Here is a 45,570-nt window from a genome sequence, read left to right on the forward strand (position 1 = left end):
GCGGACCGGGCCGCCCCACCGGTGCGGCGCGGGGACCTCGTCACTTCCTCGACGTGGTCCCGGCGCCGTGCCGCGCCTCGGTTCAGCGGCGGGCGGTGCGGGTGCGCCAGGGCAGTTCGACGGTGATGCTGCTCGGGCCGCCCTCCGGGCTCTGCACCAGGAGCACCCCGTCCACCGCGCGGATCCGCTCGGTCAGCCCGGCCAGGCCGCTGCCCGGGTAGGGGGCGGCGCCGCCCTTGCCGTCGTCCTGGACCAGCACCATCAGCTGGTTGTCGGAGCGCCAGACGTCGACCGAGGCGGTGCGGGCGCCGGCGTGCTTGGAGACGTTGGTCAGCAGCTCGCTGACGGTGAAGTACGCGATGCCCTCGACCGCCGAGTCCGGGCGCTCGGCCTGGCCGTCCGGCCCCTTCAGGTCGACGTTCACCTTGACCCCGCCGGGGACGGTGCAGCGGGCGGCGACCGAGGACAGGGCCGCGTCCAGGCCGCGGTCGGTGAGCACCGCCGGGTGGATGCCCCGGGCCAGGTCGCGCAGCTCCTGGAGGGCCAGCTTCACCTCGCCGTGCGCGTTGTCGACCATCTTCGTGGCGGCCACCACGTCGTCCTCGGTCTCGACCTCGCGCAGCCGCTCCTTGGCCATGCCCAGGTCCATGGCCAGCGCGACCAGGCGGGCCTGGGCGCCGTCGTGCAGGTCGCGCTCGATCCGGCGCAGGTCGGCGGCGGCGGTGTCGACCACCGTGCCGCGGTCGTCCTCCAGCTCGCGCACCCGCTCGGCCAGGGCGCCCGGGAAGAGCAGCGACTCGACCAGGATCCGGTCGACCGCCGCCAGCGCCCGGATCACCCAGGGCAGCACCGGCCACATCACGGTGACCGCGACCAGGGCCACCGTGAAGCTCAGGATGCCCCAGGGCAGCATCAGCACGTTGTAGAGCGCCGAGCGCCAGTTCAGCAGGTCGGTCAGGTGGGCGATGGTGAAGCCCACCACCCCCGGCCGGCGCTGCTGCACCGGCTCCGGCTCGTGGATCGCGGAGTCGTACGCCGCGCGGGCCCGCCAGCGGCCCAGCCCGCCCAGGGCGCGGGAGACGGCCAGCCCGCCGGCCAGCAGCGGCAGGCCGACCACGGTGATCGACATCCCCAGGCCGGCCGTGAGCGTGATGGCGGTGAGCGTGAAGCCGGCGACGCCGAGCGGCAGGTTGAGCAGCAGCTGGCCGACCTGCCGCCACATCTGCGCGCCGTACAGCGGCGAGCGGACCATCTGAGCGTCCTGCTCCTTGATGGCATCCACGGTGCGGCGGTGCAGCGGCTTCATCTGGATCTACCGTCCCTCTTGGTCGAGCTGGTGGAGCAAGCTTCCCGAACCCGGGGCGGGAGATGCCATGGGGGTGATACATCTTCCGGGACGGGGGTTATCCCTACCCCCGTCCTGGTCGTCGGGCCACTGCCCGGTGCTCGCGGGAGTGTCCACCGGACGTCTTGCGGAGCGGGCAGGGTTCGGGCGGAGCGGAGCCGTCCCCTTAGACTCACGCATTGGCCATGGTTATGACCGTGCGAGGAAACGTCGTAGAACTGCCTTGAGGGGCTGTTCACGGCCGAGGTGGAGGGCGAAGGCATGGAGGGGCAGCATGCGGCTGCCGTCGCGGCCGACCCGGCGGTCGGCGGCGGCTACTTCGACGCGTACGCCGCGATGGGCCTGCTGGCCGTCGTCGGGGTGCTCTTCGTCGCCGCGGCGTTCACGGCCAACCGCCTGCTGCGGCCGGTGGTGTACTCGCCCGAGAAACTCCTCGCCTACGAGTGCGGGGTGGACCCGGTGGGCGAGGACTGGGCGCACACCCAGATCCGCTACTACGTGTACGCCTTCCTGTACGTGATCTTCGCGGTCGACGCGATCTACCTGTTCCCGTGGGCGACGGTCTTCGCCACCGCCGGGTACGGCGCCGGAACGCTGATCGAGATGTTCCTCTTCATCGGCTTCCTCACGGTCGGCCTGCTCTACGCCTGGAAGAAGGGCGTTCTGGAATGGACGTGACGCACACCCACTCGCACGGCGCCCAGGGCGGGCCGGTCCCACTCGGCCTCCCGGACCCGTCGCGCCCCGGCGCCGTCGAGCGCCGTGGCATCGGCCCGCTGGCCCGGCTCGCGCCCGACCCGGTCAAGGTCGTGCTCAACTGGGGCCGCCGCTACAGCCTCTGGTGCTTCAACTTCGGCCTGGCCTGCTGCGCGATCGAGTTCATCGCCGCGTCCATGGCCAAACACGACTTCATCCGGATGGGTGTCATTCCGTTCGCGCCCGGACCCCGTCAGGCCGACCTGATGATCGTCTCGGGGACGGTGACCGACAAGATGGCGCCCGCCGTCAAACGCCTCTACGAGCAGATGCCCGAGCCGAAGTACGTCATCTCCTTCGGCGCCTGCTCCAACTCCGGCGGCCCGTACTGGGACTCCTACTCGGTGACCAAGGGCGTGGACCAGATCATCCCGGTCGACGTCTACGTGCCCGGCTGCCCGCCCCGGCCCGAGGCGCTGCTCCAGGGCATCCTCAAGCTCCAGGAGAAGATCGCCGCCGAGTCGCTGCCCGACCGCTACACCGCGCCCGCGGCGGCGCTGCGCCGCCCGCTGGTGACGGGGCCTTCGACCGAGGGAGGGGCCTCATGACTTCCGCCGAGCAGTACGCGGCGTCGGTCGGGGAGTGGGCGACCGGCGCCGAGGCATACGGGCTGGTCACCGTCGACGTCCCCGCCGAGCACTGGATCGAGGCGCTCACCAACGCCCGCGACGCGCTCGGCCTGGGCTACTTCGACTGGCTGAGCGCCGTCGACGAACTGGCCGAGGGCTTCTCCGTGGTCGCCCACCTCGCCTCCGCCGACGCCCCGGGCGTGCTGCGCCACCTGGCGCTGCGCACCCGGGTGCCGCGGGACAAGGCCGCGCTGCCCACCGCCGTACCGGTCTACGCGGGCGCCGCCTGGCACGAGCGTGAGACCCACGAGATGTTCGGCATCGACTTCCCCGGACACCCCTACCTCGCCACCCTGCTGCTGCCGGACGGCTTCGAGGGGTACCCGCTGCGCAAGGAGTTCGTGCTCGCGGCCCGGGTCGCCAAGGCCTGGCCGGGAGCCAAGGAGCCGGGCGAGTCGGACCACGGCGACGGGCCCGCCCGCCGCAAGATGCAGCCGGCCGGGGTGCCGGACCCGAACGAGTGGGGGCCGCTGAAGGGCACCCTGCCGCCGGTCGCCGAGCGGCCCGCGCGTGGTGCGCGGGCGGCGGGCGCGGCCGGGCGGACGCCCCGGGCTGCTGGTGCTGCTGGCGCTGCTGGGGCCGGTGCTGCTGCCGGTGCCGAGGGCGCGGCGGCGGTGCGGGCGGACCGGCCTCGGCGGACCAGGACGGTGGCGGAGGGGTCGGCGAGTCAGGCGGGAGCCGAGGCTGCTGGTGCCGTTACTCCGGACGCTGCTTCGGCTGCTGGTGAGGCTGCTGGTGAGGCTGCTGCTCCGACCGCTGGTTCGGCTGCTGCTTCGGCCGCTGGCGAGGCGGTGCCCGTGGTGCGGGCGGACCGGCCGCGTCGGGTCAGGTCGGTGTCCGACGGCTCGGTCAGTCAGGCTGCGGAGCCGGCGCCCGCCGAGGCTGCCGAGGCCGCTGCGCCTGCCGAGCCGAAGGCCGAGGGCTCGGCGTCGCCGCGGACCCGGTCCTCGGACGCGCCCTGGCACAACCCGGTGCCCGCGCACGACGAGCCCGCGAAGCCCGCCGAGGCGAAGGCACCGGCCGAGCCCGCGAAGCCTGTGGAGAAGCCTGCGGAGGAGCCTGCCGAGGAGCAGTCGCCCGTCGAGCCGGCGAAGCCCGCCGCGCCCGCGGGTGAGCAGGACGAGACGTCGGCCGGACCGGCCGGCCAGGACGGAGACGGCGCGTGAACCTGCTCGACACGGTGCTGCGCTGCGTCGCCACCCTGGTCGTCTTCCTCACCCTCCCGCTGGTCATCGGCCAGACCGAGCACAAGGTCATGGCGCACATGCAGGGCCGACTCGGCCCGATGTACGCGGGCGGCTTCCACGGCTGGGCGCAGCTCGTCGCGGACGGCGTGAAGTTCGCGCAGAAGGAGGACATCGTCCCGGCCGGGGCGGACCGCCGGATCTTCCAGCTGGCGCCCGCCGTCTCGCTGCTGCCGTACCTCTTCGTGCTGCTGGCGATCCCGGTCGGCCCGAACGGCTTCGTCGGCCAGGCGATCGACGCCGGCCTGTTCTTCGTGCTGGCCGTGATGGGCGTCGGCGTGATCGGCAAGCTGATGGCCGGCTGGGCCTCGGCGAACAAGTTCTCGCTGCTCGGCGGCCTGCGCACGGCCGCGCAGCTGATGTCGTACGAGCTGCCGATGGTGCTGGCGGCGGCCTCGGTGGCGATGGCCGCCGGCACGCTCTCGCTGCCCGGGATCGTGGACGCCTGGGAGTGGTACTGGCTGCCCTGGCAGCTCATCGGCGCGTTCGTGTTCTTCACGGCCGGCCTGGCCGAGCTCCAGCGCCCGCCGTTCGACATGCCGGTCGCCGACTCGGAGATCATCTTCGGCGCGTACACCGAGTACACGGGCCTGCGCTTCGCGCTGTTCCTGCTGTCCGAGTACGCGGGCATCCTGGTGGTGTCGGCGCTGACCGCGGTGCTCTTCCTGGGCGGCTGGCACGGCCCGCTGGCGGACCAGCTCGGCTGGCTCTGGATGATCCTGAAGACCTTCGCGTTGGCCTTCGTGGTCATCTGGCTGCGGGTCACCTACCCGCGTCTGCGCGAGGACCAGCTGATGCGCTTCGCGTGGACCGTGCTGATCCCGCTCGCCCTCGTCCAGCTGGCCCTGACCGGCGTCATCAAGGTGGCGATCTCATGAGTTTTCCCGGTGCCGGCCTGGCCAAGGGCCTGGCCGTGACCCTGCGGACGATGACGAAGAAGACCGTCACCGCGCAGTACCCCGACGTGCAGCCGGTGCTGCCGCCGCGTTCGCGCGGCGTCATCGCGCTGCTGGAGGAGAACTGCACGGTGTGCATGCTCTGCGCGCGCGAGTGCCCGGACTGGTGCATCTACATCGACTCCCACAAGGAGACGCTGCCGGCCGCCGAGCCGAACGCGCGGGCCCGCACCCGCAACGTGCTGGACCGGTTCGCCATCGACTTCTCGCTCTGCATGTACTGCGGGATCTGCATCGAGGTGTGCCCCTTCGACGCGCTGTTCTGGTCGCCCGAGTTCGAGTACGCCGAGACCGACATCCTGGAGCTGACCCACGAGCGGGACAAGCTCCGCGAGTGGATGTGGACCGTCCCGGCGCCGCCGGCGCTGGACCCGGCGGCCGAGGAGCCCAAGGAGATCACCACCGCGCGCAAGACGGCGGACAAGCTGGCCGCCGCCGCAGCGGCCGCAGCGGCTGCCTCGGCGGCCTCGGATGAGGGGGAGGCCCAGTGAGCGCCGCCACCCTGCTCGTGGCGACCGGCTCGCTGGAGCCGGCCGCCCGTTCGTTCCTGTCCCCGACCGGGGTGGAGATCGTCTTCCTGCTGGTCGGCATCGCCGTGCTCGGCTCGGCCGTGGTCGCCGTCAGCACCAAACAACTGGTGCACGCCGCGCTCTGGCTGGTGGTCGCGCTGGGCGGGCTGGCGGTGGAGTTCCTGCTGCTCACCGCCGAGTTCATCGCCTGGGTGCAGGTGCTGATCTACCTCGGCTCGGTGATCGTCCTGGTGCTGTTCGGGCTGATGCTCACCAAGGCGCCGATCGGGCGCTCGCCGGACGCCGACTCCAAGAACCGCTGGGTGGCCCTGGTCGTGGCGCTCGCCTCGGCCGGGACGCTGGTGACGCTGGTCGTCGACGCCTTCCGGACCTCCTGGATCGACCTCGGCGCGGGGGGCGGCTCGGCCGCCGTCACCGGGGCGAGCCTGTTCCGCCACTGGGTGCTGCCCTTCGAGGCCCTCTCCGTGCTGCTGCTGGCGGCGCTGGTCGGCGCGATCGTGCTGTCGCGCGGCTCGACGCGGCGGGTGCCGCCGCCCCGGGCGGGCCGGCTGCGCGCCGGCCGGCCGGTGGGCTCGAACGGGACCGTCGCCGCCACCGTGCCCCGGCCGGCGCCGGAGAACCCGGCGGCCCCGAAGGCCGCAGAGGCTGCGCCGTCCGCGCCGTCCGCGCCGTCCGCGCCGTCCGCGCCGTCCGCGCCGTCCGCGCCGTCCGCGCCGTCCGCGCCGTCCGCGCCGTCCGCGTCGGAGGAGAGCTGATGCACCTCGCCTACCCCGTCGTCCTCGCCGCGCTGCTGTTCAGCATCGGCGTGTACGGCGTGCTCGCCCGGCGCAACGCCGTCCTGGTCCTGATGTCCGTCGAGCTGATGCTCAACGCCGTCAACCTCAACCTGGTCGCCTTCGACACCTGGCTGCGCGACTCGCTGCACGCCGGCCAGGCACTCACCCTGTTCACCATCACCGTCGCCGCCGCCGAGATCGGGCTGGGGCTCGCCATCGTCCTGCTGCTGTTCCGGGCCCGGGGCACCGCGGACATCGACCGGGCCACCGCGCTCGGCGATCCGGCGGAGCCGCTCGCCGAGGAGACGCCGGCCGGAGCCGAGGCGCTGAAGGGCCAGGCCGCCGCATGAACCTCGCCCTGCCCGCCCTCGTCCCCGCGCTGCCCGCACTCGGGGCCGCCGCGACCTTGGCCGTCGGCAAGAAGGCGCCCGGCCTGGCCCGGCCGCTGGCCATCGTGCCGGTCGCCGTCTCGGCCGTGCTCGCCCTGGTCGTCGCCCTCCAGCTCGGCACCGGCCAGGTGCTGGACGCCGCCACCCGGCTCACCCCCACCGGTGGCCCGGACATCGCGCTCGCCCTCCACCTGGACGGCTTCAGCTCGCTGATCTCCGTGTTGGTCGGCCTGGTCGCCACCTGCGTGCAGGTCTACTCGACCGCGTACCTCAGGAAGGACCCGCGCTACCCGTCGTACGCCGCGCTGGTCTCGCTGTTCACCGCGGCGATGTTCCTGGTGGTCTACTCGGGCGACCTGATCGTGCTGCTGGTCGGCTGGGAGGTCATGGGCATCTGCTCGTACTTCCTGATCGGCCACCACTGGGAGACCGAGGACGCCCGCTCGGCCTCGCTGAAGGCCTTCCTGGTCACCAAGCTCGGCGACGTGCCGTTCCTGTTCGGGATCTTCCTGCTCGGCGCGGACGCCGGCAGCTTCCGGATCCCCGACGTGCTGGCCGCCGCGACCGACGGGCGGCTCGGCCACCCGACGCTGATCGCCCTGCTGCTGCTCGCCGGGGTGGCCGGCAAGAGCGCGCAGTTCCCGCTGCACACCTGGCTCCCGGACGCCATGGCCGGCCCGACGCCGGTCTCCGCGCTGATCCACGCCGCCACCATGGTCGCGGCCGGCATCTACCTGGTCGCCCGGCTGCTGCCGGTGTTCCTGCTGTCGGGCGCGGCGCTGGTCGTGCTGGCCGTGATGGCCGCCGTGACGATGATCGGCTCGGCGCTCTGCGCGCTCGCCCAGGACGACCTCAAACGGGTGCTCGCCTACTCCACCGTCGGCCAGCTCGGCTACATGGCCGGGGCGCTGGCCACCGGCGACCGCGAGGCCTCCGTCTTCCACCTGGTCAGCCACGGCGCCTTCAAGGCGCTGCTGTTCCTGGCCGCCGGTGTGGTGATCCACGCCGCGCACACCAACTCGATCTCCGCGATGTCCCGGATCCCCGGGCTGCGCAAGCGCGTCCCGGACGCCTACTGGACGATGGGCATCGCGCTCGTCGCCCTGGTCGGGCTGCCGCCGTTCTCCGGTTTCTTCAGCAAGGAGGCGGTGCTGACCGCCGCCGAGCATGCCGCCAACGGCGAGGCGCTCACCAACGGGCTCGGCCCGGCCTCGGCCGTGCCGGAGGCCGCCGGGTGGATCGTGCTGATCTCCGCCGGACTCACCGCGCTGCTCACCGCCGCGTACGCGACCCGGCTCTTCCTGGTCAGCTTCCACAGCCCGCAGGCTGCCGGGGCGCAGGCTGGCGGGGCGTCGCAGGCCGCAGTGCCGCAGGCCGTGGCGTCTGCGGCCGGGCACGAGGCGGACGCGCCGTACTCGCCCGAGCTCGACGAGGCCGACCCGGCCACCGCCGAGCCGCCCGCGATGCGCTGGCCGCTCTGGGTGCTGGCGATCCCGACCATGGGCTTCGGCGTCGCCGGCCTGCGCTCGGACTGGCTGCCCGCGCTGCTGGACGGCGGCTCGCTGCGCCCCTCGGCCGTCACCGCCGTCATCGGCACCGGGCTCGCCGTGGTCGGCGTGCTCGCGGCGTACGGCGCCTGGCGCTCGGCGACCGCGCGGCTGGCCACCGGCCGCCCGGCCCCGGCCGACGCCGGCCGGGTGCCCGAGCAGGCCGGAGCTCCGATCGCCGAGGTGATCGTCGCCGACCCCGGGCGCACCCTGCTCGGCCCGCTGTTCGGCCCGGCCCGGCACGGCTTCGGCGTCGACCGGCTGTACCACGCGCTGTTCGTCCGCCCGGTGACCGCCGCCGCCCGGCTGGTCCGCTTCCTCGACCGCGAGGTCGTCGAGACCTACGTGCGTGGCAGCGGGGCCGGCGCCAACCTGCTCGGCCGGGCCGTCCGGCTCGCGCAGACCGGCAACGCGCAGACCTACCTCAGCGCGCTGCTCGCCGGCGTCGTCCTGCTGGCCGTCCTGGTGGCGGTGTAGCGGATGCCGTACCCCCTCTCCCCGGTTCTCCCGATTCCGACCGCCGCCCGTAGGAGCCCCCGATGAACGCAGTCCTCATCGCCCTCCTGGTGCTGCCGCTGCTCGGCGCCGCGCTCACCCTGGCGCCGGTGTTCGGCCGGGAGCCGGCCGCCGCCGACCGGCGGGCGCTGCGGCTGAACAGCGTCGTCACCGGCGCGGTGCTGCTGCTCACCGTCGCCTTGGCGGCCGGTTTCGACCACGATGAGCCCGCCCGGATGCAGGCCACCACCGACGTGTCCTGGATCCCGGCCCTCAACGTGCGCCTCCACCTCGGCGTGGACGGCATCTCGCTGCCGCTGATCGTGCTGACCGCACTGCTCACCTTCCTCTGCGCGCTGTACTCGGAGAAGCGGCTGCCGGGTGGGGACAGCGTGCCGTCGGCGAAGGCCTTCGTCGGGTTGTTCCTCCTCCTCGAAGTCGGCATGCTCGCCACCTTCGCGGTGCTGGACCTCCTGCTCTTCTTCCTGGCCTTCGAGATCGTGCTGATCCCGATGTACTTCCTGATCGCCCGCTGGGGGAGCGGGGCGAAGGCCCCGGCCGCCAACCGGTTCATCCTGTACACGCTGCTCGGCTCGGCCGTGATGCTGCTCGGCTTCCTGCTGATCGGCAGCAAGGCCGGCACCTTCGACATGCAGGCCCTGGCCGCCGCGCACGGCAACGGCCTGAGCCACACCACCCAGGTGATCGCCGCCCTGGCGATCATGGTCGGGCTCGCGGTCAAGGCCCCCGCCTGGCCGCTGCACAGCTGGCTCCCGGACGCGCACACCGCCGCCCCGACGGTCGGCTCGGTGCTGCTCGCCGGCGTGCTGCTGAAGATGGGCACGTACGGTCTGGTCCGCGTCCTCCTCCCGGTCGTGCCCGACGGCACCGCGACGCTCGCCCCCTACCTGGGCGCGTTCGCCGCCGTCGGCATCGTCTACGGATCACTGGCCTGTCTGGCGCTGGCCCGCCCCGGCGCCAAGGGCGACCTCAAGCGCCTGATCGCGTACTCCTCCGTCGGCCACATGGGCTTCGTGCTGCTGGGCATCGCCTCCCTCACTCCGGTGGGCGTCAACGGCGCGCTGTTCGCCAACATCGCCCACGGTCTGATCACCGGTCTGCTGTTCTTCCTCGTCGGCGCCCTCAAGGACCGCTACGGCACGGCGGACCTCGACACCCTCTCCGGTGCCACCGGCGCCGCCCTGTACGGCCGCGCCCCGCGGATCGGCGCGCTGCTCGCCTTCGCCGCCGTGGCCAGCCTCGGCCTGCCCGGCCTGGCCGGCTTCTGGGGCGAGCTGCTCGCCATGTTCGGCGCGTTCGACCCGGCCGACGGCCTGTCGCGCCCCGCGTTCGTCACCTACATGGTCCTGGCCGGTCTCGGCACCCTCCTCACCGCCGCCTACCTGCTGATCGTGGTCAAGCGCGTCTGCATGGGCGACCCCCAGCAGCCCGCCCCGGTGGACCAGGTCGCCGACCTGCGCCCGTACGAGGCCGTCAGCTGGACGCCGCTGGCCGCCCTCACCCTGCTCGCCGGCCTCTGGCCCGCGCTCCTGCTCGGCCTCTCCGACCCCGCCGTCAAGCACCTCCTCGGGGGTGGCTGACCGTGCTCGGAGCCCAGATCGCCGCACTCGGACCTCACTCCACGGGGCAGCACACTGTGACCTCCCTCGCCGTAGCCAACCCGGGCAGCCTGATCCAGTCCGTGGACTGGGTGGCGATCGCGCCCCCGCTGATCGCCGCGGTGGCCGCCCTCGCCGTCCTGCTCACCGACCTGTTCCTGCCCGAGCGGCACCGGAAGTGGCTCGGCCGCCTCGCCGCGGCCGGACTCGCCCTCGCCCTCATCGCACTCCTCCCCCTCACCGGGGGATCACCCCAGGCGACCTTCTGTGTGCAGAACGTAGCAGGGGGGTCTGACAATGCGGGCTGCTCGTACGTCGCCGACCACTTCGCCCTGGTGTTCCAGCTGCTCGCCCTCGGCGGCGCGCTGATCGCCGCCCTGCTCTCCGCGCACACCGTCGAGGAGGAGAAGCTGCCCGGCGGCGAGTACTGGTTCCTGCTGCTCTCCAGCGCCACCGGCGCCGCGCTGCTGCCCGCCTCCCGCGACCTCGCCACCATGGTGATCGCGCTGGAGGTCGCCTCGCTGCCCGCCTTCGCGCTGGTCGCGCTGCGCCGGGACGGCCGGGGCGCCGAGGCCGCGCTCAAGTTCTTCGTCTCCTCCGTCACCGCCACGGCCGTGATGCTGCTCGGCGTCGGCTTCGTCTACGCGGCCAGCGGCAGCCTGCACCTCGGCGCCGTCGCCCAGGGCCTGGAACACGCCCCCGGGCAGCTCAAGCCGCTGGCCGAGGCGGGCGCCGTGCTGACCCTGGTCGGGTTCGCCTTCAAGGTCGCCGCCGTCCCGTTCCACTTCTGGGTGCCCGACACCTACATCGGCGCCCCGCTGCCGGTGGCCGGCTACCTCTCGGTGGTCGGCAAGGCGGCCGGCCTGTCCGGCCTCGCGCTCGCCACCACCATCGCCTTCCGCCCGTACGCGCACACCTGGGGCCTGGCGCTCGCCGTGCTGGCCGCCGTCACCATGACGGTGGGCAACGTCGGCGCGCTGCGCCAGCGCTTCGACACCCGCTACAGCGCGGTGCGGCTGCTCGCCTGGTCGTCCGTCGGCCAGGCCGGCTACCTGCTGGTGCCGCTCGCCGCCGCCGGTTACGCGCCCACCGGGGTCGACCCGCTCGGCGCCACCGCCGCGTACGCGCTGATCTACGGCGTGGTGAACCTCGGCGCGTTCGGCGTGGTCGCGGCGGTCGGCCGCCGGGCCGGGACCAGCGTGGACGACTTCCGCGGCCTGTTCGCCCGGCGCCGCTGGACGGCCCTCGCGCTCGCCTTCTTCCTGCTCTGCCTGGCCGGGCTGCCCCCGGGCGTGATCGGCCTGTTCGGCAAGGTCGTGGTGTTCCGCGCGGCCGTCGACGCGGGGCTGGGCTGGCTGGCCGTCGTGATGGCCGCCAACGTGGTCGTCGCGCTGTACTACTACCTGCTCTGGACGACCCGGCTGTTCGCCCCGGCGCCGGGTGCCGAGGAAGGTGCCGCGCCGGGCGCCGCACCGGTCGGCGAGGCCGGGGCCGAAGGCCGGCTGCCGGTCACCCTGACCGCCACGCTGGGGCTCACCGCCTCGGTGGCCGTGGTCCTCTCCTTCGCTCCGCAGCTGGTCCTCCAGGTCGCCGGCGGAAGCCTGTTCTGAGCGCGCACCCGCCCGTCCGGCCGTCGCGGTCCGGCCCGGCGGGGTGCCGCGGCGGTGTCACGCCGGTCACAAGGGAACAAGGCCCGGGCCCCCACCCGTTGACCGGGCAAGAGGGACGAGGCAGAAAGGGCTTCCCCACCGCACCATTGGAGGGCCTGACGTGCACCGCCGGCACAACGGACTGAGGACCGCCGTCCTGCTCGGCGGCCTCTCGGCGCTCATCTTGGTGATCGGCGGATTCTTCGGCCGAACCGGCTTGGTGATCGCCCTGCTGGTCGCCCTCGGCACCAACGCCTACGCCTACTGGAACAGTGACAAGCTCGCGCTGCGGGCCATGCGGGCCCGGCCGGTCAGCGAGATCGAGGCGCCACGGCTCTACCGGATCGTCCGCGAGCTCTCCACCGCGGCCCGCCAGCCGATGCCGCGCCTCTACATCTCCCCGACCCCCGCGCCGAACGCCTTCGCCACCGGCCGCAACCCGCGCAACGCGGCCGTCTGCTGCACCGACGGCATCCTGCAGCTGCTGGACGAACGCGAGCTGCGGGGCGTGCTCGGGCACGAGCTGAGCCACGTCTACAACCGGGACATCCTGATCTCCTCGGTCGCCGGGGCGCTCGCCTCGGTGGTGATGTTCCTGGTGAACTTCGCCTGGCTGATCCCCTTCGGCCGCGGCGACGACGACGACGGGCCCGGCCTCTTCGGCATGCTCGCCATCATGATCCTCGGCCCGCTGGCGGCCGGGCTCATCCAGCTGGCCGTCAGCCGCTCCCGCGAGTACCAGGCCGATGCCGACGGCGCCCGGATCACCGGCGACCCGCTCGCCCTGGCCGGCGCCCTGCGCAAGCTCGACGCCGGCACCCGCAGGCTGCCCCTCCCGCCGGAGCCGCAGATCCAGACCGCCAGCCACATGATGATCGCCAGCCCGTTCCGCCCCGGCGAGGCCGGCGCCCGGCTCTTCTCCACCCACCCGCCGATGGCGGAGCGCATCGCCCGGCTGGAGCGGATGGCGGGCTACGGGCGCTGAGGCCTGCTCCGGGCGCTGAGGCCTGCTCCGCGTGGGGCCGGAGGTCAGGCCGGCAGGTCCTCGTAGGCCCGGCGGAGGCGGTGGATCCCCTCGACGGCGTGCGCGGAGCTCTCGGCGGCGGCGTAGCTGAGGCGCAGGTGCGGGGCCGGGGGTTCGGCGGCGTGGTACGGGCGGCCGGGGGTGACCTGGACGCCGGCGCGCAGGGCGGCGGCGGTGAGGGCGGCGTCGTCGACGCCGTCCGGGAGCCGCAGCCACAGGTGGTAGCCGCCGGGCCGGTAGACGCCGAGCAGGCCGGGGAGTTCGCGGTGCAGGGCGGCGACGGTGGCGGTGCGGCGGGTCCGCAGTTCCGCCCCGAGGGCGCGCAGGTGGCGGGCCCAGCCGGGGTCGGCGACCAGTTCCAGCGTCGCCTCCTGGAGCGGCCGGGGCACGAAGAAGCTGTCCACCACCTGGGTGGCCCGGAGCCGGGCCAGGGCCGGGCCGCGCGCGGTGAGCGCGCCGACCCGCAGGTTGGGCGAGGCGGCCTTGGTCAGCGACCGCAGGTGCACCACGACCCCGTCCTGGTCGTCGGCGGCGAGCGGGCGCGGCAGCGCGGGGGCGTCCGCGTGGACGAGCAGGCGGGCGAAGTCGTCCTCGACGACGAACGCGCCGGCCGCCCGGGCGATCCGCAGCACCTCGGAGCGCCGGGTGGGTGAGAGCACCGCGCCGGTCGGGTTCTGGAACAGCGGCTGGCAGACGAAGACCCGCGCCCGGGTGGCCTCGAAGGCGTCGGCCAGCAGGTCGGTGCGCACGCCGTCGGCGTCGACCGGGACGGGGACGGGCCGCAGCCCGGCCGCGCGGACGACCGCCAGGATGCCCGAGTAGGTCGGCGACTCCACCAGGACGGGCGCGCCGGGCGCGGCGAGCGAGCGCATGGCCACGGTGAGCCCGCCCTGCCCGCCGGAGGTGATCAGGACGTCCCCGGCGCCGATCGGCCCGCCGGTGCCGCCGATGTCGCGGGCGAACCAGCCGCGCAACTCGGTGAGGCCGTCGGTGGGCGGCCGGTTCCAGGCGCCCGGGCGCCGGCCGGCCCGGGCGAGGGCGGTGGCCAGCAGGCGTTCGGGCAGCAGCGAGGCGTGCGGGTAGCCGCTGTTGAGGTCGATGACGTCGGGCGGGGGCACGCGGAGGGTGGCGAACACCGGGGCGGCCAGCAGGTCGCGGGGGTCGGAGTCGGCGCTGAGCGCGACCTCCTGCCAGGAGAGGTCGCCGGGACGGGTGGCGGGCGCGGCGGTGCCGGCCGGGCGCCCGGCGAAGGCCGCCGCGCGGAACACCCCGGCGCCCGGCCGGGAGACCACCAGGCCCTCGGCCGCGAGGACCGCGATGGCCCGGGAGACCGTCACCGGGCTGACCTGATGGCGCTCCACCAGCACCCGGCTGGAGGGCAGCTTTCGCCCCTCCGGGTAGCGCTCGACCTCCCGCCGCAGCCTGTCGGCGAGTTCGGTCACACTGCTACGCTCATTCATGACGGCACAAGATAGCGCTACCCGCCCGTCGGCGGTAGCACCGCGAAGCCCCGCCTCCGGCACCGCCCTGGCCGCCCTCGGGGTGGCCTCCTTCTCCCTCAGCTTCCCCGCCACCGCGTGGGCCCTGGAGGGCTTCGGCCCGTGGACCGCGACCGGGCTGCGCGGCGCCCTGGCGGGAGTGCTGGCCGCGCTCTACCTGGTGGCCGTCGGCGCCCCGCTGCCGAAGCGGCGGCACTGGCCCGCCCTGCTGGTGGTGTCGGGCGGCTGCGTGCTGGGCTTCCCGCTGCTGACCACGCTCGCCCTGCGGACCTCCTCGACGGCCCACTCGGCGGTGGTCATCGGCGTCCTGCCGCTGGCCACCGCGGTGTGCGCGGCGCTGCGCACCGGCCGTCGGCCGTCCCGGGCGTTCTGGGCGGCGGCGGTGGCGGGGGCGGCGGCCGTCCTCGGCTTCACCCTGCTGCAGAGCCACGGTCGGCCGACCGTCGCGGACCTGCTCCTGTTCGTCGGGGTGGCGATCTGCGCGGCCGGGTACGCGGAGGGCGGGCGGCTCTCCCGGGACCTGCCGGGAGCCCAGGTGATCGCCTGGGCGGTGGTGGCCGCGCTGCCGGTGACGCTGCTGACCGCGGCCCTCGCGCTGCCCGCCGAGCCGGTCCACCTCGGGGCGAAGGCGCTGACCGGGCTGGCGTACACGGCGGCGGTGTCGCAGTTCGGCGGGTTCGTGCTCTGGTACCGGGGGATGGCGGAGATCGGGGTGCCGCGGGCCAGCCAACTGCAGCTCGCGCAGCCGCTGTTGACGCTGGTCTGGTCGGTGCTGCTGCTGGGCGAGGACCTGCCGGCGGCCGCACCCGTCACGGCGGTGGTGGTGCTGGTCTGCATCGCGGTCACCCAGCGGGCCCGGACCTGAGACGGGTCCGGGCCTGAGGCGGGTCCGGACCTGAGACGGGTCCGGGCGCGCGGACCACCGGGGCGTCAGAGCGTGGTGCCCTCCTGGGGGCGGTAGACGCAGAGCGCGCAGATGATGAAGACGTCCAGTGCGATCACCACGAGCGACCAGAGCGGGAAGTACGGCAGGACCAGGAAGCTGTCGAGGGCACTCAGCGAGGTGAAGAAGATACCGGCGTAGCGGGCCCAGGCGGCGCCCTTGAGCAGGAACGCGCCGGTCACCGCGACCAGCACGCCGACGACGATGTGGACCCAGCCCCAGCCGGTGAGGTCGAACCGGAAGACGTAGCGGGGGGTGTGGACGAAGAGGTCGTCGTTGGAGACCGCCATGATGCCCCGGAGGGCCTCCATGATGCCGTTGATCAGCATCAGCACACCGGCGAACATCACCAGGCCGGGCGCCCAGTCGCGGAACTCGTTGCCCGGCGTCGGCTGCGGTGTGCCGGGGGTGGTGCGCCAGGTCTGCCCGGGCTGTTCGGGGCCGGTGCGCGGGGGCTGCCCGGGTTGCTCGGGGCCGGTACGCGGGGGCTGCTCCGGCTGCGCGGGGTCGGGCGACGGGCTGCTCATGGACTCCTCCAGGGGCCGAACAGGCCTACGGGCGGACCGTACGGACTTCGACCGTCCGCCGGGCCGGGGCGCTAGGCAACCGGGCCGGGGCCGTTCGAGCGACGCGTCGAGGGCGGTGGAGGCGGGAAGCCCGGCGCGAACCGGTTCGCGCCGGGCCCGCGCTCGTTAGGATGAACGCGTGCCCCGCCGGCTACGGGGCGCGACATCCGGAGGGAGTGGGCCGTCATGGCAGACGAGAGGCACGCCTCGGCGGCCGCGGAAGCGCCCGTCAGACGGCGCGGCCAGGGCGAGTTGGAGGCACAGGTGCTCGCTGTGCTCCAGCAGGCGCCCGGCCCGGCCACCGCGGGGTGGGTCCAGGAGCGCCTGGAGGGCGACCTGGCGTACACCACCGTGATGACCATCCTGTCCCGGCTGCATGCCAAGAGCGCCGTCTCGCGGTCCCGTTCGGGCCGCTCCTACCTGTGGCAGGCCTCCTCCGACGCGGCCGGGCTGGCGGCCCTGCGGATGCGCCGGATGCTCGACGGAGAAGCGGACCGGGACGCCGTCCTGGCCAGCTTCGTGAGCGCGCTGCTCCCGCACGACGAGGACCTGCTGCGGGCGCTGCTGGACGCCGCGTCCGTCGATCCGGCAGCGGCCGACCGTGAGAGCTGACCCGTGGGCTTCTTCGTCTTCCTCCCGCTCATCCTGCCGCTGACCGCGGTGCCGATCGCGCGTCTCACCGAGCAGCACCTGCACCCGCGCGGTGCGGCCCGGTTGATGACCGTGATCAGCGCGGTGATGGCGGTGTGCAGTGTGCTCTGCCTCGGCCTGATCGGCGTGGTGGGCACCGCGCAGATCCCCGGCAACCCGCTGCCGGACAGCTGGTCCGACCCGGAGGTGCGGGCCGCGCTGCCGTACCACGAGACGTTCGGGACGGCCGCGATGTGGCTGCTGGTCCTGGTGGCCGCGGCCTGTGTCCGGACGGTCGGCCGGCACCTGCGGGTGCGCTCCCGGGCCCGGCGGGCGCTGACCGGGCTGCCGGCGGGGCCGGAGTCGGCCGGCGACCTCGCGGTGCTGCCGGACCGCAGCCCGTACGCGTACGCGCTGCCCGGTTCGCCGGGGCGGGTGGTGGTCTCCACCGGGATGCTGGCCGGGCTGCCCGAGGACGAGCGGGAGGCGCTGCTCGCGCACGAGCGGGCACACCTGCGCCACCGCCACCACCGGTACCTGCTGACCACCCAACTGGCCGCCTGCGTCAATCCGTTCCTGCGGCCGCTGCAGTACGCGGTGGCGTTCAGCGCGGAGCGCTGGGCGGACGAGGAGTCGGCCCAGGAGGTGGGGGACCGCCGGATCACCGCGCGGGCGGTGGCCCGGGCGGCCCTGGTGTCGCACGCGGCGCCGGCGCCCGGCTTCGCGGCCTTCGCCGCCCCGGCACCCGCGCCCGGCCCGGTGCCGCGCCGGGTCGCCGCACTGCTCGGCCCGGTGCCGACGTCCCGCAACTGGCCCCCGGCGAAGACCCGGGCGGGCCTGGCCGCGATGGTCGCCGCGGCCGGTACGGCGGCGTCGGCGCTGTGCGCGCTCAACGCCGCCGTGGCCCTGCTGGTGGTGCTGAAGGCCGTCACCCCGCTGTAGATCAGGCGGTGGCGAGCGCGTCCAGGGCGGCCTCGGCGTCGGCCAGGGACTTCGCGGCGAGCGGCTGCAGCCCAGCCAGGGCGGGGATGTCGTCGGCGCGGGTGAGTTCGGCCGGGACGATGTGCAGGTGCTCGGCCGGGACGCCGAGCCTGGCGAAGTAGGCCCGCAGGTACGGGGTCTGGAAGTCGAAGGCCTCGCGCGGGGTGCCGGGGCCGTAGCCGCCGCCGCGGGCGGCCGCGACGACGACCCGGGTGCGGCGCAGCAGGCTCTCGCCGGTGGCCGGGTCGGTGTACACGCCGGGGAAGCTGATCCGGTCGATCCAGGCCTTGAACACGGCCGGGACGGTGAGGTTGTACATCGGCACGCCGAGCAGCACGGTGTCGGCGGCGAGCAGCCGGTCGACCAGCGGGTGGGTGAGGGACCACTCGTGTTCCTCGTCCGGGCCTTCGGCGAGGGCGGCGATGTCGGAGACCGGGATGGTCCCCTTGCGTTCGACGCGGCGGCCGAGCAGGGCGTACCCGGCACCGATCGCGGCGACCGGTTCGGCGGCGAGGTCCCGGTAGACGTACCGGCCGGCGGTGCCGTGCCGGGCGCGCCAGGCGGCGGCGAACCGGGCGGTCAGCGCGCGGCTGACCGAGTCGCCGAGGCTGATGCTGGAGTCCAGGTGCAGCAGGGTGGTGGTGGTCACAGCGTTCTCCCGTCACTTCGGTGCTGGGTGGATCGTCATCGGTGTGACGGGCGGGGCCGAGGAAAGGTGACCGATGGACCGGGACGAGGTGCTGGCGGCGCGGTTCGAGGCCGAGCGGGGGCGGCTGCGGGCGGTCGCCCAGCGGATGCTCGGGTCGACGGGGGAGGCGGAGGAGGCCGTCCAGGAGGCATGGCTGCGGCTGGACCGGGCCGGCCCGGACGAGGTGGACAACCTGCCGGGCTGGCTGACCACGGTGGTGTCGCGGATCTGCCTGGACGTGCTGCGGGCCCGCGCGGTGCGCCGTGAGCAGGCGGCCGGCGACGCGCTGCCGGACGGCCTGCCGGATCCGGCGGCCGGCGCGGGGGCCGAGGGAGCGGATCCGGAGCGGGAGGCGCTGCTGGTCGACTCGGTGGGCCGGGCGCTGCTGGTCGTGCTGGATCGGCTGGGGCCGGCCGAGCGGGTCGCCTTCGTGCTGCACGACGGCTTCGCGGTGCCGTTCGAGCAGATCGCGCCGATCGTCGGCCGGAGCCCGGCGGCCGCCAAGAAGCTGGCCAGCCGGGCCCGGCAGCGGGTGCGCGGGGCGGCCGCGCTGCCGCCGGAGCGGCTGGCCGGGCACCGGCGGGTGGTGGAGGCGTTCCTGTCCGCCGCCCGGGGCGGGGACCTGGCCGCGCTGCTGGCGGTGCTGGCGCCGGACGTGGTGCGCCGGGCCGATCCGGCCGCGCTGCCGGCCGGGCGTTCCCTGGTGGCCCGGGGCGCGGAGACGGTGGCCCGGGAGACGACGGTGTTCGGCCGGCGGGCCCGGTTCGGCGCGGTGGCGCTGGTGGACGGGGTGCCGGGGATCGTGATCGCCCCGGGCGGGCGGTTGCGGCTGGTGCTGCGGGTGGCGGTGGCGGACGGCCGGGTGGCCGGCTACGAGGTGGTCGCCGACCCGGCGCGGCTGGCCGCCCTGGAGCTGGCCGTGCTGCCGGAGTGACCGGGTCGTGCCACTGGATCCGGCGGCCGTCAGCCCTCAGTCGTCAGCCCTCAGCCGTCAGCCGTCCAGGGTGTCCCGGAGCCGGCGGAACTCGGCGGCCAGCGCGTCCAGCGTGTAGTGCGCGTTGAGCCCGCTCGGGTTGGGCAGCACCCACACCGCGGTGTCGCCGATGCCCTCCGGCTGGCGGCCGATCGCGGCCCGTCGTTGCCCGAAGGCCGTCCGGTAGGCGCCGATGCCGAGCACGGCCAGGACGCGCGGGCGCAGCCGCAGCACGCGCTCGGTGAGCGCTGCGCCGCCCTCGCGCAGTTCCTCGGCGGTCAGTTCGTCGGCCTTGGCGGTGGTGCGCGGGGCGACGTTGGTGATGCCCAGGCCGAGCGCGGGCAGTTCGCCCTGCTCGTCCGGGCGGAACTGGCGCGCGGTGAAGCCGGAGCGGTGCAGGGCGGGCCAGAAGCGGTTGCCGGGGCGGGCGAAGTGGTGCCCGGTGGCGCCGGACCACAGGCCCGGGTTGATGCCGCAGAACAGCACCCGCAGTCCGGGCCCGGTGACGTCCGGGATGGTGGTGTCCTTGGCCGCCTGGAGCTGTTCGGCGGTGGGCTTCACGGGAGGGAGGGGCTGGTTCGGCACCCGGCCAAGTCTGCCCGCTCCCTGATGAGCCGGGTACGCCGGTTCCGCAGCCGGCGCAGGCCCAACACCACCACCGCCGCGTACGCCCAGCCCGCGAAGATGTCCACGATGAAGTGCTCGGCGCCGTACACCAGGGTGAACGCCATCGCGAGCGGATACGCGACCAGCAGTGCCCGCAGCCAGGGGCGGGCCGTCGGCCAGAAGAAGAACAGCAGCATCGCCGGGTAGGCGGAGTGCAGCGAGGGCATCGCGGCGACGTCGTTGGCGAACTGGCTGCCGTTCTCGACCAGCGAGTTGGCCTGCGGCAGCCCGCTGGTGGAGATCACGTCCCACACGACCCGGGTGAGCCCCGGCAGGTGGCCCTCCTGGGCGACCAGCCACGGCGGGTCGGCCGGGTAGAGCAGGTACGTGGCGAAGCCGGCGAAGGTGAGCAGCAGGTAGCAGGCGAGCAGTTGGCGGAACCGGTCGTGCCGGCGCCGCCAGAGCACCGCGAGCAGGACGAAGACCAGGAAGAAGTGCGAGAGGTAGACGACGGTCGCCGCGTAGTCGTACCAGTGCGGCGAGCCGGGCGTCCACAGCGCGTGCTGGAGCCGGACGGTCCAGGTCTCGCCGAAGCCGAGCACCTCGTCGGCGCGCAGTTGCGGCAGCCAGTGCGGGGCCCACGGGGTGTGCGCGCCGTAGCCGCGCAGCAGCGAGTACGTCCAGACCGCGGCCATCACCGGCACCCAGTCGCGCAGCACCAGCAGGAAGCCGCGGCGGCCGTGCCCGCTGTGCACGGCCGCCGTCAGCAGGGCACCGATCAGCCACAGGAACACCACGTCGTTGGCGAAGGCCATGCCCTGGGTGCGCAGGAACCAGACGAGCGCGGTCAGGTAGACCGGCCAGGCCAGCAGCCGGAGTCTCGACAGACCGGTACGACGGGGGCGGGCGGTCAGGGGTCGCAGTCGCCCGGCCCGCGCCGGGGTGGGCGGGGCCGGGCTGAGCAGCTTGGTCATGCTCACCGAAACTACCAACGCAAACTTGGAGGACGCTGGGTGAACCATGACTGCCTCGTAAGAAAATCGCACAGCCGGGCTGCCGTTCTGACGGCGGAGCAGCGGGGTGACGGCCCCGTCATGAGACGAAGCCCAGCTCGTGCGGGGTGTAGTCCTCGGTGGTGAAGGGTCGAGGCACGGTCGGGTCCTCCTCGAAAGCCGGGCGGGCTACTTGCGGACGGTGTCCTGCAAGTTGAGGTCGTCGATCTTGTCCTGGATCTCGGCGAGCCTGCCCGGGCAGTACACCGAGAGCACGACCGCCTCGGCCCGCACCGCGTCGCGGTCGGACAGCACCGGCCGTTGGCCCGGCCCGTCGGCGCCGTTGGACATGCCGGACGTCCACTGCGCCTGGGTCAGCGCGTTCGACGGGTTCGCGCAGACGGCGCCGCCGTCCTCGCCCAGGGTGTGCACGATCTGGTCCCGCGCGGGCACCGGATAGCCGGCCGAACCCAGCGCCCGGGCGAGCTGTCCGGCCTTGCGGTCGGCCTGGTCGGTGGCGTGCAGCCGGGTGAACGAGAGCAGGCCGGTGATCAGCATCGCGACCAGCAGCCCGATCGCCCCGAGGTAGATCCAGCGGTGCCGGGAGGCCATCAGGCTCGTGGTCATGCCGCACCGCCCGCGGCGCCGCGCAGCTCGGCCGACTCCTGCGCGGCCAGCTCCGCCGCCGCCTCCGGGGAGCGCCAGCCGGGCTTGCGCAGCCGCAGGAACAGGTACGGGACCAGCAGGCCGAGGACCAGCAGACCGCCGCCGACGATCCCGATGTACGTCCAGACGCTGCCGCTGCCGAACTGCGAGGACGGTACGAAGCCGATCGCCATCGCGCACGCCGAGGCGAGCAGCCCGACCACGCAGATCGGCACCAGCGCCGGGGCCCGGTAGCCGCGCGGGTGGTCCGGCCGGGTGCGGCGCAGCCGGATCGCGGCGGTGAACATCAGCAGGTAGACGATCAGGTACACCTGCGTGGTGATCACCGAGAAGATCCAGTACGCGCTGGAGACGTTCGGGATCAGCGCGTACAGCAGGGCGATCGCCGTGGTGACCACACCCTGGGCGACCAGCAGGTTCTGCTGGACGCCCTCCCGGTTCAGCTTCTGCAGGAACGGCGGCAGGTAGCCCTCCTGCCGGGAGATCATCAACAGGCCCTTGGACGGCCCGGCCAGCCAGGTCAGCATGCCGCCGAGCGAGGCCGAGATCAGCGCCACCGCGATCACCGGGGTGAGCCAGCCGATGTCGAAGTACTGGAAGAAGGCGTCGAAGGCCTGCATCACGCCGGCCGTCAGGCTCAGCTCGCTGGACGGCACCACCCAGCTGATCGCCAGTGCCGGCAGGATGAAGATCAGCAGCACCATCGCGGACGCGGTGAACATCGAGCGCGGGAACTCCCGCGCCGGATTGCGCAGCGAGGAGACGTGCACCGCGTTCATCTCCATGCCGGAGTAGCTGAGGAAGTTGTTGACGATCAGCACCAGGCTGGCCAGGCCGGCCCACTGCGGCAGCAGGTGCGCGGAGTCCATCGGCGCGGCGGAGCCGTTGCCCTGGCCGAGGAAGACGAAGCCGAGCACCACCAGCAGCGTGCCGGGGATCAGCGTGCCGATCACCAGGCCCATCGAGGACAGGCCGGCCACGGCCTTCGTCCCGCGCGAGGAGACCCAGACGCCGGTCCAGTACAGCACCATGATCACCACGGCGGTGTACGGGCCGTTGCTGGCCAGCCTCGGGTTCACGACGTACGCGATCGTCGATGCCACGTACGCCAGCAGCGACGGGTAGTAGAAGATCGTCATCGCGAACTGGCACCAGACGGCGAGGAAGCCCAGCGGCTTCGACAGGCCCTCCGAGACCCAGCGGTAGACGCCGCCCTCCCAGCCGGACGCCAGCTCGGCGGAGACCAGCGCGGTCGGCAGCAGGAACACCAGCGCCGGGACGAGGTAGAGGAAGACGCAGGCCAGGCCGTAGACGGCCATGGTCGGGGCGGAGCGCAGGCTGGCCACCGAACTCGTGGTCATCAGGGCGAGCGTCAGCCAGGACATCCGGGGGGCGGTGACCACCCGGGCGGCCACCGAGCCGGTCCGCTCGCGGGTGGTCGGGGCGCCGGGGCTCGCCCGGTCGCCGGGGTCTCCCTGCTCACCAGGGCTGCTCGGGTCACCAGGGTCGCTCGGGTCACCGGACCTGCTGGAACCGTCGGGGGCAGCGGCCTCGCCGGGGCCGCCCCGGCCGGGCGAGGGCGCGTCCGTGGAACCCATCTGTCCTCCTCCGGTACGGCCCCGGTCGGCTGCGCGACGCCCGGGCGGGAGGCGCCCCGCGCGCGGACGCCGCCCGGGAAGGGCCCCGGGGCGGGCCGTACCCGGCCAGTTCACCCGGTTGCCGAGGACGCCGCATGCGGCGTGCACCCGCACGGGTGAGCGACTGTCAGGGGCGGGCCGCCGGATCCTGCGGGGCCGGCCAGGCGGCGCGACGCAGCGTACGGCTCACGGTCGCGGGCAGCAGGGCGGCCGCGAGCAGGACGCTGATCGCGGTCAGTGCGACGGCGGGGGAGAGGTGGTCCAGCAGCAGGCCGCTGCCGAGCGTCCCGGCCGGCATGCCCGCGGTCAGCAGCGTCATGGTCGCCGCGATCACCCGGCCGCGGAGCTCGTCCGGCACCTGCCGGAACACCAGCAGGTCCAGCATCACCCGCAGGGCCGGAACGCCGATCCCCACCACGAACAGCGCGGCGAACACGGTGACCACCCCGCCCGGCAGCAGCGGCGCCAGCGTCACCGGCACGGCGGTCCAGGCCACCAGCAGCAGCAGGACGCCCGGCCCGGCCAGCCGGTGCAGCCGGGACACCAGGACCGTTCCGGCCAGCGCCCCGACCGCCTCGCCGGCCAGCGCCAGGCCGATCCCGGCGCTGCCCGTGCCGCCGTCCCGCAGCAGCACCATCACCGGCAGCATCAGGGCCGTCCCGGCGAGGTTGACCACCAGCAGGACGGCCAGGGCGGAGCGCAGCAGCGGGGAGGCGGCGAGCAGGCGGAACCCGGCCAGGGCGCCGCCGGACTCGGGGGCCGGCTCTGCGCCGCCCGGTTCGCGGTTCGGCTGCGCGGTGGCTTCGCCGCTCGGTTGTGCGGGGGCGGGGCGGCCGGGGAAGCGCACCACGAGCGCGGCCACCAGCGCGAGCAGGGAGGCGAGCGCGGTGCCGAGGAACGGCACCGCGCTGCCGAGCCCGTACAGGAAGCCGGCCAGCGGCGGACCGGCCAGCGCGGCCCCGGTCATCCGGGCCTCGTCCTGGGCGAGCGCCTGCGGCAGCTGCTCCGGCGCCACCACCGAGCGCAGCGCCAGCAGCCGGATCGGGCCGCTGTACGCGATGGTCGCCCCGACGGCGGCGGCGACGAGCAGCAGGTGGGCCAGGGCCAGCCGGTCGAAGGCCATGGCCACCGGGACGGTCGCCGTGACGAGCAGTCGGGCGGCGTCGGAGGCGATCAGCACCCGGCGGCGGTCGAGGCGGTCGGCGACCACACCGCCGTGGACGCCCAGCAGCAGGGTCGTGACCATCTGTACGGCCCCGAAGGCCCCGGCGGCGGTGGAGGAACCGGTGAGCGCGAGGACCAGCAGGGGGAAGGCGGTGTCGCCGATCCGCATGCCGAGCGTCGCGGCGGCCTGGCCGGCCCAGAGCGCCTGGAAGCGCAGGTTCCGTCGCAGCGGGACGGGCGGCGTGGCCGCCTCGGCCTTCGCTAGCGCCTCCTCCGCCGTCTTTGACTCGTCAGCCGCCGTTCTGTTCCCCGCCATGACCCACCCCGCCGTTCGCGCTTCCGACATCATTCACGTTGACGTGAATGATGTCGGAAGCATGATTGTTTGCGCAAGGGTGAGCGCTCACCAGAGCGTGATTGCGTGCGGCGCGGCCGATCTGCCAAGGTGGTGCCCGTGGCCGAGCACGATCTGGAACCCGCCGACGGCGGCGAGCAACCCACCACCTGGGTCAAGGAACGCCAGGTGGCCGACGTCGCCGTGCTCAAGGCGCTGGCCGACCCGTTGCGGCTGGCCATCCTCGGCGCCCTGAAATCCGGCGAGGAACGCCCGCTCACCGCCAAGGAGATCGCCGCCGCGCTCGGCGAACCGCAGACCAAGCTCTACCGGCACATCAAGCAGCTGGAGAAGGCCGGGCTGGTCATCGTGGCCGGCACCCGGCTGGTCTCCGGCATCGTCGAAAGCCGCTACGCCGCCGCGCAGGAGTCGATCCGGCTCGCCCCGGAGATGTTCACCGCCGACTCCCCGGGCCGCTCCGAGGCGTACGACGCCATCCTGGCCGCCATCGACCGGGTCCGCGGCGACTTCCGGGCCCAGGTCCTCGGCGGGCGGCTGGACTTCAGCTCGCCCCGGGACGGATCGGTCGGGCCGCCCGGCCTGTTCGTGCACTCGACGCTGCGGCTCAGCCCGGACCGGCTGATCCGGCTGCGGACCCAACTCGCCGCAGTCATCGACGAACTGAACGAGGAAGCACCCAGCACGGCCGAGGACGCGGTGGACGTGACGGTCTTCACCCTGCTCTACGGACTCCAGCCGGGCACGGAATCATAAACTCCGCGCCGACTGTCGGTGCGGTGGGACACGATGACCGGCATGTCCTATGAACTCCAGGCCCTGATAGGAACATTCGAGCTGCTGGCGGTGGCCGCGGCAGAAACCTCGGCGGCCCGGGTGGTGCCGCTGGCGCAGGGGCTGGCCCTGATACCGGTCACCCCCGCGGTGCTCTCCGCCCTCCAGACCGACGGCGGCTCGACGAAGCCCGCCGAGGCGGCCGGCTTCGGCTGGCACCCGGGCGGCTTCGAACTCCGGTTGGCCGCCTGGTCCAAGGCGGGCCCGATCGCCTGCGTCGAGGCCGAGTACTTCGGCGGCAGCGGCACCCAGCGCGCCGCCGTCTGGGAGGACGGCCGGATCGTCCTCGGCCCTCTCACCAAGGGCGAGTTCGAACCCTTCCCGCCCGAGGGCTCCCCGATCTCCCGCGCCCTGCGGCGGATCGGCGCCCGTACCGAGGCCGGCCGGGCGGACGAGTTCGAGTCCGTCGGCCTGTCCGCCCACCGCGGCACCAGCGGCTGGGCGGCCGGCGACTGACCTGTCGTCGGGTGGCTCATCGTCGGCCAGCTGCCGCGCGCCGTTCGGCGTAACTGCGGTGGCTGCGTCAGGAATGCTGCCCCACCGTGTGGAGCAGGCGATCCCGCCTGCCTCGCACTTGAGAGGAAGCAGTACCCATGCGTGCCACCCGGATGGTCGCCGCGCTGATCGCGGCCCTCGCGCTGACCGTGGTCACCACGGCGTCCGCCGCCGGCCACGAAGCCACGGCCCCGCGCACCACCGTCGCCTCCGCCCCGAACCCCGCCGCCATCCCGGTGCCCGCCGACCTGGCGGCTGCCGCCCCGCTCCTGCCGGCGGACCTGGCCCTGCCCGCCGACCTGACCCCGCCGGCCATCCCGGTGCCCGCCGCCCCGGCCCCGCCCGCGACCCCGGACCCGAGCACGGCCCTCGGGGCTCTCGGCGACGTCATCAACCAGATCACCGGCCTGCTCGCGGAGACCACGTCCACCACCCCCGACCCCGCAGCCGTCCAGCAGCTCGTCGCCACCCTTCAGGCCACCCTGCAGAGCCTGATCGCCCAGCTCCCGGCCGCCCCGACGGCGACCGCCCCGACCCGGGCCAAGACCTCCGGCCCGGCCACCCTGCTGGACCAGCTCGCCACCCTGCGCGCCCAGGCCCAAGCCCTCGCCACGGCCACCCACCCCCACCCCGCCGCCGGCTGACCCCACCCACGCGAAAGGCCCCGCCCCCTGGAGCTCAAACTCCCGGGGGCGGGGCCCTGCCGCACAACCCTCCAGGGGTCAGCGGTAGTTCACGTACTGGATCGCGAAGTCCAGGTCCTTGCCCTTGAGCAGGGCCTGCACGGTCTGCAGGTCGTCGCGGCTCTTCGAACTGACCCGCAGCTCGTCGCCCTGGACCTGAGCCTTGACGCCCTTCGGGCCCTCGTCACGGATGATCTTCGCGACCTTCTTGGCATCCTCCGTGGAGATGCCCTCCTTGATGTCCGCGAAGATCTTGTACTCCTTGCCGGACAGCTGCGGCTCACCGGCGTCCAGGGCCTTGAGCGACAGTCCGCGCTTGATGAACTTGCCCTGTAGGACGTCCAGGATGGCCTTCACGCGCTCCTCGCCGTTGGCCTTCATCTCGATCTTCTCGCCGGAGCGGCTGATCTCGCCGCCGACGCCCTTGAAGTCGAAACGGGTGGCGATCTCACGGGAGGTCTGGTTGATCGCGTTGTCGACCTCCTGCCACTCGACCTTCGAGACGATGTCGAAACTGGAGTCGGCCATGGGTGTTGGTCTCCTTGATGTTCTGGCTTCACTGGCACGGCCTGCCCCACCGGGCGTCCGCCTCCCCAGCCTATCCAGCGGCACCCCGCCCCCGCCCCCGACAGCCACGCCGTGGCCCTTGATCATCACGTGACCTATCGAGTGGCGGAGCACCCCCCGGCATCAGGTATTGTTTACGAAGTCGAACGGGGCGTACGCCCCGGGGGACAAGATCCTGGCTGGTTGCCCGAGCGGCCAAAGGGAGCAGACTGTAAATCTGCCGCGCAAGCTACGCAGGTTCGAACCCTGCACCAGCCACAGGATAGAGAAGGGCCCGTGATCTGCGGAAACGCAGATTGCGGGCCCTTCTTCGTTTTCTTGAAGCGAGGAACGAGCGGCACCCCATTTGAGCGGCTTGTCTCACTCTGTTCCGCCCGAATCCCAGCGCTGATCAGCGCATACGGACCAGCTGCGGACCAGGACCCAGGGCCGGCGGCGCCGGACGGTTCCGGTTGAGCCGCTTCGAGATCAACTCGTTCGCGTACTCGACGGTGCCGTGCAGGCACTTCGCGTAGACCCGCAGCATGACGGCCACGCCTCCGTCGGGCCGACTCCGGAGTTCAGCCCGAGCGAGATCCCCGCGTGCCGCAGGTCGTACGGCCGCTTGCCGAGCTTCGTCGCGCAGTCGGCCGGCGCCAGCACCTCGGCCCGGGCCCGCTGCCAGACGGCCCCTCTAGACCCGGATGACTCTCGCCCCCGTATCAGCAGGTCGGCAGCTCTCTGCGGGCCTCGATCCTCATGAAGAAGCCGGGCTTCGAGACCGGTGACTCCCCTCCGGCCCTGAACTGGCGAAGCACTTCGGCATGGCGCGCGGCACGATGGACAAGACGCTCGACCCGCTCCGCGCCGAGGGGCTGATCGTGACCCGGCAGGGGAGCGGCTCGTTCGTGCGGGAGCGCACTTCCCGGCCGGTCGGGCTGCGGCCTCACCTCGAAGCGGCCTTCGAGTAGCAGCAGGTGACCCTCGACTTCGCCGGGTTCTACAGCGAGACCCTTCACAACGCGCTGCAGGAGCCGCTCGACAAGGTCCGCTCCGGTCGGCTGGCGCCGGAGTCCATCACGGTCCGGCTGCTGCTGCCGGACACCACGGCGCCCATGGCGGTGCCGGTCCTGGTCGACGGGCTCCAGGACGAGGCGGCCCTCCGGCAGCGTGCCCGCAACATCGCCCTGATGAACGGCGGCGGCATCGCCACTCGGTGGAGGTGCTGGCCGAGTTGGGCCTCGTCCAGAAGGCGAGCGTTCAGGTCAAGGTGCACCGGGCGTCCAGCCTGTTCAAGCTGTACATCCTGAACCGGTCGGAGGCGTTCTTCGGCTTCTACCCGCTCCGCGAACGCACCGTGACGATCGACGACACCGACCACACCTTCTACGACGTCACCGGCAAGGACACCACCCTGTTCCACCACGCCGCCGGCCCGGACGACGCCTCGCTCGGATCGCAGTACGTCCAGCAGGCCCAGATGCGGTTCGACAGCGTGTGGAGCACGATCTCCTACGAGCGGCAGCCATGACCGCCACCCCCCAGCAACTCGCCGACGTGCTGCGGCCGGTGAAGCACGTACTCCTCGACTTCGACGGCCCGGTGTGCTCAGTCTTCGCTGGCCTCCCCGCCCCGGAGGTCGCGCGGCGACTCCGCGAGAGCCTGCTCACCGCTGGCGAGCAGGCCCCGGCTGGCGCGGAGAAGGAGACCGACTCACTCGCCTTGCTCCGGCTGATCTCAGACGCCCGACCCGAGCTCACGGAAAGCACGGACGCCGAGTTGGCCGCGCTGGAGACCGAAGCCGTTCGGGTAGCCCGCCCGACCCCGGGCGGAGAATCGGTCCTGCGCGCTGCTGCCCGCTCCGGTCGCCTGGTGTCCGTGGTCAGCAACAACGCGGGCGCGGCCATTGAGGCTTACCTCACCGAGCACGGCCTCAGCGACTACGTGGCCGGCATCTTCGGCCGTACCCCGGGCGATCCCTCCTCCATGAAGCCGAGCCCGCGCCTCCTGCTCGAAGCCATGGCGGCTGCGGGTACTGGGCCGGAGTGCTGCATTTTCATCGGCGACGCGGCTCGCGATGTCGAGGCCGGTACGGCTGCTGGAGTCGCGACGATCGGCTACGCCAACAAGCCTGGGAAGGACGTCAAGCTGGCCGCCGCTGGCGCCGTGGTGACTGTGGCTTCCTTGGGGCTCATTGTCGACGCTCTAGGCTGAACGTCAGCGCAGCGCGCGCCGGACTTCGTGGTGCCCAGGGCGCTGGCCCTGCCGCTGGTGAGGAGACGCAGAAGGCCCCGACTCCTTGGAGCCGGGGCCTCGCGGTTGGGCGGTTGTTCACTGGCCGGGCTACCACCCCCGGCGACAATCCGCCATGCTTCAGCGTCGAACCCGCCAAGGTGCAACAACGTCAGCTCGTCCATTCAACAATGAAGTGTGGCACTTTTTTCCATAGATCTATGGATTGAAAGGAAGACCACACGTCTGAATCCATAGATCTATGGAAAAAGCCGCAAGCATGGGAGATCTTCTCCATAGAGATGCGGATTCGGCAAGGGGGGATTGGCACCGTCAAGGAGCGACCGTCTACCGTTGTAGCAGCGGCAGTAGCTGACACGTCATCCGATCGGATCGGGCCCACCAACCCGAACTGGGAAGGCATGTGTCGGACTGTCAGAACCCGCCATCAACTGCAACAACGTCAGAGAGGAACACCTTCCTTCGTGTTCTCCGGCCAGGCGCCGGCCGCGCTGCCTGTCGTGCTGATCTTCTTCAGTGCGACGGCGGCGGCGGCCTATGCCATCAAGACGCTAGCTCGCAACCCCACCAGGCTTGCCGTCGTCATCTCCGCCCTCGCGGCCTTGATTACTGCGTTGCCGCCTGTGATCAAGGAGTTCAACGGGGCACCCAGTTCGGCCTCCACTGTCGACTCCAGCCGTGTTCTGGGTCGCACCGTCAGGGGCATTGGGTGCTCAGGGGTTCATGCCGATCTGCAGACACCTCCCGTGGTGGGCGTCGAATGAGCCTTCCGCCCGCCCCGCCCGTCGACAACGAGCAACCTCTCGGTCGTCGAGTGCGGCGGGTGCCATCCTGGGTTGAGGACCTCGCCGAAACTCTGCCCAGTCATTCATTCTTCCGGCGTATTCGCTCCGATCAGCGAAGCGCATTCGGTCGGACGTCGGCGCTCTACCGATTCGCCCCCGGTGATATTCTGAGTGGCTTCGATAACCGCCCGGGCGAGCGTGGATTCGCCGTTGCCTTGATCTTTGAGGGATGGGTGACCGAGGCCGTCGACTACCCGGATGGGACCGAAGGGACGGCACTTCGAGGGCCGGGTGACCTTGTAGGAGATAGTGTACTTTTCAATCCGAGGAACACATTCCTGGCGCGAGCTCTTACACATTGCACGGCTGCGATCATGCCGGCCTCGGCATTTCGAGGGTTCCTCCAGACCTACCCTGGATCGATGGAGGTCCTCTGTGGCGTATTGACCTCACGCCTCCAAGCTCTGCAGCTGCAATATGAGCTGACGGGCCAGCCCGCCAGTCGAAGGGTGAACCGGCTCCTTCTGGACCTGAGTTTCCATAGCTACAGAACGGACGGTATCCGGATCATCTCCGGGCTCTCGCAGAGCGATCTGGCCAACGTGCTGAAGCTCAGCCGACCAGCTATCGAAAACCAGATCTCGGTTCTCAAGAAGGCTGGAATTATCTCCGTTGGGCGAAAGCAGATCATCGTCATAAAGCCTGAAAAGTTGGGGCAGGAGTACGAGTCGGAGATTGAGGAGGAGCAGCTAGATCCCCAGCTGGAGCCGACAGATGACAGGTCCCATATCGCCGTCCTGGTGAGGGGTGGAGGCCTGCGGATTATCCTTTCGCGGGAATTCCAGCAAGCGCCGGCCGGATGGGATCGAGCTCTCTCTCACTCTGGATCGCAAAAGCAATGTCGAATGATGTTCGGCATGCTAATGAAGGAGCTTGAGATCACCCCGGTTCGTAGCGGCCATAATTTCATTGGGGAGGTCCATGGAACTTCCATCGAGGCAGTGACTAGAATCCTGGCTAGGGTCACTTCCTCGATAGGAATCAATTGAATCCACAAGAAACATTATCGTCACCATTCCTGCGATGGGCCTAGGTTCTGTGGGGGCTCTCGGGTCGATCGCCTAGCGCCCCCGCCGTGGCCTGAAAAGTGAATTGTTGCCGATTCTCTCCCAGCCTTGGCTGTAGCTCGGCAGGCCCCGCAGCGAGTTTGCTGCGGGGGCTGCGCTCTTTGCGGGGTGTGTGGCGTCGGTAGGTACTGGGTGGTGATTACTCAGATCGCCACGTTGGTGGGTGTCCTGCTGGGGGCGATCACCTCGTTCGTGGCCATCGGGTGGGCGGAGCGGGCCAAGCATCGGCGGTTGATGGCCGCGCGGTGGGACGAGCGGAAGCTCGACACTTACGTGCAGTACGCGACCTGTGTGAAGGAGATTGCTGCGGTGGCCAAGCGGGCTGTCGACGCCGAGGCGGGGTCGACGGCGCGGGCGGATTTCCTGGCCACGATGGAGCAGGCGGAGATTCAGCGGTCGGCGCTCTTCGAGACGCTCGTCCTGCTCGCGAGTCCGGCCGCTGCGGCGGTGGCGAAGGCGGTGAACGCCGCGCTGTGGGAGTCCGAGATCGCGGCCCGCGGGCACGCCGGCGTGCCCGACGGCTCCGTCCTGATCGAGTTGCTCAACGCTTACCACTCGCAGGCCCGGCTCGACCTCGGCGTTGGCAACCCGGCTGGCGGAGCGTGATCAGGAACACAGAAGGGCCGGTCCGGGCAGCGGAGAGCGCTGCCCGGACCGGCCCGTCGGGTGTGTGGGGGAGTGGGGCCGGGAGAGGTCGTCGAGACCTTGATCCGGACCAGGGGCGGACCAGATCCGGTCCGTGAGCGAGGGTTGCCTGGTCTGAGCGTGCCTGGCTAGCGGCCTGTAGATCTGCCGCGTGAGCTGCGCAGGTTCGAAGCCTGCACCAGCCACGGGATGGAGAACAGCCCCCGATCTGCGGAGACGCGGATCGGGGGCTGTTGTTGTTTTCCCGTCGCGTGAGGGGCGCGGCGCCGCCGGGCGCACTTATTGCGCATTGCTTGCAATTACGGGCAGCAGGCAGCAGAGTGGGTGCGGGGGTGGGTGGGGCCGTTCAGCGTGATTGTGGTGGTGTCCCGGGTGTGCGTAGGGCGCGCCGGGGGTTCTTCGCAAGAGCTGGTCGTCTTCCCAACCGGCGCCCGCCGGGACAGCGGCCCACCCATCCCCGCCACCGCCCCCCGCCATGAGCTCTCCCGCGGTGCGTCAAGGGCCCGTCAATGGTTCCTGGGGTGGCGTCAGGAATGCGTAGGGGTCGGGGGAAGGGCAGGGGTGCGGCCCGCAGGATCGGAGGAACTACCGATCGCGGAGGTTCCGTCCGATGTCCAGCGCCATCACCACCCCGGCCGTCATGGCTGAACCCGAGCCGCCGGACGCCGGTGCGGGCGACGAGCGGCACCGGCTGAGTGCGCTGGGCGGTCTGGCGGCGCTGTCGTTGGATGCCATGGCCTCGGTCGCGTACGGGCCGGAGTCGATCGTGCTGGTGCTGGCCGCGGCCGGGGCGTACGGGCTGGGCTTCACGCTGCCGGTGACGGTGGCGATCGCGGTGCTGCTGGGTGTGCTGGTGGCGTCGTACCGGCAGGTGATCGCGGCGTTCCCGGACGGCGGCGGCGCGTACGCGGTGGCGAAGGAGCACCTGGGCCGGCGGACGGCGCTGACGGCGGCCGCCTCGCTGGTGATCGACTACATCCTGAACGTGGCGGTCTCGGTGACGGCGGGGGTGGCGGCGCTGACTTCGGCGGTGCCGAGCCTGTACGACGACCGGGTCTGGCTGTGCCTGGGCGTGCTGGCCCTGGTGACGGCGGTGAACCTGCGCGGGATCGCCGAGTCGGCGCGCTGGTTCATGGCGCCGACGGCGGTCTTCGTGGTGTCGATCCTGGCGATCATCGTGGTCGGCTTGTTCCGGGACGGCCCGGCGAGCACCGAGGCCGCCGCGGGCCACGCCTCGACGCTGGCCGAGAACGCCACGACCGTCGGTGCGCTGCTGCTGCTCAAGGCGTTCGCGGCCGGGTGTTCGGCGCTGACCGGGGTGGAGGCGGTGGCGAACGCCGTCCCGTCGTTCCGGACCCCGCGGGTGAGGCGGGCGCAGCACACCGAGGTGGCGCTCGGCGCCCTGCTCGGCGTGATGCTGATCGGGCTGGCCGTGCTGATCGGCCGTTTCCACCTCCAGCCGGTGGAGGGCGTCACGGTGCTGGCCCAGCTCGCCGACGCCTCGCTCGGCCACGGCGCCGCGTTCTACGTCGTCCAGTTCGCCACCGTGGTGCTGCTTGGGCTGGCCGCGAACACCTCTTTCGGCGGGCTGCCGGTGCTGCTGCACCTGCTCGCCCGGGACAACCACCTGCCGCACGTGTTCGCGCTGCGGGCCGACCGCCAGGTGCACCGGCACGGGGTGCTGTTCCTCGCCCTGGTGTCGGCGGCGCTGCTGGTCGGCTCGGGCGGGGACGTGAACAGCCTGGTGCCGCTGTTCTCGATCGGCGTGTTCGTCGGGTTCACGATCTGTCAGGTCGGCATGGTCCGGCACTGGTCCGTGCACCGGCCGGCCGGTTGGGTGTGGAAGGCCGCGCTGAACGGGTTCGGCGCGCTGCTCACCGGGGTCGCGACGGTGGTGGTGACCGGCACCAAGTTCACCGAGGGCGCCTGGGGCATCGTGGTGGCGCTGCCGCTGCTGGTGGTGCTGTTCGAGGCGGTGCACCGCAGCTACGGGCTGATCGGCGAGCGGCTGGAGCTGGGCCGGGTGCCGGGCGCGGTGACCCGCCAGCGCAGCCTGGTCGTCGTGCCGGTGACGGCCATCACCCGACTGACCCGGGACGGCCTGTCGGCGGCGCTGTCGCTCGGCGACGAGGTCCTGGCGGTGACGGTGGTGCACGAGCAGTCCGAGGCGGAGGCGCTGCGGCGGGACTGGGAGCTGTGGCAGCCGGGCGTGCCGCTGGTGGAGATCCCGGAGGACCGCCGCCGGCTGGGCCAGCCGATCGCCGCGTTCGTGAACCGGCTCGGCGAGGAGCACGCCTACGACCGGCTGACGGTGCTGATCCCGGAGGTGGAGCCGGCCCGCTGGTGGCAGCGGGCGCTGCAGAACCGGCGTGGCGCCGTGATCGATCGTGCGCTGCGCCGGCACACGGACGCGGTGGTCTGCCGGCTGCGGATGCGGATGTGACCCGGGCCGGTGCGGCCGAGGTGTCGGGCGGCCTGGCGGGGCTTCCGGGGAGGCGCCCCGGTGGGCGTCCACACCCTGGACGCCTGATAACAACCTGGCATCTTGACGCGGTCTTAACGGGGCACTCTTGACGCCCTCGATACGCCCGGCGCTCACCCGCCTGCAGCGGCTCTGACCTGCGGGAAGGCCTTTGATCTGGTGGGTGCCGGGCGATCTCCACAACGAATTCCGTTGCGTTTTCCCGACCTAACCTCACATTTGTGTTCAACGTGCCCCAGGCGCTCAAGCGCCTCGTCATCGGCCGGGCCATGCGCAGCGAGGAGCTCGGCGAGACGCTGCTGCCCAAGCGGCTGGCGCTGCCGATCTTCGCCTCCGACCCGCTCTCCTCGGTCGCCTACGCGACCCAGGAGATCCTGCTGGTGCTCACCGTCGGTGGCGCCGCCTTCCTCTACCTGACCCCGTGGGTCGCGGCCGGTGTGGTCGCGCTGATGGCGGTCGTGGTGATGTCCTACCGCCAGGTGGTGCACGCCTACCCGAGCGGCGGCGGCTCGTACGAGGTGGTGTCCCGCAACCTCGGCGCCAACTCCGGTCTGGTGGTGGCCGCCTCGCTGCTGGTCGACTACGTGATGACGGTCGCGGTGTCGGTGGCCTCCGGGGTGGACAACATCATCTCGGCGGTGCCCTCGCTGGCCGGTCACCGGGTCTGGCTGGCGCTGGGCTTCGTGCTGCTGCTGATGGCGGTGAACCTGCGCGGTGTCCGGGAGTCCGGCAAGGCCTTCGCCGCGCCGACGTACCTGTTCATCGGCGGCATCCTGCTGATGGTGGTCACCGGGCTGGTCCGGGTCGCGCTCGGCGACGCGCCGGTGGCGTCCAGCGCCTCGTACGGGATCCTCCCGGAGGAGGGCAAGGACACGGTGGCCGGCCTCGGTCTGCTGATGCTGGGCCTGCGGGCGTTCGCCTCCGGCTGTACGGCGCTGACCGGGGTGGAGGCGATCTCCAACGGCGTCCCGGCGTTCCGGGCGCCGAAGGCGAGGAACGCCGCGCGCACCATGGCCGTGATGGGCACCACGGCCGTGGTGATGTTCGCCGGCATCACCGCCCTCGCGCTGATCGCCAAGGTGCACATCACCGAGGGCGGCGCCTGCCGGCTGACCGGCTTCCCCGGCGACTGTGCGAGCACGCCCCAGCAGACCGTGATCGCCCAGCTCGCGGCGGCGATCTTCGGCGGCGACCACAGCGTGCTGTTCTACGCGATCCAGGCGGTCACCGCGCTGGTGCTGATCCTGGCCGCCAACACCGCCTTCAACGGCTTCCCGCTGCTGGCGTCGATCCTGGCCGAGCACCGCTACCTGCCCCGGCAGATGCACACCCGCGGGGACCGGCTGGCCTTCTCCAACGGCATCATCGCGCTCGCGGTGGTGGCCGGCGGGCTGCTCTGGCTGTACGACGCGAACGTCACCAGCCTGATCCACCTGTACATCCTGGGCGTCTTCACCTCCTTCACGCTGTCCCAGATCGGCATGGTCCGGCACTGGAACAGGGCGCTGGCCACCGAGACCGATCCGGCGGTGCGCCGCTCGGCGCTGCGCTCCCGGGTGATCAACGCCTTCGGCGCGGTCGTCACCGCACTGGTGCTGGTGATCGTGCTGCTCACCAAGTTCACCCAGGGCGCCTGGCTGGCCGTGGTCGCCGCGCTGGTGCTGTGGCTGATGATGCGCGGCATCCGCCGGCACTACGACGGCGTCGCCGCCGAGCTGGCGGTGGACGACCCGGAGGCCGAGTCGGCGCGGCCCGCCCGGGTGCACGGGATCGTGCTGGTGTCCAAGCTGCACAAGCCGACGCTGCGGGCGCTCGGCTACGCGGAGGCGTTCCGACCGGACTCGCTGGAGGCGCTGACGGTGGCGGTGGAGCCGGAGGCCACCGGGGAGTTGGAGCGGCAGTGGACGGAGGCCGGCGTCCGGGTGCCGCTGAAGGTGCTGGACTCGCCGTACCGGGAGATCACCAAGCCGGTGCTGGCGTACGTGCGGGAGCACCGCCGGGACAGCCCCCGGGAGGCGGTCGCCGTGTTCATCCCGGAGTACGTGGTCGGCCGCTGGTGGGAGCACCTGCTGCACAACCAGTCGGCGCTGTGGCTGAAGAGCCGGCTGCTGTTCACGGCGGGCGTGATGGTGATCAGCGTGCCGTGGCAGCTGACCTCCTCCGGGCGCGCGGGCGGCCCGTCGCGCCGGGCGCCCGGCGCGGTGCGCCGGGGCGAGCCGGCCCCGGGGAGCGGGTACGAGCGGCTCCCGGCGCCGGAGAAGGTCTGACCGGAGCAGTAGCCGCCCTCCGGGCCCCCGCCGGCCCGCCCGCACGAAGCCCGCAGGAGTCCGCACCCCCACCCGCACCCCCATCCGTACGGAAGCCCCGGAATCCCGGGGCTTCCGGCGTTCCGGCGCCGGGCCGATCACGGCCTGATGACGACGGTCACGGCCCGGTGAAGCGGGCGTCAAGGTCGCGTCAACGTCCCGCAGTCACCCGTATGGAGGGCGTCAGGGAGCCATAACGCGCCTCTGACGGCTGCTTTGCTGCATCTGCCGGTCGTCCGCCGGCGCCGCGCGAAGCCCCCGGCCCGCCCGCGGCAGTCTCCCGAACCGCTCTGGTGGAGCCCATGTCCGATCTCATCTACGTCGGTGTCACGGTCGCCGTGTTCGCCGTCATCGCCCTGATCGCGCGGGGGGTGGAGAAGCTGTGAGCGCGGAGAACATCGCAGGTCTGATCGTGGCCGTCGCGCTCGTCGGCTATCTCGTCGTGGCGCTGATCTTCCCGGAGAAGTTCTGACATGGGATCCACTCTCGCGGGCTGGCTGCAGGCCCTGGCCCTGGTCGGGGCACTGGCCCTGTGCTACCGCCCCCTTGGCGACTACATCGCCAAGCTCCTCACCACCACCAAGCACCTCAGAGTCGAGCGCGGCATCTACAAGGTGATCGGCGTCGACGGCGACGCCGATCAGCGCTGGCCGGTGTACCTCCGCTCGGTGCTGGCCTTCTCGGCCGTCTCCGTCCTCTTCCTCTACGGCCTGATCCGCCTCCAGGGCTACCTGCTGCTGAACCTGGGTGTTCCGCAGATGGAGGGTCACCAGGCCTGGAACACCGCGATCTCGTTCGTCGCGAACACCAACTGGCAGTCCTACGCCGGTGAGTCCGCGATGGGCCACCTGGCGCAGATGGCGGGCCTGGCGGTGCAGAACTTCGTCTCCGCGGCCGTCGGCATCGCCGTCGTCGGCGCGCTGATCCGGGGCTTCACCCGCAACCGGACCGACCGGGTCGGCAACTTCTGGGTGGACCTCACCCGGATCAACCTGCGCCTGCTGCTGCCGATCTCGATCGTCTTCGCCCTGGTCCTGGCCGCCTCCGGCGTGATCCAGAACTTCCACGGCTTCCACGAGGTGGCCACGCTCGGCGGCGAGGTGCAGAAGATCCCGGGCGGCCCGGTGGCCTCCCAGGAGGTCATCAAGCTGCTCGGCACCAACGGCGGCGGCTTCTTCAACGCCAACTCCGCGCACCCGTTCGAGAACCCGACCGGCTTCTCCAACCTGGTCGAGATCTTCCTGATCCTGCTGATCCCGTTCGCGCTGCCGCGGGCCTTCGGCCGGATGGTGGGGGACAACCGCCAGGGCTACGCGATCCTCGCCGTGATGGGCCTGTTCTGGGTCGCCTCGACCGCCCTGCTCACCTTCGCCGAGTCGCAGCACCAGGGCACCGCCCTGCAGGCCGCGGGCGCCGCGATGGAGGGCAAGGAGCAGCGTTTCGGCATCGCCGCCTCCGGCCTGTTCGCCGCCTCGACCACGCTGACCTCGACCGGCGCGGTGAACTCGTTCCACGACTCGTACACGCCGTTCGGCGGCGGGCTGACGGTCTTCAACATGATGCTGGGCGAGATCGCGCCCGGCGGTGTGGGATCGGGCCTGTACGGCATGCTCGTGCTGGCGATCGTCGCGGTGTTCGTCGCCGGCCTGATGGTCGGCCGCACCCCCGAGTACCTGGGCAAGAAGCTCGGCGGCCGGGAGATGAAGTTCGCCTCGCTGTACATCCTCACCACGCCGACCCTGGTGCTGGTCGGCACGGGCCTGGCGATGGCCCTGCCGGGGGAGCGGGCCGGGATGCTCAACTCGGGCGCCCACGGCTTCTCCGAGGTGCTGTACGCCTTCACCTCGGCGGCCAACAACAACGGCTCGGCCTTCGGCGGCATCACCGTCAACACCGACTGGTACGACACGGCGCTCGGCCTGGCGATGATCTTCGGCCGCCTCCTGCCGATCGTCTTCGTCCTGGCGCTGTCCGGTTCGCTCGCCCAGCAGCAGCCGGTCCCGGCCACCCCGGGCACCCTGCCCACCCACAAGCCGCTGTTCGTGGGCCTGCTGTCGGGCGTCATCCTGATCGTCGTCGGCCTCACCTACTTCCCGGCCCTGGCTCTCGGGCCGATCGCGGAAGGTCTCTCCTGATGTCCACCCCTACGCTCAACCCCGCACCGGCCGACAAGGCCGAGCCCGCCGCGCAGCACAGAGTGGCCAGCGGCCTGCTCGACCCGAAGCTGATCGTCGCGTCCCTGCCGGACGCGGTGAAGAAGCTCGACCCCCGGGTGATGGTCAAGAACCCGGTCATGTTCGTGGTCGAGGTCGGCTCGGTGGTCACCACCGTCTCCGCGATCGCCAGCCCGTCCGTGTTCGCCTGGTCCATCACCGTCTGGCTCTGGCTCACCACGATCTTCGCCAACCTGGCCGAGGCCGTCGCCGAGGGCCGCGGCAAGGCCCAGGCCGACACCCTGCGCAAGACCAAGACCGAGAGTGTCGCCCGCCGGCTCACCGACTGGCCCGCCACGCAGGCCGAGGAGGAGGTGCCGGGCACCGCGCTGCGGCTCGGCGACCACGTGGTGGTCGAGGCCGGGCAGATCATCCCCGGCGACGGTGACGTCGTCGAGGGCGTCGCGAGCGTCGACGAGTCGGCGATCACCGGCGAGTCCGCGCCGGTCATCCGCGAGTCCGGCGGTGACCGCTCGGCGGTGACCGGCGGCACCAAGGTGCTGTCCGACCGGATCGTGGTGAAGATCGCCTCGGAGCCCGGCAAGTCGTTCATCGACCGGATGATCGCCCTGGTCGAGGGCGCCGCCCGGCAGAAGACGCCGAACGAGATCGCGCTGAACATCCTGCTCGCCTCGCTGACCATCGTCTTCCTGGTCGCCGTGGTGACCCTGCAGCCGATGGCCACCTACGCGGGCGCCCCGCAGTCGATGATCGTCCTGGTCGCCCTGATCGTGGCGCTCATCCCGACCACCATCGGCGCGCTGCTCTCCGCGATCGGCATCGCCGGCATGGACCGGCTGGTGCAGCGCAACGTGCTGGCGATGTCCGGCCGGGCCGTCGAGGCGGCCGGCGACGTCAACACCCTGCTGCTGGACAAGACCGGCACCATCACCCTGGGCAACCGCCAGGCCGCCGAGTTCCTGCCCGCCCCGGGCGTGTCCACCGAGGAACTGGCCAGCGCCGCTCAGCTGTCCTCCCTCGCGGACGAGACCCCGGAGGGCCGCTCGATCGTGGTCCTCGCCAAGACCGAGTACGGCCTGCGGGCCCGCGCCCAGGGCGAGCTGACGCACGCCACCTGGGTCCCGTTCACCGCCCAGACCCGGATGTCCGGCGTCGACCTGGACGAGGCCGAGGCGGTCCACCAGGTCCGCAAGGGCGCGGCCGGCGCGGTCACCAACTGGGTGACCGAGAACGGCGGTTCGGTCGGCAACGAGGTCTCCGCCCTGGTCGACGGGATCTCCGCGGCCGGCGGCACCCCGCTGGTGGTGGCGACCAAGGTCGGCGCCAAGCCGGCCCGCGTCCTCGGGGTCATCCACCTCAAGGACGTGGTCAAGGAGGGCATGCGGGAGCGCTTCGACGAGCTCCGCCGGATGGGCATCAAGACCATCATGATCACGGGCGACAACCCGCTGACCGCCAAGGCGATCGCGGAGGAGGCGGGCGTGGACGACTTCCTCGCCGAGGCCACCCCCGAGGACAAGATGGCGCTGATCAAGAAGGAGCAGGAGGGCGGCAAGCTGGTCGCGATGACCGGCGACGGCACCAACGACGCCCCCGCGCTCGCCCAGGCCGACGTCGGCGTGGCCATGAACACCGGGACCATGGCGGCCAAGGAGGCCGGCAACATGGTCGACCTGGACTCCAACCCGACCAAGCTGATCGAGATCGTCGAGATCGGCAAGCAGCTGCTGATCACCCGTGGCGCGCTGACCACCTTCTCGATCGCCAACGACGTGGCCAAGTACTTCGCGATCATCCCCGCGATGTTCGCCGGGGTCTACCCGGGCCTGAGCCACCTCAACATCATGGGCCTGCACAGCCCGCAGTCCGCGATCACCTCGGCGATCATCTTCAACGCCCTGGTCATCATCGGCCTGATCCCGCTCGCCCTGCGCGGCGTGCGCTACCGCCCGTCCGACGCCAGCTCCCTGCTGCGCCGCAACATCGGGGTCTACGGCTTCGGCGGTCTGGTGGTGCCGTTCGTCGGCATCAAGCTGATCGACCTGATCGTCCAGTTCATCCCCGGCCTGAGCTGAGAGAGGAGAATCCGATGTCCAAGCCCCTGCCGACGACCGTCCGCACCCACTTCACCGCACTGCGGGCGCTGCTGGTGCTCACCGCGATCCTCGGGATCGCCTACCCGCTGCTGGTCACCGGGATCAGCCAGGTCGCCTTCACCGAGAAGGCCAACGGCTCGCTCGTGAAGTCCGACGGCAAGGAGGTCGGTTCCAGCCTGATCGGCCAGAACTTCAACCTCCCGAAGAAGAACCCCGACGACCCGAAGGAGGAGGCGCAGCCGGACCCGAAGTGGTTCCAGCCCCGCCCCTCCGCGGCCGGGACCGGCTACGACTCGTCCTCGTCCGGCGCCTCCAACCTCGGCCCGAACAGTGACGACCTGCTGAAGGCCGTCAACGACCGCCGCGCCGCCGCCGCCGAGTTCGACGGCGTCGCCCCGGAGAGCGTCCCGGCCGACGCGCTGACCGCCTCCGGATCCGGCCTCGACCCGTACATCTCGGTCGCCTACGCCGAGGAGCAGGTGAACCGGGTCGCCAAGACCCGGAACCTGTCGGCGGAGGCGGTGCGCAAGCTGGTCGAGAAGTACACCGAAGGCCGCTCGCTCGGCTTCCTCGGACAGGAGGGCGTCAACGTCCTCCTGCTGAACCGGGCCCTCGCGGAACAGAAGTGACCGGCCGAACAGAGATGGCCAGCGGAACAGAAGTGACAGGTCAACGGCTGGATCCGTGAAACAGGCCGACCCGGGCCGGGGCACCACCCCCGCGCCCGGGTCGGCCGCCGTACGTCCCGACCCCGGCCCGAGGACGCCCTGGCGGCAGCCCTCGCAGGAACGAAAGAGCAGTGCCCATGGCCCGCGACCTCACCCCCGGAACCGGCATCCGCAAGGGTCGGCTGAGGGTGTACCTCGGTTCCGCCCCGGGGGTCGGCAAGACCTACCGGATGCTGGACGAGGCCCGGCGCAGACAGGAGCGCGGGGCCGACGTCGCGGTCGGGTACATCGAGTGCCACGGCCGCCGCCACACCGAGGGCATGCTGGACGGCCTGGAGGTCCTGCCGCGTGTCCAACGCTTCTACCGCGACGCCGAGTTCGACGAGATGGACCTCGACGCGGTGCTCACCCGCCGCCCGTCCGTCGTGCTGGTCGACGAACTGGCGCACACCAACATCCCCGGCGGCCGCCACGCCAAGCGCTGGCAGGACGTCGAGGAACTGCTGGCCGCCGGCATCGACGTCATCACCACCGTCAACATCCAGCACCTGGAATCGTTGAACGACGTCGTCCAGAAGATCACCGGCATCCCGCAGCGCGAGACCGTCCCGGACGAGGTGGTCCGCCGGGCCGACCAGATCGAACTCGTCGACATGGCCCCGCAGGCGCTGCGCCGCCGGATGGCCCACGGCAACGTCTACAGGGCGGAGAAGGTGGACGCCGCGCTCTCCAACTACTTCCGGGTCGGCAACCTCACCGCCCTGCGCGAACTCGCCCTGCTCTGGGTTGCCGGGCGGGTCGACGAGGGCCTGCGCGACTACCGGGCCAGCCACAACATCGACCGGGTCTGGGAGACCCGCGAACGCGTCGTGGTCGCCCTCACCGGCGGCCCCGAGGGCGAGACCCTGATCCGCCGCGCCGCCCGGATCGCCGACCGCACCGCCGGCGGCGACCTGCTGGCCGTCCACGTCACCCGCAGCGACGGCCTGGCCGGCGCCTCCTCCGGCGCGCTCGCCCAGCAGCGCCAGCTGGTCGAGACCCTCGGCGGCAGCTACCACGTGGTGGTCGGCGACGACATCCCCACCGCGCTGCTCACCTTCGCCCGCGCCCACGACGCCACCCAGCTGGTGCTCGGCACCAGCCGCCGCGGCCGGATCAACCGCTTCCTCACCGGCCCCGGTATCGGCGAGACCACCGTGGACGACTCCGAGGACATCGACGTCCACATGGTCACCCACGAGTTCACCGGCCGCGGCCGGCTGCCCTCGCTCGGCCGCCGCCACTCCAAGCGCCGCACCATCGCCGGCTACGCCGCCGGCCTCGTGGTGCCCTGGCTGCTGACCGCGATCCTGTCCCAGGCGCACGAGAGCATCAACCTGACCACCGATGCGCTGATCTTCCAGCTCGGCGTGGTCATCGTCGCCCTGCTCGGCGGCGCCATCTCCGCCCTGCTGGCCTCGGTCAGTGCCTCGCTGCTGCTCAACTACTACTTCATCCCGCCGATACACGCCCTGACCATCGGCGAGACCAACAACATCGTCGCCCTGGTCGTCTTCGCCTCCGTCGCGCTCGCCGTCGCCACCATCGTCGACCACGCCAGCCGGCTCACCAGTCGCGCCGCCCGTGCCACCGCCGAGGCCGAGACCCTCTCCACCCTGGCCGGCAGCGTGCTGCGCGGCGCCGACGCCCTGTCCGCCCTGATGGAGAAGTCCCGGACGGCCTTCGGCATGCAGGCCGTCGCCCTGCTCTCCCGGGTCGACGACGAGGTGCTCGCCCACTCCGAGGCCGAGCACCAGGACGACACCGACGGGCAGAGCGAGACCACCGAGGTGCCGGTCGGCGCGGACGCCGTCCTGGTCCTCACCGGCCGCCGGCTGCCGGCCGCCGACCAGCGCGTCCTCACCGCCTTCGCCGCGCACGTCGCCGTCGCGCTGGAACGCGACCGGCTCGCCATGGTCGCCGCCGAGGTCGAGCCGATCAAGGCCGCCGACCGGATGCGCACCGCGCTGCTCGCCGCCGTCAGCCACGACCTGCGCACCCCGCTCGCCGCCGCGCTCGCCTCGGTCGGCTCGCTGCGCAGCCCCGACGTCGAGTTCTCGCCCGAGGACCAGGCCGAACTGCTCGCCACCGCCGACGAGTCGCTGGTCAAGCTCACCCGCCTGGTCGACAACCTGCTCGACATGAGCCGCCTCCAGGCCGGCGCGCTCACCCTGCACCTCGCCGAGACCCACCTCGACGAGATCCTGCCCCGGGCGCTCGACAGCCTCCCCGACCCATACGCCCCGATCCAGCCGCTCGACCTGGACACCGCGCCGCCGGTGCTCGCCGACCCGCCGCTGCTGGAGCGGGTGCTCGCCAACGTGATCACCAACGCGCTGCGCTACAACGCGCCCGGCGCGCCCGTCCTGGTCACCGCCAGCCACCACGCCGACCAGGTCGAGATCCGGGTGATCGACCGCGGCCCCGGCATCGCCCCCGAGGAGCGGGACCGGGTCTTCCTGCCCTTCCAGCGCCTCGGCGACACCGACAACACCACCGGTGTCGGTCTCGGCCTCGCGCTCTCCCGCGGCCTGGCCGAGGCCATGGGCGGCAGCCTGGAGGTCGAGGACACCCCCGGGGGCGGCACCACCATGCTGCTCACCCTGCCCGCCGCCACTCGGGAGGAGCCCGTACATGAGTGGACGAACTGAACGAACCGCCGAAAGCTGCGTGTCCCGCGAAGCGACCGCCGAGCGGAGCGAGGTGGCCGCATGAGCGAGATCCTGATCGTCGACGACGAACCAGCCCTGCTGCGCACGCTGCGGATCAACCTCAGCGCCCGGCAGTACGCCGTGCGGACGGCCGCCAGCGGCGGCGAGGCGCTGGACCGCGCCGCGCACTCCGCCCCGGACGCCGTACTGCTCGACCTCGGCCTGCCGGACCTGGACGGCATGGACGTGCTGCGCGGCCTGCGCACCCGCAGCGCGATGCCGATCATCGTGCTCTCCGGCCGGTCCGGTGCCGCCGACAAGGTGGGCGCCCTCGACGCGGGCGCGGACGACTACCTCACCAAGCCGTTCCTGATGGAGGAACTGCTGGCCCGGCTGCGTGCCGTGCTGCGCCGGCCGGTGGGCGGTGCCCCGCTGGGGCGGCCGGTGATAGGCGACCACACCGTCGACCTGACGGCCACCACGGTGACCGGCCCGCGGGGCCCGGTGCGGCTCACCCCGACCGAGTGGCGGATCCTCGCCCTGCTGGTGGCCAACCCGGGCCGGCTGGTGCCCGGGCGGCAGATCCTGCGGGAGGTGTGGGGGCCGGCCCAGGAGGCGCGCGGCAACTACCTGCGGGTCTATCTGGCCGGGCTGCGCCGCAAGTTGGAGCGTGACCCGGGCCGCCCGCGGCACCTGATCACCGAACCGGGGATCGGGTACCGGTACGAGCCCTGAGCGCCCCCGGCCGCCGCCGCGTCAACGACCCGTCAAGAGCGGGCCGGAGACCGACAGGGGAGCGTCAAGGCAGGCCCGGAGCGGTGTTCCGTGGGCGTAGCGTCAGTGCTGACCGAGCGGGCCCGGCTCCAATGTGGGGGAGGCCCGGGACCGCTCCAGCCGCCGTTGAACGGCGGCCAGCAGGTGGGGGAGGGGCGGGGGGGGGGGCGGGGCGCGAGCCCCGCCGGATGAAAAGATCGTAGTTAGGAATACAGCAGCGCCCACCGCACACCCACGGCCACCCCCTCCCCCGGGACGCGCCCAGACACCCCCCCCCCCCCCGGCCGCCCGGCCCGGGCCGCCGCGCGGGGCGGGGGGGGGGGGGGCGGCGGGGGCGGCGGGGGCCGCCGGGCCCG

General features: G+C 72.3%; 43 protein-coding genes and 1 tRNA gene. 33 read left to right on the forward strand and 11 right to left on the reverse strand.

The features are described from left to right. Positions 1 to 82 precede the first annotated feature (82 nt). The gene (locus tag ACFVHI_RS28395; RefSeq protein WP_063351316.1) at positions 83 to 1,252 is read right to left on the reverse strand and encodes a sensor histidine kinase; all 1,170 of its coding nucleotides are present in this window, start codon (positions 1,250 to 1,252) and stop codon (positions 83 to 85) included. Positions 1,253 to 1,606: 354 nt separating this feature from the next. On the opposite strand from ACFVHI_RS28395, the gene ACFVHI_RS28400 reads away from it, so the two are divergent. From ACFVHI_RS28400 to htpX, 11 genes are all read left to right on the forward strand, one after another. Then, a complete protein-coding gene (locus tag ACFVHI_RS28400) occupies positions 1,607 to 2,023 on the forward strand; it encodes an NADH-quinone oxidoreductase subunit A (RefSeq protein ID WP_380344079.1) in 417 nt (138 codons plus the stop codon). Further along, positions 2,014 to 2,649 (forward strand): NADH-quinone oxidoreductase subunit B, encoded by a 636-nt coding sequence (locus tag ACFVHI_RS28405; protein WP_380344081.1) that lies wholly within the window; start codon positions 2,014 to 2,016, stop codon positions 2,647 to 2,649. The genes ACFVHI_RS28400 and ACFVHI_RS28405 overlap by 10 nt, the downstream gene beginning before the upstream one ends. After that, positions 2,646 to 3,896 (forward strand): NADH-quinone oxidoreductase subunit C, encoded by a 1,251-nt coding sequence (locus ACFVHI_RS28410; protein ID WP_380344084.1) that lies wholly within the window; start codon positions 2,646 to 2,648, stop codon positions 3,894 to 3,896. Before ACFVHI_RS28405 ends, ACFVHI_RS28410 begins: the two co-directional genes overlap by 4 nt. Continuing rightward, positions 3,893 to 4,852, forward strand: coding sequence for an NADH-quinone oxidoreductase subunit NuoH (gene nuoH / locus ACFVHI_RS28415; protein WP_380344087.1), 960 nt, complete (start codon positions 3,893 to 3,895; stop codon positions 4,850 to 4,852). The genes ACFVHI_RS28410 and nuoH overlap by 4 nt, the downstream gene beginning before the upstream one ends. Continuing rightward, complete coding sequence (locus tag ACFVHI_RS28420) at positions 4,849 to 5,421, forward strand: NuoI/complex I 23 kDa subunit family protein (RefSeq protein ID WP_380344090.1); 573 nt, start codon at positions 4,849 to 4,851, stop codon at positions 5,419 to 5,421. The genes nuoH and ACFVHI_RS28420 overlap by 4 nt, the downstream gene beginning before the upstream one ends. Beyond that, the gene (locus ACFVHI_RS28425; RefSeq protein ID WP_380344092.1) at positions 5,418 to 6,215 is read left to right on the forward strand and encodes an NADH-quinone oxidoreductase subunit J; all 798 of its coding nucleotides are present in this window, start codon (positions 5,418 to 5,420) and stop codon (positions 6,213 to 6,215) included. Before ACFVHI_RS28420 ends, ACFVHI_RS28425 begins: the two co-directional genes overlap by 4 nt. Further along, on the forward strand, positions 6,215 to 6,586 hold the full coding sequence (nuoK, locus tag ACFVHI_RS28430; protein ID WP_063348902.1) for an NADH-quinone oxidoreductase subunit NuoK: 372 nt from the start codon (positions 6,215 to 6,217) through the stop codon (positions 6,584 to 6,586). The genes ACFVHI_RS28425 and nuoK overlap by 1 nt, the downstream gene beginning before the upstream one ends. Then, on the forward strand, positions 6,583 to 8,649 hold the full coding sequence (locus tag ACFVHI_RS28435; protein WP_063348903.1) for an NADH-quinone oxidoreductase subunit L: 2,067 nt from the start codon (positions 6,583 to 6,585) through the stop codon (positions 8,647 to 8,649). Before nuoK ends, ACFVHI_RS28435 begins: the two co-directional genes overlap by 4 nt. A gap of 62 nt (positions 8,650 to 8,711) precedes the next feature. After that, positions 8,712 to 10,268, forward strand: a complete 1,557-nt coding sequence (locus ACFVHI_RS28440) for a NuoM family protein (protein WP_063348904.1) — start codon at positions 8,712 to 8,714, stop codon at positions 10,266 to 10,268. Between the two features lie 56 nt (positions 10,269 to 10,324). Further along, entirely contained in the window at positions 10,325 to 11,896 is a 1,572-nt protein-coding gene (locus ACFVHI_RS28445) for an NADH-quinone oxidoreductase subunit N (RefSeq protein WP_380344096.1), read from the forward strand. Between the two features lie 160 nt (positions 11,897 to 12,056). Then, the gene (htpX, locus tag ACFVHI_RS28450) at positions 12,057 to 12,920 is read left to right on the forward strand and encodes a zinc metalloprotease HtpX (RefSeq protein WP_063348905.1); all 864 of its coding nucleotides are present in this window, start codon (positions 12,057 to 12,059) and stop codon (positions 12,918 to 12,920) included. A gap of 44 nt (positions 12,921 to 12,964) precedes the next feature. Here htpX and ACFVHI_RS28455 read toward each other — a convergent pair whose 3' ends face one another. Next, entirely contained in the window at positions 12,965 to 14,419 is a 1,455-nt protein-coding gene (locus ACFVHI_RS28455; protein ID WP_380344099.1) for a PLP-dependent aminotransferase family protein, read from the reverse strand. On the opposite strand from ACFVHI_RS28455, the gene ACFVHI_RS28460 reads away from it, so the two are divergent. Continuing rightward, on the forward strand, positions 14,418 to 15,323 hold the full coding sequence (locus tag ACFVHI_RS28460) for a DMT family transporter (protein ID WP_363374971.1): 906 nt from the start codon (positions 14,418 to 14,420) through the stop codon (positions 15,321 to 15,323). The two genes, ACFVHI_RS28455 and ACFVHI_RS28460, sit on opposite strands and share 2 nt — an antisense overlap. 65 nt (positions 15,324 to 15,388) lie before the next feature. Here ACFVHI_RS28460 and ACFVHI_RS28465 read toward each other — a convergent pair whose 3' ends face one another. Further along, positions 15,389 to 15,928 (reverse strand): hypothetical protein, encoded by a 540-nt coding sequence (locus tag ACFVHI_RS28465; RefSeq protein WP_380344102.1) that lies wholly within the window; start codon positions 15,926 to 15,928, stop codon positions 15,389 to 15,391. 225 nt (positions 15,929 to 16,153) lie between these two features. Here ACFVHI_RS28465 and ACFVHI_RS28470 point away from each other — a divergent pair, with 225 nt between their 5' ends. Beyond that, positions 16,154 to 16,579: a BlaI/MecI/CopY family transcriptional regulator gene (locus ACFVHI_RS28470; RefSeq protein WP_063348908.1), complete on the forward strand. Its 426-nt coding sequence runs from the start codon at positions 16,154 to 16,156 to the stop codon at positions 16,577 to 16,579. A 3-nt stretch (positions 16,580 to 16,582) separates the two neighbouring features. Beyond that, complete coding sequence (locus ACFVHI_RS28475; protein ID WP_063348909.1) at positions 16,583 to 17,539, forward strand: M48 family metalloprotease; 957 nt, start codon at positions 16,583 to 16,585, stop codon at positions 17,537 to 17,539. 1 nt (position 17,540) lies between these two features. Here ACFVHI_RS28475 and ACFVHI_RS28480 read toward each other — a convergent pair whose 3' ends face one another. Further along, positions 17,541 to 18,227: an NAD(P)H-dependent oxidoreductase gene (locus tag ACFVHI_RS28480; protein ID WP_363374978.1), complete on the reverse strand. Its 687-nt coding sequence runs from the start codon at positions 18,225 to 18,227 to the stop codon at positions 17,541 to 17,543. 73 nt (positions 18,228 to 18,300) lie between these two features. Between ACFVHI_RS28480 and ACFVHI_RS28485 the strand changes: the two genes are divergently transcribed. Further along, complete coding sequence (locus ACFVHI_RS28485) at positions 18,301 to 19,200, forward strand: sigma-70 family RNA polymerase sigma factor (protein ID WP_380344107.1); 900 nt, start codon at positions 18,301 to 18,303, stop codon at positions 19,198 to 19,200. A 57-nt stretch (positions 19,201 to 19,257) separates the two neighbouring features. Here ACFVHI_RS28485 and mug read toward each other — a convergent pair whose 3' ends face one another. The 5 genes from mug to ACFVHI_RS28510 form a co-directional block, all read right to left on the reverse strand. Then, positions 19,258 to 19,800, reverse strand: coding sequence for a G/U mismatch-specific DNA glycosylase (mug, locus tag ACFVHI_RS28490; RefSeq protein WP_063351322.1), 543 nt, complete (start codon positions 19,798 to 19,800; stop codon positions 19,258 to 19,260). Beyond that, positions 19,797 to 20,819, reverse strand: coding sequence for a phosphatase PAP2 family protein (locus ACFVHI_RS28495; protein ID WP_063348911.1), 1,023 nt, complete (start codon positions 20,817 to 20,819; stop codon positions 19,797 to 19,799). Before ACFVHI_RS28495 ends, mug begins: the two co-directional genes overlap by 4 nt. A 207-nt stretch (positions 20,820 to 21,026) precedes the next feature. Beyond that, complete coding sequence (locus ACFVHI_RS28500) at positions 21,027 to 21,464, reverse strand: hypothetical protein (protein ID WP_380344110.1); 438 nt, start codon at positions 21,462 to 21,464, stop codon at positions 21,027 to 21,029. After that, positions 21,461 to 22,888 (reverse strand): APC family permease, encoded by a 1,428-nt coding sequence (locus ACFVHI_RS28505; protein WP_380344146.1) that lies wholly within the window; start codon positions 22,886 to 22,888, stop codon positions 21,461 to 21,463. The genes ACFVHI_RS28500 and ACFVHI_RS28505 overlap by 4 nt, the downstream gene beginning before the upstream one ends. A gap of 379 nt (positions 22,889 to 23,267) precedes the next feature. After that, positions 23,268 to 24,620 carry an MFS transporter gene (locus tag ACFVHI_RS28510; protein ID WP_380344111.1) on the reverse strand — a complete coding sequence of 451 codons (1,353 nt, stop codon included), beginning with the start codon at positions 24,618 to 24,620 and terminating at the stop codon, positions 23,268 to 23,270. A 138-nt stretch (positions 24,621 to 24,758) separates the two neighbouring features. On the opposite strand from ACFVHI_RS28510, the gene ACFVHI_RS28515 reads away from it, so the two are divergent. The 3 genes from ACFVHI_RS28515 to ACFVHI_RS28525 all read left to right on the forward strand — a co-directional run bounded on the left by ACFVHI_RS28515 (position 24,759) and on the right by ACFVHI_RS28525 (position 26,629). Next, entirely contained in the window at positions 24,759 to 25,412 is a 654-nt protein-coding gene (locus ACFVHI_RS28515) for a transcriptional regulator (RefSeq protein WP_159398490.1), read from the forward strand. 42 nt (positions 25,413 to 25,454) lie between these two features. Next, the gene (locus tag ACFVHI_RS28520; RefSeq protein WP_380344114.1) at positions 25,455 to 25,946 is read left to right on the forward strand and encodes a hypothetical protein; all 492 of its coding nucleotides are present in this window, start codon (positions 25,455 to 25,457) and stop codon (positions 25,944 to 25,946) included. A gap of 137 nt (positions 25,947 to 26,083) precedes the next feature. Further along, positions 26,084 to 26,629 (forward strand): hypothetical protein, encoded by a 546-nt coding sequence (locus tag ACFVHI_RS28525; RefSeq protein ID WP_380344117.1) that lies wholly within the window; start codon positions 26,084 to 26,086, stop codon positions 26,627 to 26,629. Positions 26,630 to 26,707: 78 nt separating this feature from the next. Here ACFVHI_RS28525 and ACFVHI_RS28530 read toward each other — a convergent pair whose 3' ends face one another. Then, positions 26,708 to 27,196, reverse strand: coding sequence for a YajQ family cyclic di-GMP-binding protein (locus tag ACFVHI_RS28530; RefSeq protein WP_063348915.1), 489 nt, complete (start codon positions 27,194 to 27,196; stop codon positions 26,708 to 26,710). Positions 27,197 to 27,412: 216 nt separating this feature from the next. Here ACFVHI_RS28530 and ACFVHI_RS28535 point away from each other — a divergent pair. Next, positions 27,413 to 27,493, forward strand: a tRNA-Tyr gene (locus tag ACFVHI_RS28535). Positions 27,494 to 27,626: 133 nt separating this feature from the next. Here ACFVHI_RS28535 and ACFVHI_RS28540 read toward each other — a convergent pair. Then, positions 27,627 to 27,770: a hypothetical protein gene (locus tag ACFVHI_RS28540; protein ID WP_363374999.1), complete on the reverse strand. Its 144-nt coding sequence runs from the start codon at positions 27,768 to 27,770 to the stop codon at positions 27,627 to 27,629. A 268-nt stretch (positions 27,771 to 28,038) separates the two neighbouring features. On the opposite strand from ACFVHI_RS28540, the gene ACFVHI_RS28545 reads away from it, so the two are divergent. The 14 genes from ACFVHI_RS28545 (at position 28,039) to ACFVHI_RS28610 (ending at position 45,175) form a co-directional block, all read left to right on the forward strand. Then, a complete protein-coding gene (locus tag ACFVHI_RS28545; protein ID WP_380344122.1) occupies positions 28,039 to 28,185 on the forward strand; it encodes a hypothetical protein in 147 nt (48 codons plus the stop codon). 245 nt (positions 28,186 to 28,430) lie between these two features. Then, positions 28,431 to 28,745, forward strand: a complete 315-nt coding sequence (locus tag ACFVHI_RS28550; protein WP_380344124.1) for a hypothetical protein — start codon at positions 28,431 to 28,433, stop codon at positions 28,743 to 28,745. Continuing rightward, the gene (locus tag ACFVHI_RS28555) at positions 28,742 to 29,428 is read left to right on the forward strand and encodes an HAD family hydrolase (RefSeq protein ID WP_380344127.1); all 687 of its coding nucleotides are present in this window, start codon (positions 28,742 to 28,744) and stop codon (positions 29,426 to 29,428) included. Before ACFVHI_RS28550 ends, ACFVHI_RS28555 begins: the two co-directional genes overlap by 4 nt. 503 nt (positions 29,429 to 29,931) lie before the next feature. Beyond that, positions 29,932 to 30,231 (forward strand): hypothetical protein, encoded by a 300-nt coding sequence (locus ACFVHI_RS28560; protein WP_380344129.1) that lies wholly within the window; start codon positions 29,932 to 29,934, stop codon positions 30,229 to 30,231. Continuing rightward, positions 30,228 to 31,301: a Crp/Fnr family transcriptional regulator gene (locus ACFVHI_RS28565; protein ID WP_380344132.1), complete on the forward strand. Its 1,074-nt coding sequence runs from the start codon at positions 30,228 to 30,230 to the stop codon at positions 31,299 to 31,301. The genes ACFVHI_RS28560 and ACFVHI_RS28565 overlap by 4 nt, the downstream gene beginning before the upstream one ends. Positions 31,302 to 31,514: 213 nt before the next feature. After that, positions 31,515 to 31,985 carry a hypothetical protein gene (locus ACFVHI_RS28570; protein WP_380344135.1) on the forward strand — a complete coding sequence of 157 codons (471 nt, stop codon included), beginning with the start codon at positions 31,515 to 31,517 and terminating at the stop codon, positions 31,983 to 31,985. A 649-nt stretch (positions 31,986 to 32,634) separates the two neighbouring features. Then, positions 32,635 to 34,467 (forward strand): APC family permease, encoded by a 1,833-nt coding sequence (locus tag ACFVHI_RS28575; protein WP_380344137.1) that lies wholly within the window; start codon positions 32,635 to 32,637, stop codon positions 34,465 to 34,467. A gap of 308 nt (positions 34,468 to 34,775) precedes the next feature. After that, positions 34,776 to 36,773 (forward strand): APC family permease, encoded by a 1,998-nt coding sequence (locus ACFVHI_RS28580; protein ID WP_363369411.1) that lies wholly within the window; start codon positions 34,776 to 34,778, stop codon positions 36,771 to 36,773. Positions 36,774 to 37,194: 421 nt separating this feature from the next. Further along, entirely contained in the window at positions 37,195 to 37,284 is a 90-nt protein-coding gene (gene kdpF / locus ACFVHI_RS28585) for a K(+)-transporting ATPase subunit F (protein WP_037971201.1), read from the forward strand. Between the two features lies 1 nt (position 37,285). After that, on the forward strand, positions 37,286 to 38,947 hold the full coding sequence (gene kdpA, locus ACFVHI_RS28590) for a potassium-transporting ATPase subunit KdpA (protein WP_063348921.1): 1,662 nt from the start codon (positions 37,286 to 37,288) through the stop codon (positions 38,945 to 38,947). Continuing rightward, a complete protein-coding gene (kdpB, locus tag ACFVHI_RS28595) occupies positions 38,947 to 41,061 on the forward strand; it encodes a potassium-transporting ATPase subunit KdpB (RefSeq protein WP_063348922.1) in 2,115 nt (704 codons plus the stop codon). Before kdpA ends, kdpB begins: the two co-directional genes overlap by 1 nt. A gap of 14 nt (positions 41,062 to 41,075) precedes the next feature. Next, the gene (gene kdpC / locus ACFVHI_RS28600; RefSeq protein ID WP_063348923.1) at positions 41,076 to 41,711 is read left to right on the forward strand and encodes a potassium-transporting ATPase subunit KdpC; all 636 of its coding nucleotides are present in this window, start codon (positions 41,076 to 41,078) and stop codon (positions 41,709 to 41,711) included. Between the two features lie 176 nt (positions 41,712 to 41,887). After that, a complete protein-coding gene (locus ACFVHI_RS28605) occupies positions 41,888 to 44,440 on the forward strand; it encodes an ATP-binding protein (RefSeq protein WP_380344143.1) in 2,553 nt (850 codons plus the stop codon). A gap of 60 nt (positions 44,441 to 44,500) precedes the next feature. Next, positions 44,501 to 45,175 carry a response regulator gene (locus ACFVHI_RS28610; protein WP_063348925.1) on the forward strand — a complete coding sequence of 225 codons (675 nt, stop codon included), beginning with the start codon at positions 44,501 to 44,503 and terminating at the stop codon, positions 45,173 to 45,175. Positions 45,176 to 45,570 lie beyond the last annotated feature (395 nt).

The organism is Kitasatospora sp. NPDC127121, assembly GCF_042677305.1.
GTDB lineage: Bacteria > Actinomycetota > Actinomycetes > Streptomycetales > Streptomycetaceae > Kitasatospora.

What these genes read in the sequence shown, in the direction of transcription:
- ACFVHI_RS28440 (WP_063348904.1), top strand. Translation starts at nt 8,712, where the DNA reads ATGAACGCAGTCCTCATCGCCCTCCTGGTGCTGCCGCTGCTCGGCGCC.
- ACFVHI_RS28510 (WP_380344111.1), bottom strand. Translation starts at nt 24,620, where the DNA reads ATGGCGGGGAACAGAACGGCGGCTGACGAGTCAAAGACGGCGGAGGAG.
- ACFVHI_RS28495 (WP_063348911.1), bottom strand. Translation starts at nt 20,819, where the DNA reads ATGACCAAGCTGCTCAGCCCGGCCCCGCCCACCCCGGCGCGGGCCGGG.
- ACFVHI_RS28605 (WP_380344143.1), top strand. Translation starts at nt 41,888, where the DNA reads ATGGCCCGCGACCTCACCCCCGGAACCGGCATCCGCAAGGGTCGGCTG.
- ACFVHI_RS28420 (WP_380344090.1), top strand. Translation starts at nt 4,849, where the DNA reads ATGAGTTTTCCCGGTGCCGGCCTGGCCAAGGGCCTGGCCGTGACCCTG.
- ACFVHI_RS28505 (WP_380344146.1), bottom strand. Translation starts at nt 22,888, where the DNA reads ATGTCCTGGCTGACGCTCGCCCTGATGACCACGAGTTCGGTGGCCAGC.
- ACFVHI_RS28435 (WP_063348903.1), top strand. Translation starts at nt 6,583, where the DNA reads ATGAACCTCGCCCTGCCCGCCCTCGTCCCCGCGCTGCCCGCACTCGGG.
- ACFVHI_RS28530 (WP_063348915.1), bottom strand. Translation starts at nt 27,196, where the DNA reads ATGGCCGACTCCAGTTTCGACATCGTCTCGAAGGTCGAGTGGCAGGAG.
- ACFVHI_RS28500 (WP_380344110.1), bottom strand. Translation starts at nt 21,464, where the DNA reads ATGACCACGAGCCTGATGGCCTCCCGGCACCGCTGGATCTACCTCGGG.
- ACFVHI_RS28565 (WP_380344132.1), top strand. Translation starts at nt 30,228, where the DNA reads ATGAGCCTTCCGCCCGCCCCGCCCGTCGACAACGAGCAACCTCTCGGT.
- ACFVHI_RS28610 (WP_063348925.1), top strand. Translation starts at nt 44,501, where the DNA reads ATGAGCGAGATCCTGATCGTCGACGACGAACCAGCCCTGCTGCGCACG.
- ACFVHI_RS28525 (WP_380344117.1), top strand. Translation starts at nt 26,084, where the DNA reads ATGCGTGCCACCCGGATGGTCGCCGCGCTGATCGCGGCCCTCGCGCTG.
- ACFVHI_RS28410 (WP_380344084.1), top strand. Translation starts at nt 2,646, where the DNA reads ATGACTTCCGCCGAGCAGTACGCGGCGTCGGTCGGGGAGTGGGCGACC.
- ACFVHI_RS28465 (WP_380344102.1), bottom strand. Translation starts at nt 15,928, where the DNA reads ATGAGCAGCCCGTCGCCCGACCCCGCGCAGCCGGAGCAGCCCCCGCGT.
- ACFVHI_RS28580 (WP_363369411.1), top strand. Translation starts at nt 34,776, where the DNA reads ATGCGCAGCGAGGAGCTCGGCGAGACGCTGCTGCCCAAGCGGCTGGCG.
- ACFVHI_RS28400 (WP_380344079.1), top strand. Translation starts at nt 1,607, where the DNA reads ATGGAGGGGCAGCATGCGGCTGCCGTCGCGGCCGACCCGGCGGTCGGC.
- ACFVHI_RS28555 (WP_380344127.1), top strand. Translation starts at nt 28,742, where the DNA reads ATGACCGCCACCCCCCAGCAACTCGCCGACGTGCTGCGGCCGGTGAAG.
- ACFVHI_RS28520 (WP_380344114.1), top strand. Translation starts at nt 25,455, where the DNA reads ATGTCCTATGAACTCCAGGCCCTGATAGGAACATTCGAGCTGCTGGCG.
- ACFVHI_RS28470 (WP_063348908.1), top strand. Translation starts at nt 16,154, where the DNA reads ATGGCAGACGAGAGGCACGCCTCGGCGGCCGCGGAAGCGCCCGTCAGA.
- kdpB (WP_063348922.1), top strand. Translation starts at nt 38,947, where the DNA reads ATGTCCACCCCTACGCTCAACCCCGCACCGGCCGACAAGGCCGAGCCC.
- ACFVHI_RS28485 (WP_380344107.1), top strand. Translation starts at nt 18,301, where the DNA reads ATGGACCGGGACGAGGTGCTGGCGGCGCGGTTCGAGGCCGAGCGGGGG.
- ACFVHI_RS28395 (WP_063351316.1), bottom strand. Translation starts at nt 1,252, where the DNA reads ATGGTCCGCTCGCCGCTGTACGGCGCGCAGATGTGGCGGCAGGTCGGC.
- nuoK (WP_063348902.1), top strand. Translation starts at nt 6,215, where the DNA reads ATGCACCTCGCCTACCCCGTCGTCCTCGCCGCGCTGCTGTTCAGCATC.
- ACFVHI_RS28460 (WP_363374971.1), top strand. Translation starts at nt 14,418, where the DNA reads ATGACGGCACAAGATAGCGCTACCCGCCCGTCGGCGGTAGCACCGCGA.
- ACFVHI_RS28405 (WP_380344081.1), top strand. Translation starts at nt 2,014, where the DNA reads ATGGACGTGACGCACACCCACTCGCACGGCGCCCAGGGCGGGCCGGTC.
- ACFVHI_RS28455 (WP_380344099.1), bottom strand. Translation starts at nt 14,419, where the DNA reads ATGAATGAGCGTAGCAGTGTGACCGAACTCGCCGACAGGCTGCGGCGG.
- ACFVHI_RS28575 (WP_380344137.1), top strand. Translation starts at nt 32,635, where the DNA reads ATGTCCAGCGCCATCACCACCCCGGCCGTCATGGCTGAACCCGAGCCG.
- kdpC (WP_063348923.1), top strand. Translation starts at nt 41,076, where the DNA reads ATGTCCAAGCCCCTGCCGACGACCGTCCGCACCCACTTCACCGCACTG.
- kdpA (WP_063348921.1), top strand. Translation starts at nt 37,286, where the DNA reads ATGGGATCCACTCTCGCGGGCTGGCTGCAGGCCCTGGCCCTGGTCGGG.
- ACFVHI_RS28545 (WP_380344122.1), top strand. Translation starts at nt 28,039, where the DNA reads ATGGCGCGCGGCACGATGGACAAGACGCTCGACCCGCTCCGCGCCGAG.